Raw genomic sequence first — 57671 nt, forward strand, 5'->3', positions numbered from 1 at the left:
TCCAGCCTCTGTCCATGTATGGCTCGTTCTCCCGGGGAATCGCGACCGGTGCAAACGAATTCTTCCTACTATCCAAGTCCGACGTGAAAAAGTGGGAATTGCCGACTTCAATTCTACACCCTTGTATTTCGCGAAGTTCTCAGATCAAACAACCCCTCATAACGGACACCGACATTGAGCGCCTTATCGAAATGGATGAACGCGTCCTTTTGGTGGATTTGTCCTCGTCTCAAGAAGAGGCTGTCAAAAAATACATTGACTTTGGGGAACACCAAGGATTTGACAAGAGGTACTTAACTCGAATGCGAAACCCTTGGTTCAAATTAGAGAGCCGACAGCCCGCCCCGATCCTGTTCGGGGTGTTCTCGCGAAATGACTTCAAGGCTATTCGCAACAAAAGTCGTGCAGTATCTCTGACCTGTTTCCACTGTTTTTACCCGAATTTTTTTGGCGCGAGATTCGTTGATCATCTTTTCCTTTACTTTTGTTCGTCTGTTGGGCAGCGAATCATGGCAAGAGAAGTGCGGAAGTATGGAGACAAGTTGGATAAGTTTGAGCCTCATGACCTAAACAGCGCGTTGGTGCCCACTCCTGAGTGGTTCTCCAGAATCTCGGAAAATGTGATTATTGAGGAAGTTTCCAAGATCAGTCGCGGGGGTGCGGCTTCGGGCATGCGGGGCTTGTTCGATGATTTGATCGGATAGCGCTTGCCTTTCGCGTCATCAATCACGAAGCGCGGCCTAACAACCGGTTTCACCGGACGGTCCGCTGCGCACCGCCGCTGAACCTGAGGGTTGGGCGCTACCATATCCAACTGTTGCGTCCTGTGTGATCATGTTCCGCGAAGGAGCTATCCTGTGTCCCTCGCCCGCGCGGTTCGCCCGCGGCGCGTCGCGGAGTTTGAGCGCCGTCTGTTGCGTCCACCCTCAACACGAGAAGGTCTCGGGAAACACTCAATCAATCCCATCTCCCCGAATCGCGGCTAAAGCCGCTCCCACAAAAGGGCCCCATGATCATCCGTCGGCACAAAAACGCCCGCTATTCGCCGTGAGATCCAAACCTCGGCGCTTCCGATGACACCCACCCACCGGGCGCCATCGCTTCGATCAAATCTGCTCGGCCAACGCCTTCCGCAGAAAGCCCTCGGCCACATCGCCCCGATCCAGGCACTTAAGGACTGGCGCGACACATACCCCGAACGCCTCAAAAAAACGTGTCTACAATCTCAGGGGACTTGATTATTTAGGGCCGGGTTAATTAAGCAGCATTTCCTTAAAAGCAACGAGCAGCCGTCAGCGCCAAGCCAAGCTCAACAGCACAGAGAAATCGCGTCTCGACAACACATCCGTGCAGTCGCGCCATTCTTTGTCCTGAGGCGTCATCGTTGCCGTGTAGCGCAGGTCAAATCCAGTCGCCGTCTTCTGCGCGTTGATGTAGTCGTCCAGCCTCTCGCCGAGCGTTTCGATGTCATCGATCCACTCGTCCTTGATGGTGTCTGGCAGCGATCCGAAGAGGTCGTAGCGGTTTTTCATGCGCTCCGACAAGCGCTCGTAGATCTTTTCGTCCACGGTCTGCTCGAACACCAGGTTGAGCATGTCAACCGTCTCGCGCCTCTGGCCGAAGCGCTTGATCCGTCCGATGCGCTGTTCAAGCCGCGTCGGGTTCCACGGCAGATCGACATTGATCAACGTGCCGAGGGTTTGCAGGTTCAAGCCTTCGCACGCGGCGTCGGTGGCCACCATGACGCGAATCTGGTGCTCGGCCACCATGCGCTTGAGCGTCTCCCGTTCGACGGCCACGCTGTCGCCGCGCTGATACAGGCGGCTGCGGCCCGCGCCCGCGTACAGGCCGACCGCCTCTTCGGGATAGCGGGCCGCCAGCGAGTCCGCCAGCCACTTCGCGGTGTCGTAGTACTGGCTGAAGATGATGACGCCTAATTCCAGCCACTTCTCCTTGTCGAGAAAGTGGATGACGGCCTCCATCTTCGGGTCGGATTCCAACCGCTCGAGTCGGGTAATCAGACGTTGCAGCACCTCGCGTTCCTCACCCGTCTCGACTTTGAGATCAACTTCCTGCTCTTCGCCTTCTTCATGCACGGCCTCGCCTTGCAGCAAGCGCCGTGCGGTTGCCAAGCCCGCATGGATGCTGGAGCAGATTCGCTGCTCCATCAGGTTCTTCATGAAGCCGCTGCCCTTGCCGCGCCTGGCCAGGGCCTTGCCGAAAGCGCGGGCTTCGCCATAAGCCTGGCGGAAGTCCTCCGAGGTGCGCAGCGCCTTGCCTTCGAACAACACGTCGAAGGCGCGCTGCTCCGTGACCTTGTCGCGGTCTGGATGAACATCCACACCCACGGGGGTCAACAAGGGTTTGCCATCCTTGTCCTTCGTTTCCTCGAGCTGCTGGCGCTTGCGCAGCACGACATGGCGCACCAGAGGGTTCTCGCGCTGAAAAAAGGTGGCGCCAGCAATGCGGCGTTCTAACTCCTCTTCCAGAATCTCCCGCGTCTCCCCCGTCAAGTCTGCAAGCGAACGGTTGGTTTGCCATTCGCCGTTCTGCAAACCCAAGTCTTGCCGGATCGCTGAGAAAAGCCTACGGGCACGTGGCTCGCTGGTGGACTCGACGCGCGGCAGCGGCGAGCGCAGCAATTCCCAGGCATGGGCGAGGGTCAGCACTTCCTCACGGCCCGCCAGGATGTCGAGCACGTCTTCTGGCCGGTGCCACGGCGCAAGGTCATGACCCAGCACGAAGCGTCCCGGGCCTTGATGCAAGATGCCCAGCAAATCCCACAGATCGGCAGGGTTGGTCTGAATCGGCGTGGCTGTTCCCAACAGCACATGGTCCGCCCGCGCGGCGATCTCGCGCATGAAGGCCAGCAGCTCATTCGGCGTTCCAGCTTCCTTGCCGAAGCCCTGGCGCGTTCTGGCTTTGTGCGCTTCATCCAGAATGACGACGCCGAAGCGCATACCGAGCAGGTGCTGCTTTTCCAGCGAATCGCGCATCATCAGTCCGGTGGAGACGATGCCGATGCGCAGCGGGCAATGGGCGATCTGCTCGCGCCCCGCAGGGGAAATGACTCGCTCCTCCGGGTCCAGCCAGACCTTGCCCACGGTATCCCACCGGGCGGTCGGGATGCCTAGCTTGTCCAGCATCTCGGTCTGCCATTGCTCGGTCAGCGTGGCTGGGGCAAAGATCACTACCGGACGACGCGGCCCCGCCTCTTTGTCCGAGAGCAGGCACAGCGTCAGCGCGGCGGTGGCCAGCGACAGTGTCTTGCCCAAGCCAACCTCATCGGCCAGCAGCAGCCTCACCACGCCATAGAGCCGGTGGTGGCGCAAGCACTCGGTCAAAAACCCTTGCTGCCAGGGCTGGAGTTGCTGCCCCTCGCGGTACAGCGGGGACTCGATCAGCGCGGCCGGCGCAAGGTTCTCGTCCTCATCGATCTCGTCGAAGACCACTTCGCGACGATACCCGCGGCGATGCACTTCTCGGATGACCGCCTGGGGCAGCGGCTTTGCCGCGTTCCAAAGGAAGTCGAACTCCTCCTCGATCCACGCCACCCCCTCCGGGGATTCGTCCTCCCACAGGATCTCGTAGTGGCGCTGCCAGCCGCTCTTCGTCTCGTTCATCGACCCGATGAAACCCAGCCTGCGGCCATCGGCCAGCGTGATCACACCCGCCTTGCCATGCACGAAGCCGCAGATGTCGTCGGGCGCGACCCGCACCGCCTGTCCATGCTTCTGGAGGAAGGCATCCAGACGCCGGTAGCGTTCGCGGTTCAAGAGCGCCTCGGCTTCCAGGCCACGCTCGTTCCAGCGGCCCAGCATCTTGCTCTCGCGCAGTTGCGCCACCTTCAAGTCGTCCGGGTGGATGTCCACGTTGCAGACGATCTTGACCTCGGGAATCTGCTCCAGCGCTTCGCCCGCCACTTCGAACAACGAGCTGGTGAAGTAGCCTGCAATGCGCTTGTAGCTCTTGGCACCGGCCAGATGCTGCATTAAGAAGCTGGCATCCAGCCGATGGGTACGCGAAGAGAAGCGCCGGATGCCCATGCTTCATTTCCTCACTCGCCGAAGCGCAGGTTCTTGAGGCGCGCACCCAGCACTTCGGCGGCGTTGCGCACCTCGGCTTCCGACGACTTGCGCTCGAGGAAGGCCAGCAGGTTCACCAGGAGCGGACGCGCCTCCAGGAAGTCGGCCATCTCGTGCCTGAGCTGGTCGACGATGACCTGCGGCTCGGTGTCCTTCAGCAGTTGCTGCAAGGCGATGATCAGGCGCCCCAGTCGGGTGGCACCGATCTCGGTGGACTCGGTCAAATCGCGGGAGGCGAACTCAGTCACCCGCTTGAGCCGTGCGTGGTTGGGCCGCATGTCGCCCATCACGGGGCTGTAGTCCTCCACACGGAAGGCTTTGGCGAAGTTCTGGTAGTTGTCGAGCTTCTGTGCGCCCGCCGACTCCATGTCCAGCATGCGGCAATAGAAGCGTTCGATGCCGGTGAGCTTGGCCCAGGTGTCCGCCGCCAGCCCTTCGGGCACGAGGAGGCTGGACGCCGTTTCGGCCGCCTGTTGGACGATTTCATCGACGACGGTCACTTCCCCGCGGGCACGCGGGCGCAGCGCGAAGGTGGTGACGTCCTCGCCGCCGATGTGGGTGTAGGCAGTGAGTACCTTCAATGCCGCTGCATAGCCCGCCATCTGCAGGTCGGCGTCGCTCCACACCGGCTCGCCGTGGTGTGCAGCCACCTGCTCGTTCAGGTGCATCATGGTCTCGATCTGCCGCGCCACCTCCTGCCGCACCGCGGGCAACAGGCGCTGCTTGAAGCCGGGCCGCTCGCCGGGCGGGCGCTTCTTGAGCATCAGGATCACCGTGCCCTGGACATAGCCGCCTTTCTTGAGCTCCGAAGTGGTCTCGGTGGCGATATACCAGGCGGCCACCACTTGCAGGCCCGCCGCCCAGAAGATGCCGATCAGGTCGCCCCACACCCCGGTGTCCTGGTGGGTGAACATCACGCATTGCAGGCCGTTGTCGGGCATGTGCTCGGCCATCGCCCGGTAGGCGGCCACCATGCCACGGCGGAAGTCTTCGCCAGAGCCCTTGATCGCCAGCGCCCGGCGCGAATCCCACACCCATTCGTCGAACGGCTTGGGCGGGTTCTTGCGCAGCCAGGCGATGAAGAACTCGGTGATCTCGTGGTAGTTGACGGCATCGGCGTAGGGAGGATCGGTAATCCAGAGTTCACAGTGAGTGGTCGTACTTGATGCCGACTCCGTTCGAACTTCGAACTTCGTTATTGGCATAACCTCTTGTGCGGTCTTAAACGAAGCACGTCCGAATCCCAGCCAGGCCCGAGAGGCATAGTTAAATAGGGTGTTAAGCGCTTGGTTGTAATAAGTGCTAGTAGGACCGCCCAAACCACCTCCCTGATATTGCAACCACCGACACAACTTCGAGTTGAAGTCCGCCGCCTTGGCCACATTGAGCCACCCGAGCGGGGCTGCATCGGAAGCGCGCCAGTGCTTGAGCATCAGCGCTTGCAGCAGCAACTGCCGCGCATTGAACAAGTGATGCCAATGCGTCCAGCCGCGCGTCCGGATCGGCTCGTCGGTCTTGTCCCCCGGCTCGATGGCCATGTCCGGCACCAGGCCTTTGGCCTGCCAGCGGGCGAGTTTCTCGGCCACGATTGCCTCGACCTTGCGCTCGCGTTCCTGGTCTGCTGCCGTGGGGGCGGCGAAGAAGGTCTCCTGCCGGGCAGCATCGAGCGTTTCCTTCTTGATCCACTGGATGCAGTAGAGCCGCTCCTGGAAGATGTCGTCGGGACGCGGCTTGAAGTCGCCCTTTTCCCAGCGGCGCAGGCGGTTGCCCGCCGTGCCATCGGGCAGCCGGTAGTCGCCCCGCAGAGTCTTGATCGGCGTGCGGTAGGTCTTGCCGTCGAGTTCATAGACCATGTCGCCGTCCTGCACCGTGCCGTGCTCGGCGGCGGCTATCGCCTTCGCAGAAGCGCCGGTAATGACTTGGATGTCAAAACGCTTCAGGGCAGGGTTCGGTACCAGCTTGGCGATGACGCCTTGCTTGGGGGAGATCACCCAACTAGGGGCGAGCGGCACCCACCAGCCGGTTTCCGGGCAGCGCGTCTCCAGGCAATACAGATACGCCTTGGCGCGGTTGCCGTGTTCGTCATGTTCGATCCCCAGACGGGTGATTTCCGCATCCACCGCCTGAGCGACTTCGCGCTGCGCCTTTTCAATTTCGGCCCGCCGTTCAGGGCTGGCACCGATGATATTGAGCGCCCCCCAGGTGAGCATGCAGGCCACGGGGTTCAAGTCCGAGGCATAGACATCGCACCCCAGCCGCGCCGCCTCGAAGGGAATGGAGCCGCCGCCGCAGAAGGTATCGCCCACGCGCGGGCGACGGCCGTAGCGCAGGATACCCAGTTGCTCGATGAGCTCCGGGAACGAATGCGCATCCAGCCCCAGGTGCGCGTAGTGGCGGTTGACCTTGGGCCACACCGGAGCAAAAAGCCAGTCTTGATCGACTTCTTCGGGGCGCTTGCACAGGGCGGCCTTGGCTTCGTAGCTTTCGAGGGTGGCCAGAACCTTGCGATAGATCACCAGCCTGTCGTCATCGCTCAGATCGCGCTTCCACCGCAGCGAGATGCCCTCGGCATCCACATCCAGGGGGAACGGCATCCAGCGGATATCACCCCCCGTGACATCGCTCCTCTTGATGGTTGCCTTGAAATAGTCCCAAGGGTCATCGAGCCGGATACGCGCAGCGATTTCGGATGGCGATATGGCATTGGCTGCAAGCGCTCGCCGCGCCAGCCCCTCCTCATCGAAGGCCAGCAGCGCTTCGAACACCGCGAGATCGGCTTCGGGGTCATCGGTGGGGGGTAAGAGGCTACCCAGCACGATGGCCCGCACCAGGATCAGGGGTTTCCTGCCCTTCCAGTAAGAGCCCAGCCCCGTCAGCGTTTGCGCGGGACCAGCCTTACGCTCGCGCTGCGCCTCGAACGAGACCTTCTGCGCGGGGAATACCGTCTCGATCAGCGCGGGGGCATCTTTCAGCGACAGAGGGGAGAGGGTGGGTCTTGTTTGTGCGTGCATGGATCAGGCTTCCCGGATCGAGCGCATGGGGATGCTTTGCACGCGAAACATGGGTTTCGTTGGTTTCTCTGCGCTGATGAACTCATCCACACCCGCCGCGATCGCATGGGCCACGTGGATGGCATCCATGGCAGCGATGCCATGGCTTTCGGCGATGCTTTGCGCCTGTTGCAAGGCCAAGCTATTCCATGCCACGTTTTCGGCCTGACCGAATACCGCTTCAAAAAACGCAAGCTCTTGTTGCTGTTTGTGATACCGCGCCTTTGGCAGCGCCTCCAGTCGGACTGCGTCGCTGACAACTAAGGCACGCTCCGGGTCATCGAGCACGCTGAATGCTCGCTGCCCAAGCTCACCTTCACCCCTGAAGGCTGCAAGCAACAGACAGGTGTCGATGTAAGTACGCTTAGGCATCGCCCACTCCGCCACGGCGTAAGCGCAGTTCTTGGTCCAACGCCTCTGCTGACAGCAGCTGTCCCCCGCTCTCGATAAAGGCTTGACGCAAAGCCAAAAGTCTTTTGCCGGGTTCCGTCCTAGGCTGGTAGTCGGGCTGCGAGTCTTTCCGGCGTTCTACGTTCTGCTGGGCGGTGGTCAAGGCGTTTCCTGGTTGGTAACGAATGGCCAGAAGAAAGCCATGGGGGGCCAGAAGAAAGCCATGGGGCGCTGATTCCCAGTGGCTAGTGGATTCCTCACGTTGATAGGCAATGACCAAAGCGCTCCGAAGGGGTAATGACTTTATATCCAATGTGTCGGCCCCCATCGTCAGTACTCCGGCTCTAGTTTCTGGATCGTCTCGGTCGTCAATATCTGACCAAAGAACAATGCCTTTGAGCGGTCATGCAACAGACCGAGTTGTGCACGCAGGGTATCCCAGTTGCTTGGCGCGTTCGCCGGCAGCGTTTCAAGGTCGATGATGGAACCGGTCACTTGCTCTCCGGCGAGATGTGCCTGCGCCGGATTGGCGATTTGAACGATATGCAAACAATCGGCGTCTGGAATTTCCACACGCATCTGCACGCGACTGTTGATTTCACGGTCGCCAAGTTTCATGACAAGTTTTAGCACAGCGAGATCGGCGGCCAAATCGTCCTTCAGCAGATCGATATAGCGCAGCGAATGGTGCTGTGGGCTGGGAATGAGCCGACTGCCTTCGGCGATCCGCGTCAGCGCCTCCGTGGCATCCATGAACTTGTCCCAACCAACGTAGGGTGTTCGGCAGTTAAGGGTGATCACGCGATCGCCGACTTGCCAGATAAACGACCCGCCAGGCTCTTCCATCAGCATCTTTGGCGCGAATCGTAGATTGGGATCGATCTGTGCGACCGGCGCCGGAATGTCCGCAGAGGGCAGACGACGTGACCGGAGCGCAGAGTGGGTTTTCTTCAGTTCGGTGTACAGAACACCGGGCAGGACGTCACCCATTCCCTGCTCACCTTCGAACTGTACCTGCCAGACCACCTCGATAAGCGGTTCTTTTTTCAGACGTCTAGGAAGCGGGTTCATAGACCCTCCGCAAGGAAACCCGCGACTTGAGTCGCGGGAGGAATTGCGGGTGCACGAAGTGCGCCATGTGGTGTATAATGCACCGCAAGTGTGGTCTCCGGGCGCACGCCGACTGCAACGCCAGTCGAAACCTGGCCCGGATTGGCAGTGGAGCCCCGCTGCCAAGGGCGGCTGTAAACACGCCCAATGTTGGGGATGTGGTCAACCATGTTTGCTGCGTCTCACAATAAAGCCTTCGACTTCAGTCGAGGGTTGTTTACGGATTTGCTCCGACTTGAAATGACTGTTTCCAACCCAGCCCTGCTCGGCAAGCCGGTTGGCTGCGATCCCGATCTGCCTGCGCGTGAACTGGCGCTTACGCGGGTTCCAGGCGTGGATGCACTCGGCCACGTCATCGATTTGGCTGCCGCCCTCGCGCGTTATGACCCAATGCACGGTCGAGAGCAGCTCGAGGCCATAGGGCGACTCGAAGCCCTCGACGAGGCGGGTGACACGCGCGAAGCGTGCACGGCTGTCGGCATGTTGGTCGAGGAAGGCGGATGCCTCCTGGATGGCGCCGGGAACCAGCGTCAGCGGCTTGTCTGGCGCGTCGCTGCCGTCGGCGTAACCGGCGATCAGGTGTCCCTCGACCGTGCGCAGCACATGGCGCAGGTTCTCGGCGTAGGGGCCATAGGGGGCCTTGACGTATTTCAAGCGCAGCGGCTCCCCTGCCTCCTGCATGAAGTACATCAGCTTATGCACCTCGAGTAAGGTCACGAAGGGGTCGAGCAGGCCACCGAGATAGCGGTGGATCAAGGCCACAACCAACCATCCAGAATGCAGACTCATGACATCTCGTCCCCGAATAGGTCAAGCGAGGGACGAATGTCGTCCTTGCCACGGCTGCTGCGGCGCGCGCGGGGGGCGAGCAAGTCGCTTTGCGCCACGTCGCCCAAGGCATGTTTCAGGGCGGCACGCCAGCCCTTGCCCGCATCCATCACCCCGCCTGTGCTCATGGCCGTCATGCCGAAGAGCCACCAGCGTTCTTCCGGGCGCAGCGCCAGCCAGTTGCGAACGGCGACCGGAATCTTCTCCGTGTCCATTTGTTCAACCGCCCACGCCAGCACGCACAGTTCCTTGCCGAGAAGGCGGTCCACTGGGTTGTCGCCGACTTTCCATGCACCAGACTTCAAGCCGTGCGCAGCCAGACGCGCGTTGAAGGCGCGTTGCACCTCGGCGCGGATGGCCGTCCAGCGCGGCCGGTCGAGCAAGACGCGGTCGATCACCGCAGTCTCCGCCGAGGCCGATTGCAGCCCGAGGTACTCGCTGATCTGCACCTTGCCGGTGCTGCTCCTGGGGATGACGACCTTGAAGTGATGCGGGTCCGAGGTCGCAGGCACACCGAAGCCCAGCGTGTGCGGCACTTGCGCGCGCGCCTTGGATGATTCGGTATTGGCTGCGGCCTTGGGCAACGCCATCCTCAATCCTCCTGAATCACTTCGCCCGGCTTCAATTCGATTCCGGCAAGCGTGGCAAACTCCTTCAGCGCGAAGCCAGTGTCGAAGTGAACACCGTTGGTGATGACTATGTTGAGCGGTGCGTTAGGCTCTTTGAGCACCTCGCGCAGGCTGTTGACCACGCCCTCGATCATGGCAGCCGTAACCTCGCGCTCCTGGAAGTGGACAGTCACGGTGTTCTCGCCTTCGCCGATTTCGACCCGCACTCCCTTGAAGCGCGTGCCCGGCTGATCGCGGAAACGGTTGATGACGCCGAAGACGCGGTCAGTCGTGTCGAGAGCGACGCGTTTGCTTTGCAGACGCGCCGGCTTGCTATCGATGATCTGAACCGTTTTGTCGCCGCTGGACGGAATCTGGAAGTCGGCCGTCTTGTTGGCTTCGCCCGCCCTGGCAAATACCAGCAGACGATAGGCGCCAGGTCCAATCTCAAAGGGGCCGTCGTAGCGTGTGCCATACGTGGGATTGGAGCCGTCGAGTGTATAGAAGAGCTCGGCACGGGGCGTGGCCTCGAGGCGCACACGACGCTTGTCAGCCGCTGGTTCGACCTGATGACGGATCTTGAGGTCGGCAAGCCAGCAAGTAGCCGCTGCACTTTCATGCTGGCCTGTTGTGTCCTTGACCCAGAAGTACAGCGTGCCCTCGGTGGTAATGAAGTTGTCCAGGTCATCGACCTTCTGATCCTTGTCTGTAACCTCGCGCTTAGTCGACCAATAGACCACCGGGCTTTCGCCCGCATGACGCGGGGTGAGGCTCAACACCGTCTCACCAGTGTCCGCCTTGACGTTGATGACGGACACGTTGACGGTGGCCTTGTCCTTGGGGAACGGCCCCTTCTCGAGGTAGCCGTCCTCGCCCAAGCGCCAGCGACCTTGCTTCAACGCCTCGGTCTTGAGGGTATCCAGACCGCTCGCGCCCGGCATCCAGGGCCAGATGGGTGAACACTTGGCGCGCGTGACGACGTCTTTCCACGGCGTGCGGCGGTTGTCCTGGCCTTTGGGCCAGAGGTATTCCTCGGCCATGGCAAAGTATGCGTTCAGGTTGTCTTTTGTCAGCTCGCGCACGAGCTTGTAATTCGCTATTGGGCTTGCGAGCAGACTCTCGATCTGAGCTTCGGCGGACTGATCGCCCTGGCCGAGCTTCAGCCCTTGATCGATGGTGACGCCGGCCAAAACGTCACGGTCATCGCCCGGGTCGTCCGGGAAGTAGAGCCGGTTGTAGGCCGCCGAGAGCGCTTTGTTGAAGCGCTGTTCGGCATCTTCCAGACGATCACGAGCCTCTTCGTAAAGGGTGTCTCCAGGGCGAAGCCGTTTGTGAATCTGCTCGATGGCATACAGCTCGCGCAACCGTTCCTCGACAGCGTCGGCCAACAAGCTATCCTGGCCGGTCAGCACCAGTAGGTTGTTCTTTTCCGTCTGATAGTCAAAGAAGTTCTGGAGCTCACTGGGCGGAACCTTGCCATCTGGCTTGATGACGATGAGCGTCCGCGGGCCGGAGAGCTTCAATTCGTCGAGCTTGGGCAGAACCTGCACCTCCTGGTAGGCAATTTTGCGAACTGGCTCAAGGATGCCGGTGAGCCGATTGATCAGCGCCTGATCAATCTTGGGCTGAGGAATTTCCTTTGCGTTGCGCTCGATCTGACGCGAAAGATTCTCGGTTTCCTTGATGAAGAAGCGCTGCTCCTCCCGGTGCAGGTACCAGGCGGCCTCGCGCAGCCGCTGCAGGGCCTGGAGAAATTCGTCCGGCTTGCGCTGCGGGGCGGCCAGGAACTCGATGAGCTCGCTCTCGGAAAGGCCGATCCGCCCGCCAACCACGCGAGACAGACTCGAGGCAAGCAGTAGAGTCATCACCTGGCGCGCGGCGTCCGACCCCAGCTCGTCGTCGATGTGGTCGGCAATTGCATTGCCGTTGTCGGCGATGTCATGCGTCACCGCTGGCATCAATTTGGGTGCGATGCGCTCGATCTCATCCCTGACCTGATCATCATTGAGATTGAGATGCTGTGCGCCGATGAGGAAGACATCATCCGTTTCACGGTCCTCGACGCTTTTGAGGAGACGCGCGGTAAACTGCATCAGGCCACGAGTCTGGCGGAAGCCTTCGTTCTCCTTGAACAGCGCGACGAGGTGCTTGAAGGACGGATGGAAGGGATAGGTTTCCCTGACCTGCTCGGCGATCTGCTCGATGCTGCTGGCCACGATGTAGCCGCCGTCCTCCGCCTTCTTGATTTGCTGCGCGTACTCCTCCGCGATGTCGGAGACGACGCGCTCGTCCGGCAGTTCGTCGATAAGGCGCTTCTTGAGGATTTCGTAGATTTCGTTGCCCGCCAGTTGCACCGGCGTGATGGTCATCGCCTGACGTCGGGTTTCCTGCTGCAAGTTGGAAATAGCATCGGCAAGCGCCTTGGTCTGGGCCTTGTAACTGCCCGAGAGGTTGGCGACCACGATGGCGCAGTTGGGCAACTCCAGCGCGGCGCTCATCAGGCTGGAGAGGCTGTAGACCACCATATTGGCCAGCGTGCCCTGACCGAACACTTGGGTGCTGGCGTTGTCCAGATAGGGCGGTAGTTCGTCGAGCAGGATCAGCGTTGGCTTGTTGCCAATGATTTCCTTCCACTGCCGCTGGTCGACGGCCTTCGGTCCGTTGGCCCAGTACGGCTTGATGGCTTCGGCGGCTCCGAGCTGGGTGGCGATCTCGCCCCAGATGTAGTTATCAGGACTGTTGCGGCCATTGAACGCGGCGATGCGCGCCTCGCCGAATTCGATGCGAGAAGCCAAGTCCGCGGGCAAGACTTCCTTACGCAGATGCGGATGGCGCGCGAGCAGGCCAAGCGCGATCATCATGTGCGTCTTACCGCCGCCCATCGCCTGTGTCAGTTCGAAGACGGCTTGGTCGGACTTGCCAGACAGGCGCAGCAGCCCCTCGCGAAAGAGCTGATCCATTCCGTGGGTGACGTAGTTGCGCGAGAAGAACTCCCGGCCGTCGCCCTCGTCTTGGATGAGTTCCGCTAGGTTCTCGATGCCCTGACTCATCCGGTAGTCACAGATGATCGGGTTGAACCGGCAAGCCTGCTTGACTGTTTTGATCATGACCGTTTTACCTTCTCGTGCGCCCTCCCGATCCCTTGCCGTTTGCAGTTAGGGGTGACTGGCTGCGCACGGAGAGTGTTGAAAGGGGTCTGACACCAGCGGCCATCCTGGGATCAGTGGGGCCACTGACCCTAGACCTCGGTCACCAGCACCCGACCCATCCCAGGCGTCAGTTCGAACTCGAAGGGGGTGGGCAGGAAGTCCATCGCCCATTCGAGCGAGACATCGCGCAGCGGCCCGGGCGTGCGGATATGATGGTAGAGATTCTCGACCCGGAGCAGCTGACGGTTCCAGACGTCCTTATTGAGTGCGAGCAGCGCCTCGCCGCGTCCTTCGGGGTGCGACTTGTGCAGCATCAGGATCGCCGGATTGGAACAGGGGATGCGTTCGATCGGTCCCTCGCTCCGAAACACCGGATAGCGATCCTTGATCCGATTGATCTGGGCGATCTCATGGGTGAGATCGACATTGACCCCCTCCCATTGTTCAGGTGTGGTATTGACCACATCGAGCCGGCTGCTGAAGCCGTACTCGAAGCCGATCGGGATCATGACCCCAGTCGAGAACAGGGCGGCGAACAGATAGCGTTGACGCATGGCATTGGGATTCTGGCCCGATTCCAAGAACAACCGCTCGGTATCGTGGCTTTCGGGAAAGCTGATCGAGGGTGCGATCCGGCGCGTCAGCTCATACTGCTCCAGGAGCCAATCCCCCTCAAAATCCCACCACTTGGAGCTGTTGAAGATGGCATCGAACCCGGCGCTGGCCGTGGCGCAGGTCTGCTCGGGTGAACAGCCGAGCGTCTCGGCGACGAAGACCAGGTTCGGATCGATCTGATGGGCATGGCGGATCAGGCGTTGCCAGAGCTCGGTCGGGATCTGATAGGCCGCATCGCAGCGAAAGCCCTTGAACCCGAGTCCGGCCAGATGGGCGATCACGCGATGCAGGAATTCCTCCAATCCCTTGCGATCCGACGAATGCGCATGATCGAACTGTGCCAGGTCATACCAGACGATCTTGGTGCCATCGGCCTCGACACAGAATGGATTGGCGATCCGTCCGCCCTCGCGCACGAACCACTCGGGATGCTCCTTGACCAGGGGTGAATCGATGGCACAGTGGTTGATGACCAGATCGATCATCATCGACAGGCCCAGCCGCTCGGTCTGGGCGACCAAGGCCCGGACCTGGGCGTCGGGGTCGAGCCGGGAGCGGCGGTCAATGAACTCCGGGTCGATGCTGAAATAGTCGACAATCGAATACAGACTGCCCGAGCGTCCGGTCTTCTGGATCGGGTTGATGAATACCCAGTCGAACCCCATGGCCGTCGCCCGCTCCAGATGCGGCGTCCACTCACCGAAGCGACCAACCAAGCGTGGAAACAGGTTATAGATCTTCATGCGTTTAACGCTACACCCTTGGGCCTCAGCGCTTGGGTTTAGGGCTCACGGATATAGTCATAGATGTTCAGATAGTCCTGACCGGGGCGATTCCAGGAATAGTCGCAACGCATGGCGTTTTTGATCAGCTCGCGGAAGTGCTCGGGGTAGTCGTTGTAGCAGGCAATGGCGCGCCCGAGCGCCGACTCCAGACCACGATGGTCGTAGTCATTGAAGACATAACCGTTGCGTTCGTGCAGCGGGCGGTTGGAGTAGTCCTTGTCGAACACGGTGTCGGCCAGTCCACCAACGGCGCGTACCACCGGGATGGTGCCGTAGCGCAGCGCGATGAGCTGGGTCAGACCACAGGGTTCAAACCGGCTTGGGACCAGCATCATGTCGGCCCCGGCATAGATCAGATGTGAGAGATCCTCGTCGAAACCGATCTCCAGATGACAGTCTGGGCTGTCGTTGAGCATACGCTTGAGGCCCCAGAAGTCGGCGTTGATCCGATCATCTGGGCTGGAACCGAGCAGCACGAACTGGGCGCCGCGCTCCAGGGTGTAGAAGATGGCGTGGCGCACCAGCTCCAGACCCTTTTGGGGGTCGAGCCGACCGATGAAGGCGACGATCGCCTTGGCATTGTCGGCCAGCATCAGGCGTTGGCGCAGGGCGCGCTTGTTGTCGTATTTGCGGTCCAGGTTGTCGATGCCATACTGGACCGGGATGTGGCGGTCGATCTCGGGGTTCCAAACATCGTAGTCGACGCCATTGACCACACCGCCATACTTGATGTGATGGGTGTGGAGCACAGGCTCAAGCCCGAAGCCCTGACCTAAGTCCTTGGTCTCGAAGGCATAGCGTGGCGAGACCGTGGCGACGAAGTTGGAATAGACGATGCCGCCCTTGAGCAGATTGAGCGCGTTGGGGTGACGCGGATCGCCGAGCCGGGTGGGCGAGAAGAAATGCTCGGGACGGTGGAGCCCCGTGGCGCGCAGCAGCTCGGGGCCGGTAATGCCCTGATGGGCGAAGTTGTGGATGGTGAGACAGACGCGCGGATGGGTCATCCCGAGCGCCTGGTATTGCTCATAGAGATAGACCGGCACCAGCGCCGTCTGCCAGTCGTGACAATGGATGATGTCGGGGTGCTTGTTGGTCTTCCACATGAACTCGATCGCCGCGCGCGAGAAGAAGGCGTAGCGCATCACGTCGTCGTGAAAGCCGTAGATGGTGTGACGATTGAAGAAGTTGTCCTGCGAGTGCGGCTCGATGAAGAAGCACTTGCGCCCATGCACAAAGCCAAAGAAGACAGTGCAATGAATGGCTGCCTCATACCAGGGGACCCAGAGATCGCGATAGACCTCTTGAAGGTCATAGATCTGGTCATAACGCAGGGTGGCATATTTGGGCAGGATGATCTCGACATGGTTGCCGCGGATCGCCAGCTCGCGGGTCAGGCCAAAGACCACGTCCGCCAGTCCGCCGACCTTGGCGACGGTCGCCAGCTCAGGGGTGACATGGATGATAAACAGGCTCGGGCGCCAGACCGGCGGCGTGGCCGGCTCCCAGTGTGGATCGGGGGCGTGCCAGGGTTCTTCGGCCCCAGACTGAGACTCGGGTTCGGGTATCTCGGGTGTTGGCTCGAACGTCGGCATGAGCACATGCGTGGGCGCATGGCCGAGTTCCGAGAACGGACGCGGTTCAGGCTTGGTGATGTGTTCAGCCTCGCCTTCTAGGTCGTCCGGGGTCATGTCGTCTGAATCGGGCATGCACGGCGCGGTCGGCACCGGGGTCGGTTCAGGCTCGGACGCACTGGTCCCCGCGATGGCTTCGGGTTCCGTGACCACCTGTAAGGATGGCGGCTGATCTGGACGCCCTTCGGGCACAGGTGCCGTCACGCGCGCGGGTGTGTCGATGCGCATGGGTTTAGGTTCGGGCGCCTTGGATGTCTTACGAGGTGCCGTCTTCTTGATCACCGGAGTCGGAGCGGCGCTGACCGGATCCGAGTCGGATTCCGCCCGGACGATGGCGATCGCCCTGTCTTTCGGTCTGCGCTTAGGCGCCTTTTCGCTCGCGGGTATGTTCTCGGCGGCGCTCGTAGTCTGTGACTCTGGAGTACCTGGGGTCTTCTTGGCCATGCGCTCGATTCCTACGGCTGGGTCGGTCATGGATTGACACGAATATGGATCGGCCCATTCTGCCACGAAGGACCGCCCGGGATCCTGAATTGTCGGGGTCGATAGGCGGTCTAGGACAGGGAGCGACCACCAAACGCCCCATGACGCCAGTCCTTAAGCCCGCTGACCGCGGGTGTTGAAGGCGACGTTCCAGCGTTCCTCGCCGCCGTCGACCGGGATGGCGGTCAGCTCCAGTGTGCCGACCTCGGTCACGGCCGCCTGGAGCCGCACCGCGACCACCTCGCCCTTCTTGCGGTCTGCGGCATCGAGCGTGGTTTGGATCTCGTCGAGCTCGACCAGCTCGTCCTCGTTCCAGACCTCCAGTAGATCGCCGACCCGATCCTCGCGCCGCACGCTGGAACCAAAGAAGCGGAAGCGCACCGGCTCGCCGACGACCAGTCCGAACTCCTGCGGCGGTGCGACCGGCTCTGAGCCCTCCTCCAGCCCAAAGGGCACCAGACACAGCGCCTGGAGCTCGGGTTCCATCCCTGGGACGGCGGGCATGGCGCTCTCGACCCCGACGTAATAGGTGTGCGAGGTCCCGCCCCGGATACGTACCCCACCATGCCGACGCACATGGGCATAGAAGGCCGCACCGCGCGCCACGGCCAGATCCAGGTCGCGTGCCTCCAGCCGGCGCGCGGGCGGCGCGCCCTCGGCGGCAAGCCAACCGTTGAGGACCTCCATCACCCGTTCCTGCAACAATTCGGCCTTGAAGACGCCGCCGTTGAACAACACCGCCGTCGGGGGCAAGAAGCTTGTCTGCAGTGACTGATCGACGAATCCGGCCAGGTCCTGGGTCGCGCCTGCCTGACGCCCGAGGAAGGCGGCCAGATGGCGGGTGATGGCCGGATCCTGGGCATAGGGCAGACCGACCTTGGTCAGGGCGCCGCGCGAGCGGCTTGCCGGGCGGCTACTCGATTCGACCGCCGGGAAGAAGCCCTCGATCAGGGTGGTATGGACCTCATCGCGCGTCAGCTCGGTACGGATGCTGCCGCCGATCAGCCTCGAGCCACGGCTCGGGACCACCACGGGCACGCGCTCCAGCTCGGCCTCTGCAAGCAGCATCTCCTTGGCCTGACGGCAGGCATGGGTGAGCGCCTGGAGCTGCCAGCGATCCAACTCCACGCCGGCCTGGCCGAGCTTGTGGCGCAGCCCATAGGCCAGCGCGAGATCCATGTTGTCACCGCCGAGCAGGATGTGCTCGCCGACGGCGATTCGGTTGAGTTCGAGCGCCCCCGCCTGCTCGGTCACGGCGATCAGCGAAAAATCGGTGGTCCCACCGCCGACATCGACGACCAGGATGATGTCGCCGACCCGGACCTGGCGCCGCCATTCGCCCTGACTGTCGTTGACCCAGCTATAGAGCGCGGCCTGCGGCTCTTCCAGGAGCACCAGATGCTGGATACCGATCGCGCGGGCGGCCTCGGCGGTCAGCTCGCGCGCCGCCGGATCGAAGGAGGCCGGTACCGTGACCGTGACCTCCAGCCGGTCGAGCGGTTCATAGGGATGCGCCCCGTTCCAGGCGTTGCGCAGATGGTCGAGATACTGAACGGTCGCGTCGAAGGGCGAGACCTTGGGGATTTCATCCGGCGCGCCGGGCGGTAGGATCGGCGCCCGGCGGTCGATATCGGGATGACAGAGCCAGCTCTTGGCACTGGAGATCAGCCGGATCGGGGTCATCACGCCCTGGTTGCGCGCCAGCTCACCGACGATCCGGGTCGGATCGGACGGCCAGGGCAGACTCAGATCGCTTGGCCTGAACTCATCGGCGTGCGGCAGATAGAGAAAGGACGGCAGCAATGGGCGCGCCTCGACCGTACCTGGGGCGACGAGCTGCGGGATGGGTAGCATGTCCTGGACGATACGCTCACCCTCGCTGCGCTCCGAGTCGACCCAGGACAGGGCGCAATGGGTGGTGCCCAGGTCGATGCCGATGGCATAACGCGGGCGGCTCATAGCTCGACCTCCGCCGCCGCGAGGATGCGCGGATCATGGCCCGGGGTGAGCTGGGGCAAACGGATCTCGGTCACGCGCCAACCGCGATGGGCGAGCGTGCCGCTGAAGGGCGGCTCGCCGACCAGGTTGCCGGTCGGGCGGATCGCGGCGGCATCGAATCCGGGTTCCAGGGTCACGCGGCTTCCTTCGGGCGCATCGTACACCGGGGCCAGGCTCAGATAGTCGTTGAGCACCTTGCGACAGCCCTGATGCACCACCCGGGCACCGCGCCCGATCTCGGCATCCGAATAGCCCTGGATCTCCTCTTGCAGAAAATCGATCAGACGCCCCTCCCGTTGGAGCAGTCCGAGCAGGAGCAGGGCCGAATCGGAGGCGGCCTCGCCGAGTGGCGGGGTGGCGGGCGCAACCGGGCGTGCTGCCCGATGCACAGGCGTTGCACGGGCGAGTGCAGCGACCGTGCGTGCAAACTCGGGGTCTTTCAGCGCGCGGCGCAGACTGTCAAAGGCGATGGAGACCCGTCGAAAGAAGGACGGTGCCGATGATGCCATGATGAGATCCTCGCATGCAGAGACGGATAAGTCGGATTCAACCTTGGGCGCGCCGATTATTCAATGACCAAACGTCGCCAGCCCAGCGCCGAATGACTCAGCGCCTCGCCTCGTCCATCGCGCCATTCGGCCAGCACCAGACGCCGGGCGGTGCGTCCCTCGATCTCATGTATATGCTCGCCTGGGCGATGGGTGTGACCATGAATCAGCCGGGTTGCGCCATGACGCCGGAGCGTCTCGACGACGGCCTGTTGATTGACGTCCATGATGGTCGCGGTCTTGGCTGCATTGGCCTCGGCACTGCGCCGACGGTAATCGGCGGCGATGGCACGGCGGCTGGCGAGCGATTTCCAGAGAAAGAACCGCTTGACCAGCGGATGGCGCACCCGGCGCCGAAAACGCTGATAGGCCCGATCGTCGGTACAGAGCCGGTCGCCATGCATCAATAGGGTCGGCTCACCGTCGATCCGGATGAGACAGGGATCGGGCAGCAGCCGGCACCCAGTCTGGCTCAGAAAGGCGCGCCCGATGAGAAAGTCGCGATTGCCGTGCAGGATGCCGCACTCGGTGCCGACCGCCGTCAGCGCGCGCAGCGCCGACCGCACCGTCCGATGCAGGGGCGCATCGTCGTCATCGCCGATCCAGACATCGAACAGATCGCCCAGAATATAGAGCCGCCGCGCCGCGCGCGCCCGTCCAGCGAGAAAGCGCAGAAAACAGTCCAGCGTCGCCGGCTGATCGGGCGTCAGATGCAGGTCGGAGATGAATAGCGACTCGCCGCCGTCGTTGGTCATGGGCATGACAGACGATGACGTGACGGACAGGGTACTGGGGCGATCTGCCAATCAGTCCTCCGGCAGATCCAACCAGCCTTGCAGCGCCGCGACCAGGGCCTGGGCCTGAGCGCGGCTGGAGATATTGAACTTGGACTGCTGGCGATACGCGCCACCGCGCTTCTGATAGCGCCGGATGGTGTAACGATCCGGGCTATAGGTTCCCTTGGCGCGGTCCCAGTCGCGATAGCGGAAAATGATGGTGGTCCAGCTCCCCTTCGAGAGCACGACCTTGTCGAGTTCCTTGACGGTCTCGATGCCGTCCTCGACAGAGGTGACGGTCAGGTCTTCGATCTTTTCGGCCATGCGGCATCACTCGCGTGTTCGCTGTATTTCGGGTTCAATCGGCCTGGAGCGCGCCATTCCGCTGCAGCAGCTCGACGATCTTGGTGCGATCGTCGCGCCGCTCGCCGGCCTGGGCCAGCGCCAGATCCAGGGGCATCCGCCCCTGCCCATCGGGCTGATTGACGTCGGCCCCCAGCAGGATCAGACGTGCAACCGTCTCCAGATGTCCGCGCCCAATGGCGAGCGTCAGCGCGGTCTCGCCGTTCGGGTCCACACGGTTCAGGTCGGCCCCGCGACGGAGCAGCAGCTCGAAGCTATCGCGATCGGAGACCCCCGCGCCCGCCAACTCCAGCAGCAGGCCCTGTGGATCCAGCGGCACACCCTGTGCGACCAGCAACTGGGCCACCTGGGTCTTGCCGTTCGATAATGCCAGTTGCAAAGGGGTCGCGCCTGTGGCGTTGCGTTGCGCCGGATCGGCACCGCCGTCCAGCAGGAGACGCGCGATCGCGACGTTGCCTTGACGCGCGGCCAGATGCAATGGCGAGTCCCCCTGGGCGTCCGGTTGATTCAGCTGGGCACCCCAATGGATATGACGCTTGACTTGATCCAGATCACCGATCGCAACGGCGCGATGGAGATTCAGGGTCGGTCGCGCCGGCTCGCTACAGGCGAGGAGTAACGACACGGACAGACACAGCAGCGCACACGCAAGACGGGACATGGGGGCGAAGGGCGCGACGGATCCAGGCGATGTCTGGGATCTTAAACCGCGTCTGGAGTGAAAACCATCGGAACATGATAGAGTTCACCCATGAGCGCAAAGCTACTCCTCACCCTGGCCGTCTTGCTCGGTGTCTATGGGCTGGTGCTCCAGGCGCGCTGGCGGATCAAGCGTCTCGAGTCCGGCACTGGGCCCGGGTTGGCTCGGCTGCCACGCTCGGACGTCTCCTGGCAGAGGATGCGTCTGGCCGCCTCACTCCTGATCGCCATCATGACGGTCGGCAGCGCGCTCTATCTGACCAACCGCTGGCTTGAGGACCAGGAGGTCGTCCAGGTGCAGGTCATCAATGCCAACACAGGTCGGATCACGCTCTATGAGTCCAAACGCGGCCTGATCGAGGGTCGGCAGTTTCAGACGCTGGATGGACGCACCATCCGGCTCGCCGATGTGGAGCGGATGATCATCCTGGCCCCTGAGCCTGGGCTCGACCGGGCACGGCCCATCCCTCAGTAGATCGCCCCGCCTGCCTCGGCATACTCCCGCAGGATCTGCGCCGACTCGGCGCGCAACAGATCCCTCGTCACCTCGATGCCGCGCCGGGCATAACCGGCGATCCAATCCACCGGTTTGTGCCCTTCGTCGAAACCGATCGCGCGCACGTCGCTGTCGCGCGCACCGATGACCACGCGCCCGATTCCGGCCCAGGGGATCGCGCCCATGCACATGGCACAGGGTTCGGCGCTGGTAAAGAGCTCACAGCCACCGGGGACGGCCTGGCGTAGGTCGAAGTAACCGAGCCGCTGCTGGGCGAGCCCGATCGCGACCATCTCGGCATGGGCGATCGAACAGCACGAGGCGACCACCAGATTGACCCCAGGGGCGACCAGACGACCGCTGTGGCGTTCGAAGATGGCGGCCGCAAAGGGACCGCCGCCCAGGTCGGCGCGGATATTGGCGCGCGCCAGGTCCAATACCAATCTCATGCGCCCGGTCTCGTCGAGACCACAGGTCTCGCGTGCAGCGAGCACCGCGTCGATCCAGTCCGGGAGTTCGATCCGAATCGAGTTTCGCTGTTGCATCCCCATCTCCTCGATTGCCGTTTCAGTGCCTCTGGAGGCCCGAGCGTCGTGCGCCTTGTATCCGCGGATTTCAGTTCCATGTTACAGCCTGTCCCTTCACTGAGATCGGCGGCGGGTGCGGTTCGACCAAGGCCCTCTGAACCGGCACCAGCCCGCCGATCGGGCCTGTCCAACCTCGACCTCAATGAATCTGGAGGCTGTGATGCGCAACTCGATCCTCTCTATGGCCCTGACCGGAGTGCTCGTCCTCGGTGCCGCGCCGGCCCTGGCCGACTGGACCCTCGATCCCGAACGCTCGGCGGTCACCTATGTCACCATCAAGTCCAAAGACATCCCCGAGAACAATCACTTCAAGGAGATGCACGGACGGATCGATGGCGAGGGCCGGGCGGTCGTGACCCTGATGCTCGACAGCGTCGAGACCCTGGTGCCGATTCGCAATGAGCGGATGCGCCAGATCCTGTTTGAGACCACCAATTACAAGGAGGCCGAACTCAGGGCCCAGATCGACCCCAAGGCCCTGGAGTCACTGCCCGTCGGCCAGATCCAGCGCCTCGCCGCCGAGTGTCAGCTCAGTCTGCACGGCCAGACCCAGACCCTGACGCTGTCGCTGATGGTCGGTCGGCTCGCTGCCGACACCCTGATGGTCGCGACCACCGAGCCGCTGCTGATCGAGGCATCCAAGTTTGGCCTGAGCGACAAGGTCGAAAAGCTGCGCGAGATCGCTGGTCTCAAGGGGATCAGTGAGGCGGTACCCGTGGTGTTCGTCGGGACCTTCGTCCAGACCCCAGCCGCAAACCCCTGATCCACGAAAACACTCAGACCGCCGCTCCAAACCGATGCACGCTGCCCGTGGGGGATTCGTGGAACTGATCCGGGAAGTGGCGGCGCAGCAGGCAACTGGCCGCCAATCCGGTACAGTGATTGGGGGCCAGATACTGGATCCCGAACCCGGCGAGCGCGCCGACGGTAAAGTCCAGCCGCTCGGCGCTCGCGCGCAGCAGATGGGTCCCGCCCAGGACCGCGTGGATCGGACGTCCGGGCACCAGCCTCTGGACGTGTTCGAGCGTGTTGATCAGCCCGGCATGTCCGCAGCCGAGCACCACCACCAGCCCCGGCGGGGTGTCGATGATGAGCGCCTGATCGTCGGGTAGGTTGTCGATCTGGGTGCGTGCGGCGTCACGATAGAAGGGGCCACCGGTGTCCTCGATGGCATGGCGGCGTGGGATCTCGCCACTGAGCTGGATACCGGGCGCGATCTCGACCGGTCCAGGGTCGAGGATCAGCCGTCGCACCCGTGATCGCAGGGACTCCGGATCGGCGATGGGTGCGCCGATCGCGCGCCCATCGCGGTTGAACTTGGGCGCCAGCGCCTCGGGATGCAGATAGAGATCGATCGCGCCGCCGGTGCACGCGATCACCGTGTCCAGCCCGCCGCTGTGGTCGTAGTGCCCATGGCTGAGCATGACTGCCGTCACCCGTTCGAGTGCGATCCCGAGCCGTGCCGCATTGTGTCGCAGCGTCAGCCCCTGACCGGTATCGAGCAGCAGACAGTGTGCCTCGGCCTCGATGAAAAAGGACGCACCATGCTCACCGAGCAGACCCGGTGTGCTGGCCGCGTTCTCCGCGAGCTGGGTGATGGTCAGGCTCCGGATCATGGCGCAGTCGATCCCAGGGTCTCCGTGGCCGGTGGCGACCTGAGCAGTTCCAGATCCTGGAGCTCGGCGACCCGTTCGGGCGGATAGCCGAGGCGCTCGAAGTCCAGGAGGCCATTGGGCGCGTGACAATCGACACAGTCATGGCCCTTGCGCTGGATGCCGTGGTTGACCATGAGCGTGCCCATCTGGCGCATCCAATGCGGCTCGACATTGACGAGCCGGTCCTCGACGAGCGGATAGATCGTCTTCCAGCCGCCGCTCACACCAAAATAGGCCATGAACTCATCCATCATGTAACGCTTGAATGGCTCCTGGTACATGCGCCGGACGATCGGATCCTGGATCGCACGCTTGACGGCGGCCTGGGTGTCGCCGGTCTCGTAATAGACGTTGTAGTCGAAGGGCAGGATCATGGCCCCAAATGGCCCCTGGTTGGACATGTCCTCGTACATCATGGCGTTGAAGGGCTTGAACGGATAGATCCGACTCTTCCCTTCGTTCATGACCGCGCGCAGATTGGTCTGGATCATGGCCCGGCGCCGTTCGAGCTGCTCGGGCGTAAGCTGCGACAAAGGATCGGTCGCCATTCGGACATAGCGCTCGACCTCGATGTCGGGATACCGCTCCTTGAGCTCGATCGCCTTGGCGCGCACGGCGGCGATGACCTCGGGATCGGTGATCCGCGCCATCTGCTGCATCAGCGGATCATAGGTGTCGGTACCGTTCGGATTGTTGCCCAGGGCATTGGCCAGGAAGGTGCCATTGCCGTTGAACCAGAGATAGATCAAGCCCTTGCCCGGCTCGCCCGAGCGATAGACATCGGTCGGTTCCCAGATCCCCTCCTCCGGGTTCCAGGTCGGATGCACCCAGTCGCGCAGCACCACATTGTGGTCTTCCAGACGCGGGATATGGCAGGTCTCGCAGGCCAGACGCGCGATATGGCCGTTGAGCAACGCCTTGTCCTTGGAGTGGTTGTGCGGCGCGCGTGTGTGACAGGTCTCGCACGAGACCTCCTTGCCAGGGAGGTCGTTGGCGACCAGGTCCACCCCCATGCGCCCGCGCGGGATCTTATGACCCTCGGGACGATGGCAGTCGATGCACTGGATGCCGGCAGCGGCGTGGGCGTCGTCTTGGGGACTGAAGGGATTGCCGCGCTTGGCGCCATGATGCAGGATGCGCTGGTGCTGGTAGCCGAGTGCCTGGGCCGCGGCATTGTGCACATAGGCATCGCCGCCCATGTTGTGCTGGTGACAGCGCAGACAATTCTCGGTGCGGATCGGGCCGACGCTGAGTGCGGCGCGCAGACTGCGATCCTGATCCCAGCGCAACCCGTACTGATCCTGGATGACGATGCGCCGGTTCAGGTCATAGTCGGCGGCGTGACAGATCAGACAGTCGATCCCCTCCTTCGCCAGGCTCGGCACATCGCCGATCGGCATCATCTTCTCGGTCGCGGGCTGATAGTTGCCACCGATGTGACACTGACCGCAGCCCTCACTGCGCAACACCACTTCGCCCTTGGCATGCTCTGGACGGCTCGCAACCAGGGCCGCCCAGCCGGTCCAGGTGAAGCTCCCCGGGATCCCGCAGGCGCGGTCGATCTTGCCCACCGGGATCTTGTGCGGGCCGGCGTTTACCTGACGTCCGTCGTAGCCATAGGTCGAGAAGCCCCCTGAGGCACTCTGAAACTTGAAGTGAACCGAATTGACCAGGTCGTCAAGGGTATCGACGGTCGAGCGGGTACCGTCGGCATGCTCGACCTCGATGGTGGCGTGACAGGTCAGACAGGTCTTGGGGCCTTCGTACTGACGGATGCCGGCCTTGCGGAAATACTCGATGTGGCGCGGTTGGCTGTCGCGGATGAAGGACGCGGTATTCATCAGCATCTCGATCTTGACCTGACGCGCGAAGGGGTCCTGATCGGCGGACACGATCGACTCGGCCTTGCGTCGACGCGCCTCCTCGCTCAGCGACCAGGCTAAGGACTCGAATTCGGCCTCCGTCACCCGCCGGCTGCTCTCATAGGTCAGGGGCGCATTGGTCTTGCCGACATAGGTCTCGAACAACACCGGATAGAGAACGCGATAGGCCAGCGCCAGGACGACGAGCACGCCGGCGCCAAGGATCAGGCGGCCTTGGGTCTTGGGGTCGAGCAGTCGGGCAATGGGGTTCATGATCTCGCCTCCTCAGTCGGGCTGGGGCTCGGTTCGCCCTCGCGATGCCAGCCGGTGATCATGGCGCGCAGATTGGTGGTGAGGGTCTCGCCCGTGGTGATGATGTACAGGTGGACGAGCAGGAACAGCACCAGGAGATAGGCCAGGGTCAGATGCCCCATGGCCACCAGCCACACGCTCGGCAGGCCCAAGAGCGTCTCAGGCAAGGCGACCGAGAACAGGAACGACCAACCGCTCAGGATCAAGAACGGCATCAAGGCGTACATCACGCCCAGATAGCTGAGCTGCTGGAGGGTGTTGAACTTCATCTCGGCGCTGACCTGGAAGGGATGCGGCGCATTGCGGAAGATCCCATAGCCGTAATAACGCGCCTGGGCAAACAACCGATCGAAGAGACCCGAGAGACGCACCCGGTAGTGCCGCCCATTCTCGGTGGTGAGGTTGCCGACCACAAAGCCGATCCAGCCCAGGGTCAGCAGGATGCCCGCCGTGTTATGGACCGTGACCGCCAGATCGAACGGCATCAGCCAGCCGCCCCCAGCGAAGTGCATGCTGGCACCTGTGTACATCAGTACTAGGAACAGCAGCGCATTGATCCAGTGCCAGGCACGAAGCCAGCGCGGATAGAGATAGAGGGCGATCATGGCCGATCCTCCTTTAGACGACGATAGGCGCGATAGCGGCCCCAGCCGTGCGCGATCAGCCCCAACAAGGTCAGACCGATCACGCCCAATCCCAGTGCGTCGAGCTGCGGACTACGGCTCATGCCGACGACATAGGCCTCATTGAAGACTGCCTTCGACAGCCAGCCCCCCCCTGCCAGATCGGTCTCGGAACGGTACCGATAAAGTCGCTGAAGCAGGCGCGGCTCCTTGGAGTGACAGTTGATGCAGTCGAAGTTGCTGTCTTTGGCAGCCAGGATCTGGTGTGAGACCGGACGGCTAGGATCGGTCAAGGGGGTATGACAGTCGAGACAGCGCACCGACCCCCAATGCTTATCGCGCTTCGGCAGCCACAGATGGGCGGTGCTGTACGGTTCGCGGATCTTGGTATGACAGGAGAGACAGAGCTGATTGTCTTTCTGCACGATCGCGGCCAGCGGCTGCCCGACCTCGGAGTGACGGAACACATGGGGGTCGTGACAGCGATGGCAGTCGAATCCCGCGGCCTTGGGTGAATCCGAGGTGGCGTGGATGCTTGAGGCGAACTCCTCGGCGATGGTCTCGAAGGTGTAGTGGCGTTTGTCGGCCTTGTGGAGCTCCTTGTGGCAGCCGACGCAGTCGAGCCGCTGCCCGCGCACCGACTCCGGATGCGGATACTGGCCGAAGTCGCCTTCATGACAATCGACGCACTGGAGCTCGCCATGTGCCGAGTGCTCGAATTGCCGAGCATCGACGTGCAGGTCGAGGATGTCGCCGGTGCCTGGGTCGCGATAGCCAAGCGTCTCCATGTGATGACAGCGCAGACAATCGGCGTTGTCGGTGCCTAACCGGCCCTGGATGGCGGCCTCGGTTAGGGGCGAACCGAGAAACAGGCCCATCAGGAGCAGGGCCTGGGCCAGCCGGCCGCCGGCCCTCATTGAGATATCTCGATCGTTCATCACTGGGTCGCCCCCATTCGCGTGGTCTGTGCCCTTCTTTGCCTCTGTCCCCAAGTTTAACACCTTGCAATTGGCCGCTGCCGATACCTCGGGCACCAGATTTGCGTCGCCAGCAAGGGGTGTTCACTTGCTCCAGATCAATCTTTCAGTCGATCGGGTTGGACAACTGGCCAAACCAGGTCTATAAGATTATTTGAGTATAGGAATATAAGCTGATTTTTATAAATCCTGGATCAAGCCAAATGATTGAATCATCGTGCGATCGCTAAGGTTTGGCCAATTTGGGCGACTGATCCTGCGCCGAAACGCGGACCAACAGGGATGACAATTCGCACTGCCATCGTCTTTTTGACTGTTTAAGGGCGAGTGGAGACGGATCCCGCGAGTGCCGCTCGGCCTGGTCCCTGAAGAGATAAAGCTGTCATTGGGGGCTCGATATGCAAGACCTAGCCGGTGATCCAGACCCGATCGAGATCGGACCGCGTCTGTCTGATCAGCTCGAATTACACGGCATCAGCCGCCGTGGTTTCATCCAATTTGCACTCGGCCTCACGGCGGCGATGGGCCTGCCGTTCGGGATGGCGGGCCGGGTACTGGCCGCCATCGAGGAGACCCAGGGCCGACCGGCGGTGATCTGGCTGCACTTCCAGGAATGCACCGGCTGCACCGAGTCGCTGCTGCGTGCCACCCATCCGACGGTCGAGTCCCTGATCCTGGACCTGATCTCGCTCGACTATTCCGAGACCCTGCTCGCCGCCGCCGGTCGTCAGGCCGAGCAGGCGCTGGCCGAGTCCATCGCACGCAACCAGAGGCGCTTCATCCTGGTCGTCGAGGGCTCGGTACCGATGCGCGATGGCGGGATCTATTGCAAGGTCGCACGCAAAACGCCGCAACAGATGCTGCATGAGATCGCGCCCCAGGCAGCGGCGGTGGTCGCCATCGGTTCCTGTGCCTCCTGGGGCGGGGTGCAGAGCGCCGCGCCCAATCCGACCGAGGCCGTGGGCATCCCCGAGGCGTTCGCGCGCGAGGGCATCACCCGCGCCGATGGCGCCGCCCTCCCCGTCATCACCCTGCCCGGTTGTCCGGCCTCGCCCTACAACCTGCTCTCGACCGTTCTCTACTACCTAACCCTTCAGAAGCTACCCGCACTCGATGCCAAGGGCCGACCGCTGTTCGCCTATGGTCGGCTGATCCACGACCACTGCGAACGCCGACCGCACTTTGACGCCGGACGCTTCGCCGAGCAGTTCGGCGATGAGGGCCATCGCCAGGGCTGGTGTCTCTACAAGCTCGGCTGCAAGGGGCCAGAGACCCACGCCAACTGTCCGGCCATCGAGTTCGGCGACGTGGGCGGCAACACCTGGCCAGTGGGGATTGGGCATCCCTGCTTCGGTTGCACCGAACAGGGCGTGGGCTTCCACAAGGCGCTGCACGAGCAGGCCGAGGTCGAGTCGGTGGCGCCGCCGGCCCTCTTCCCCGACGTATTCGCGGAGCATCCGGGCGGGGCCACGCTCGCCAGTGCGGCCCTGGCCGGGGCCATTGGGGGCGGGGCCTTGGTCTATGCCGTGGGCGCGGGACAGAGGCTCAGGGCGGCGGAGGCCGCGGAGGCGGCCAGGTCGAGCGCTGTGGATCAACCCAAAACCGAGTCAGAACCGAGGTGAGTGATGAACATCGATCGGCGTGATTTCCTCAAGGTCGCGCTCGCCGGTGCGACCACGGCCCTGACCGCGGGCAGTGCCGTGGCGCGTCCGCCCAGGGAGCTACCGCCGGACGCGGTCGGCATCCTCTATGACGCCACGCTCTGCATCGGCTGTAAGGCGTGCGAGGTCGCTTGTAAGACCACCAACGCCCTGCCGAGGGAGACGGATCCGGCGCTCGAACAGGCCAAGGGCGTACAGGACATCTGGGATGCCAGCCGCGATCTCGACAGCCGCACCCTGAACAAGATCAAGGCCTATGCCCAGGGTACGGCGGCGGTCAAGGATCGCGACCACGACGGCTACAGCTTCATCAAGCGCGCCTGCATGCACTGTGTGGATCCGAATTGCGTCTCGGCCTGTCCGGTGCGGGCGCTGACCAAGGATCCGGTCACGGGCATCGTCGGCTACAACCCGGACGCCTGTATCGGGTGCAGGTACTGTCAGCTCGCCTGCCCCTTCAACATCCCCAAGTTCCAGTACGACAAGCCCTTCCCCAGGATCGTCAAGTGCGAGATGTGCCGGCACCTCCAGGCCAAGGGCGAGATCCCGGCCTGTTGCGCGGCCTGCCCGACCGGGGCCAGTCTGTTCGGGCGGGTCTCGGATCTGCTGGAGGAAGGCCACCGGCGCCTGAGCTTCAAACCGGGCGAACACCAGGACTATCCCATCCACAGCCTGGATTCGGGTAAAGGGCGCAGCGCCGAGGTGCGCGGCTATTATCCGCATCTCTATGGTGAGACCGAGACCGGCGGCACCCAATGCCTGCTGCTGGCGGGCGTACCCTTCGAGAACCTGGGGCTTCCGCCCTTGGGGCCAGAGTCGAGCGCCCGGCTGTCCGAGACCATCCAGCACAGCCTCTATCAGGGTCTGGTAGCCCCGACCCTGCTGCTCGGCGGACTGGTCTATACCGTCTATCGGCGCACCGAGGCCGAGCGACACGACGACCCAGGGGCGCCTACCGCTATCAAAGAGGAGCGCCGCCATGACTGAGGTCTATCGTCCGCTTGGCGGGCGGTTGCTCACCCGCGAGTTCTATTTCCTCGGGGTCATCGTCCTGATCGGCGCCTATTTCACCCTGCGTCGTTTCCTCTTCGGCATCGGCGCCGTCTCCAACCTGAGCGACGGCTTCCCCTGGGGCATCTGGATCACCTATGACGTGGTGACAGGCACGGCGATCGCCTGCGGCGGCTATGCCATGGCGCTCCTGGTCTATCTCTTCAATCGCGGCCAGTTCCACCCCATGATCCGGGCCGCGCTCCTGACCAGCGTCTTTGGCTACACCCTGGCCGGGGCCTCGATCATCGTCGATGTCGGGCGCTACTGGCAGCTCTACAACGTCTTCTTGCCCCAGTACATGAACCTCAACTCGGTGATGCTGGAGGTCGCGCTGTGCGTGACCCTCTACACCCTGGTGCTCTGGATCGAGTTCTCGCCCGCGATCCTGGAGGCGATGAGGGCCAAGCGCGCGCTACGCCTGGTGCGTCATGGGCTGTTCTTCTTCATCGGTCTGGGCATCCTGCTGCCAACCATGCATCAGTCCTCGCTCGGCTCGCTGCTGATCATCGCTGGGCACAAAGTCCACCCGCTGTGGCAGACGCCGATCATCCCGTTGCTGTTTTTGATCACGGCGATCGCGATGGGCTACGGCATGGTGGTGTTCGAGTCGCTCTATGCGGCGGTCCATCTGGGGCGACGGCTGGAGACGGATCTGGTATCGCGGGTCGCGGCCGTCATCCCCTGGCTGCTGATCGCCTATCTGGTGATCCGGCTCGGCGAGCTGGCGCTCAGCGGTGACCTCGCCTATCTGGGGCGGCCGGGCCGCGAGCCCTGGCTGTTTGCGCTGGAGATGGTGCTCTTTCTCTATGCGACCCTGGTCCTGCTCGATCCCGAGCGACGCCGGCGCCCGACCCAGTTGTTCTGGAGCGCCCTGGCGGTGGTGCTGGCCGGGGCGCTCTATCGCTTCGATGCCTTCCTGATCGCCTATAACCCAGGTCCGGGTTGGCACTATTTCCCGGCGGTGGGCGAGATGATGATCACCCTGGCGATCGTCGCCTTCGAGGTCATGGCCTATCTGTTCTTCGTCAAGAAGACACCGATCCTGGCCGTCGCACCCCAGACCGAGTCTACCCTGACCGCCCGGGCATCCTATCCAGAGCACACGACGATGAGAGGGGCTTCGGCATGACCAGCACACGCATCAGCGTCGATCCAGTCACGCGGATCGAGGGACATCTGCGCATCGACTGCGACATCCGGGACGGCAAGGTCGTCAATGCCTGGTCGAGCGGTCAGATGTGGCGCGGCATCGAGACCATCCTCACCGGACGCGACCCGCGCGACGCCTGGCTCTACACCCAGCGCATCTGCGGTGTCTGCACCACGGTGCATGCCATCGCCTCGGTGCGCGCGGTTGAGGACGCCCTGAACCTGGAGATCCCGCTCAACGCCCAGTTGATCCGCAATCTGATCATCGCTGCCCACGGCATCCACGATCATGTGGTGCACTTTTATCATCTCTCAGCGCTCGACTGGGTGGACCTGGTCTCGGCGCTCCAGGCCGATCCGAAGGCCACGGCGACCCTGGCCCAGGGCCTCTCGGACTGGCCAAACAACAACGCACGTCAGTTCGCCGCGGTCCAGGAACGGGTCAAGCGCCTGGTCGAGAGCGGCCAGCTCGGCATCTTCGCCCACGGCTACTGGGGCCATCCGGCCATGAAGCTTCCGCCCGAGGCCAATCTGATGGCGGTCGCGCACTATCTGGAGGCCCTGGACTATCAGCGCAAATCCAACCAGATCACCGCCATCCTGGGCGCGAAGACCCCGCATATCCAGAATCTGGCCGTCGGCGGGGTGGCCAACGCCATCAACCCAGACGACCAGGCCACCCTCAATCTGGAGCGGCTGGCCGCGATCCGCACCCTGATGGACGCACTGGGGGCCTTCGTGCGTCAGGTCTATCTACCGGATGTGATCGCGATCGCTGCGCTCTATGCCGACTGGCTGCCCTATGGCGCGGGCGTCACGAACTATCTCTCGGTGCCCGACTTCCCGCGCGACACCAAGGGGACGGACTTCGCGATGCCGGGCGGCTATATCCCAGCGGGTGACCTGGCGCGCTTTCAACCGGTCAAGCAGTTCGGTGATCCCTTCTTCGAGCAGAATGTCAAGGAGAGCATCAAGCACAGCTGGTATCAGGGCGACTTCCCGCGCTCGCCCTATCAGGGCGAGACCCTGCCCGATTACACCGATTTTCAGGAAGACGGTGCCTATTCCTGGGTCAAGTCTCCGACCTTCCTCGACGAACCGGCCCAGGTCGGGCCGCTGGCCAATGTGCTGGCGATGGTTGCGGCGGGCCATCAGGGGACCATCGGCTATCTCAACGACGCCCTCGCACGGATCGAGGCCATCGCCGGGACCCAGGTACCGATGAGCGCCCTGCACTCCTCGCTCGGGCGTCATCTGGCGCGCTGCATCCGCACCCAGGTGCTCTATGACAATCTGGTCGAAAACTATGATGCGCTAGTCGCCAACATTGCACGCGGCGACTACACCAGCTTCAACCCGCCGGTCTTCCCCAAGGGCGAGCAGATGGGCTTCGGTTTCCATGAGGCACCGCGCGGGGTGCTCTCGCACTGGATCCTGATCGAGAACGGCAAGATCAAGAACTATCAGGCCGTGGTCCCCTCGACCTGGAACGCCGGGCCGCGCAATCAGAACGACGCGCTCGGTCCCTATGAGGCCGCCTTGCTCGGCAACCCGATCCTGGATGAGGAGCGTCCCTTGGAGGTGTTGCGCACCGTCCATTCGTTCGACCCCTGTCTGGCGTGTGCGGTCCATCTGCACGACAACAAACGACGCGACAGCGTGCGGGTGCGGGCACTCTGAGATGGGGCCGGAGTCGGAGACGCCTACCGATCCAGGCACGGACGTCCTGCTGCTTGGGCTGGGCAATCTGTTGCTCAGCGACGAGGGGGTAGGCGTCCAGGTGGTGCGCCGACTCGAACGCGACTATCGCTTCGAGCCGGCCATCCGGCTGATCGATGGCGGCACCTCGGGTCTGGATCTGCTTCCGCTGTTTGCCGACCATCGGCGGATCCTGATGATCGATGCCATCGCGCTCGCTGCACCGCCGGGCCAGATCGCCGTGTTGCGCGATGCCGAGATCCGAAGTGCCCTGAGTCCAAGGCTCTCGGTGCATCATCTGGGCCTGTCGGACCTGCTGGCGTTGGCCCAGTGGCTCGACGATGGTCCGACCGAGATCGTCCTGGTCGGGATCGTCCCGGAGTGCCTGGAACTGGGGCTGGAGCTGTCGCCGTCGGTCGCGGCGGCGATCCCCGCGGTGATCGAGCAGGTCGGGGCGATCCTGAGCGGCTGGGGGGTCGCGTTCGAACGGGTCAGTGCCACACAGCCGTAACACGTCACACCCTCCAAGGCCTAAAGCAGGCTGTATCGGTCTGGCGCTCAAGACGAGGGTGTCGGTGGGTATTTTTGCCGGATCATCTCGCCGATCAGGCGGATCGTCTCGCGGCTGCCTTCTTCGGCCGAGCGCATCGCCGCGACGATCTCGTCGAGCGCGGCGTGGTCGTGCAGCCAGTCCTGGTGGGCGGCGGCGACGGCTTGGCGCACACCCTCATGGACCCTGCGGTGCGGCGCATCGAGTTGGGCGTAGGCCGGCAGGCCGGAAAACGCCAGCCTGCCGTGGCCCGTCTCATACCATTTACCGAGCCGACAACTGTGGTGATCGATACCGACGGCCTGGACCTCTTCACCCTCCCCGCCTTTTTCCACCGCCACATAGCCGCGCTGCATATAGATCACGTGATCGAGCTTGGTCAGCGAGGCGAAGGCGAGATCTTTGGCCTGGTTTAAGGCCGCCATCGTCTGCTGGGCCGATTGGGCCACGGCATCGAACTGACTGGCGAAACGACCGACACGCTCGCCGAGCGTCTGCACCTCGCCCCCGAGCACCTGGGTTTGCGCGACCATCGCTGTCACCCGCTCCGATAGGGTCGTAATGATCGTATTGATCTCCTGTGTGGCCAGCCGCGTACGCTCGGCGAGCCTCCTCACTTCGTCGGCCACCACGGCGAAACCGCGTCCCATCTCGCCGGCGCGCGCCGCCTCGATCGCGGCATTCAAGGCCAGCAGATTGGTCTGTTTGGCGATCTCGGAGATCAGTCCCAAGGTCTGCTGGATCGTGACCGTCGCCTCGCCCAAGGCCTGGGTGGTCTGACTGGTCTGCGTCATACGCTCGCGCATCGTGGCGAAATCGCTCACCATGGTGCGCACGGCCGCCTGGCTTTCCTGGGCGCCGCGTTCGTTTTCCACCGCCAGTGCCATCACGTTGTCCATCGCCTGGGCGACGATGACCAGGTCGTTCTGGTTGCCAGCAAGATTGGTGAGCAGGCTGCCGCTGTTTAGATGATGCAGCTCGCTATTGAGCCGGTTGCGGCGCGAGAACTCCGCAGCGGCCTTCATCGCATCGAGCGCCTGATTGATACCCTGCATCGACTTGGCGATCTCCCCTGGCATGCCTTCGATAAAGGCATAGCGCCTGAAATCTTCCTGCGCCGCACGCTGGAAGCAGGTCGTGACATCTTTGAAATAGGCCTCGACGATGTCGAGGAAGTCGTTCAGTTCCCAGGCCACCTTGCCGAACTCACCCAGACCCTTGGTATGGGTGATGCGCACATGCATATTGCCCCGCTTGGCCTGTTGCAGCGCCTCGCTCATGCGCCTCAGGGTTTCGAGGGGGCGCGTCGACCAGTGAAACAGGCCCCACCCAAGCAGTGCGATTATGATCGGCAAAATGAATAGCATCCCGTTCGAATTGAACCAATACAGATAGCCAGCGAGCCCGGCATTGATGAGGACGATCGCCGTCAGCCCCCATGCAATTCGTTGGTATACGAAGGGGACGCCTTTACTGGCACGGCTTGTGCCTTGGAAAAAATCGGACATGGGGATGCTCTCGCTCAGCGCGACTGATGGAACAGATCGAGCACGAGGCGCTCGTAGCTGAGCCCTTGCGTGGTGAGCCGCTGGCTCAACCAGGCGAGTGAGGCATCACAGGCCTGGGCTGGCCCTACTTTTTGTTCGATGCGCAGCATCTCAGCATAGATCGGCACAAAGAAATCGATCGCGGCCCGCGGTGCCTGACGACGCACGGAAAAATAACCGACCACCCGACCATTCTCATAATCCGGCGTGACATTGGCAAATACCCAATAATAGTCGCCATTCGAGCTCATGTTCTTGACAAAGCCGAACCATTCACGACCAGTCTGGATCGTATCCCACAAATGCTTGAACGCGCCGCGCGGCATATCGGGATGACGCACGATGTTGTGCTGCACACCTAGCAACTCGCTTTCCGAATAGTCGGCCATGCGCATGAAGACGCGGTTCGCGTAGGTGATGCGGCCTTTCAGGTCGGTTTTGGTGACGATGAATTCGTCGGCACCAAATTGTCTTTCGTTTTGTGTCGGTACGATGTTGCGTTTCATGACGTTCTCTGGCAACGACTCGGATACAACAAGCTCTACGATCGCCTGAAATCAGCTAGCCCATCTGGGTCACCTGATAAAAAACGACGACGCCTTGGTTTGACCTCGAGACAGTCTGGGGTACGAAGCGACCGCACCTGGCCGAACAGAGGATCTTAAGAATACCGCTGAGTGCGCGCGGGCAGTCAGCGGATAATCCCTTGGCCCCGCGCCGCCTGCAACCAGCTCGGAAACTCCTGAAGCAGTCGGTCATAGAGCTGGGCGTCGGTCAGGTCGTGTAGATCGTCGATGGCAAAGAATCCGCAGTTGTCGACCAGGCGTCCGCTCAGGGTATCGAGCTTCTCCAAGATACCGTAGTTGCGGCCACCAAGACCCATAAACTGCCAGAAGATGGGGTAGTGCGCGGCCTCGCGCATGAGCTCGGTGATAGCGCGGTTCTGGTGGACGCCGCCGTCGCTGACGAATAGCACATAGGCCGGCGGTGCTTGGGGATCGCGGCGGTAGTGGTCGATGACCTCGCGCATCACGCGAGGCTCGTCGTTGGTCCCTCCGTACCATCGCTTCCAGCCGCCCCGGACGGTGTTGATGTAATCGCCGATGTTGTCCAGGGTCGCCGGATCGAGCGGCTTGGGCGTGGTATCGAAGGCCCAGACATCGAGACGGCCGTCATCGTCGAAGTGCAACGCCAGCGGCAGCACCCGGTCGAGCAGCTCCTGAACTCGCCCACTTTTGTATTGATGCCCCATCGAGCCACTGGCATCGAGCACCAGTCCAACCCGTGCGCGCAAGCCTTGCAAGCCTTGCTTCGCCAGACTCAGCCGCGCGGTCTTCACCAGACTGACTAGCTGCGGGGCTTGCTGTTCGACGCGCTTGTCCAGGGACAGCCGCACCGGTTCCGGCGAGGGTGCAACCGGTGCCGGCTCGGCCACCTCGCCGCCGAAGTGATGCACCAGGGCAGCGAGCCCCCCGCTGAACCCCTGCCCCGTGGCGCTCAGACGCCAAACCCCGCCCTTGCGGTAGATCTCAGCGAGCATCAGGGCGCGCTCATCGGCAAAGTCGCTCCCGCGCAATGCGAAGCTGGCCTTGACCTGTCCGTGCTCGATCAGGCACAGGCGCCCGGTGGTGAGTTGCCGCATGGTCCCGGCCCCGTCGATCGCGGCCACGAAGACCAGACGATCGATGCTGGCCGGTAGCTGATCCAGGGCCAACCGGAATCCGGCCTCGAAGCCCGCCGGACTCGCAAGCTGCACACCGCCGCAGGGCGTCTGGGGCTGGTTGAAGAAGGTCATGTAACGCTCATCGGCAAGCCGTCCGGCGGCATCGACACCGAAACAGGAGACATCGGCCGCGATCCCCTCGAGGTCGATGCCGACCTCGAGGTCCACCGAAGACATCAGATCCGGCAATGCCACACGCTGACCACGGCTGAGTTGCATCTCGTCTCTCCTGAACCCCCGAGCCTCAGGGAACGACTGTAAGCGAGAATCGCGAGTGCGGACAAGCGGGTTCATCGGCTTATTATTAACCCGGCGTAACTATTCAGGTTCTCGGCCCAACCAAGGTGAGTGCTGGCTACCGTAGAGCGCCGTAAGGCGCGATTGTTGGCGGTGAAACCGGCGCGCCACGCCATTGCCTTTTCGACCGCCCTAATCGCGGCTAAAGCCGCTCCTACGGGAGGCGTTGGTGTGGGGTAGGAGCGCCGTAAGGCGCAATCCACATCTTTATTTAGGGCCGGGTTAATAGCTGCTTGGCACGAGTCTGCGGATCCTGCGGTCGAGCGAGCCGGGGCCGGGATCCGAGTAGCCAGTCACAGACGCCCGGATTGAGCACGAGCGCGATCTCGGCGGCCAGTTGCGCCTGACTGCCGCGGGGATACATCCTAAGCCCCATCTGGGCCGCGGCGATCAGTGCCCCGGTGAGGGCGGCGATCTCGAAGCGGGCGATCCGGCGCAGTCCGGCATAGGCCGCTTGGCGCGTCGGTCTCGATAGAGCAAACGGGTGACCACCAGCCAAAGCGTCGTCGGCACCGAGGACCAGACAGATCAGTGTGCCACAGCCAGCCAGCTTCGCCCGCTCGGCGGCATGCCGCCCGCGACTCAGGGCGACGTCGAGCCGATGGCGATCCAATGGCTCGCTGGTGCGAGGTGCAAAGGGAATCAGACTGCCTGGATCGATGAGCTCACAGCGATCCACAGGCACCCGAGAATCCGAAGTAAACCCAGTCGTCGACAAGCAGCGTAACGGCTCGGACGACATGGGATCAGCGACGAAACAGAGACATCCGATGTGTTTCGGTCCAGTCGACTCACACCCAGGACTCACTTTGGCCACCGGGACGCTCAGCCACTCGGGCACTGCCATCAACACCCGTCTAGTGCAGCGAGCGCGTGCTCCAGACGCCCCCATTCCGCCTCGCATCCCGGCAGACCGAACCTTAGGCTGGCTGGGTGCTCAAAGAACCGGATGAGGATGCCATGCTCGCCCAGCCGTTCATACCATCGTTCAGCCTTAGGTGTCCGCACCCATTGAAAGAGCGCAGTCCCGCCTGTCGGGGCCAGTCCATGATGACTCAAGAGCTCGGCCAACCGCTCTGCAGCCTGCGGCAAGGCAATGCGCGCTGCCGCCTGCCAGACCCGATCCTCGAGCGCCAAGCGCGCGATCCAGCGCGCGGGACCGCTCAGGGTCCAGGGACCGAGCGCCTGCGCGGCTTGCTCTCGCAACTCGGGTTCGGCGAACAGAAACCCGACCCGTGCCCCCGCCAGTCCGAAGAACTTGCCGAGCGAACGCAGCACCACCAGACCCGGACGCCCGACATACGGCAGTACAGTCTCGCCGGGGGTGACGTCCATAAAGGCCTCATCGACCACCAGCCAGCCGCCACGCGCGGCCAGACGCGCCTGCCAATCGAGCAGGGTCGCCGGCGGCCAACGCCGTCCGGTCGGATTGTTGGGATGGATGACGATCAGCACATCGAGCCGCTCGTGTCCCGGGCCATCGTCTAGCCAGTCGCCCGGGTCACCGTCGGGTAGAGCGATCACGCGATGCCCAGCGCGATGCCAGGCATGGGCATGCTCGCGATAGCCGACCTCGGGGACCCCAACCCGACCAGGCGGGCGCAGGGTCGGCAGCAGCCGGATCGCAGCCTGGGATCCGGCGAGCGGCAACCCGCCAGAAGCGGCGTAGTAATGCGCGGCGGCGATCTCCAGACCATCCTCGTCCTCGGGCAGCCGCGCCCAGACCTCGGGCGGCACCCTGGGCACAGGCCAGCCATTGGGATTGATCCCGGTCGAGAGATCAATCCAATCCCAAAGCGGACGCCCGAAACGCCGCACCGCCTCAAGCAGACGCCCACCATGCACGGGCGGTGCGGAAAACTCGAGGCACCCAGCGTCCAGCGCGGCCTCAGGCACAGCATGCACGTCCACGTCCCCGGTCAACCCGCGGCACGAATCGGGATCGAGCGGCCCTTCCAGCGCACGCTGTTACGCACCAGGGTGAGATAGAGCGAGCGGGCGAAGATCGCCATGAAGAACAGCAGCAAGACCGGATAGCTCAGCGCCGTGAACCAGCCGAAATTGCCGAGCCGCCGCAGCAACCAGTGGATCTGGAGCACATAAGCGCCATAGCCGATGCCTCCGGCGAGCGTCCATGGGGTCCAACCGGCCTGCGGCCAGTGCCGGAAGGCATCGAAGGCCGCCATGCCGCCTGCAATCCAGGCCGCAATCAGGAGCAGCATCACGAAGTCGGTGGTCATGGCCCCGCGCGCGAAGTTCTTGGTCCAGCCATCGGCCAGATCGCGCAGCCCACCTGGGTACATCCGGAACGCGATCACCCCCTCGCCGATGAAATTGCGCGTCGGCACCCCGCGTTGCGCCATCGCGCGCGCCAGTACCACATCATCGATGATCTCTTCGCGTACCAGACGATGACCGCCGGTGCGAAAATAGTCCGCGCGCGAGCAGACCATGCAGGGCCCGAATGCACCCCTTGACTCCAGCCGATCCCCGAGCAGGGTAAACGACCGGATGCCGGCCATCATGATCAGCGAAAAGCCGGCTGAGAGCCGTTCATAGACGCGCTGCATCCGGTGATAGGGCTGGATCGAGACCAGACCTCCATACTGGGCCTGGGTGGCGACGATACGCCGCAGACCGCCGGGTTCGAGCTCGGTGTCGGCATCGAGGAAGACCAACACCTCACCCCGGGCCGCGAGCGCCCCGGCCCAGCAGGCGCGCGGCTTGCCGATCCAGCCGGGCTCGGGCTCGCTTAGGGTCAGGGTCCTGAGACCGGCGGCCCGTCCCAGTTCGGCGGTGCGGTCGCTCGAGTTGTCATCGACCAAGATGACCTCGAAATCGGGATGATCCTGAATGCGCAACGAATCCAGCAGCGGCGGCAGGCGTGCCTCCTCGTTACGCGCCGGGATGATGACCGAGACAGGCCGGTCGTCGCAGTGCTCGGGTAGCGGCGGACAGGGGCGCATCCGACCGAGAAAAACGAAGGCCAGCGCCCAGGGCAGGATCAACCAAAGGAGTTCGATCGGCATGGTATTTTGGGCTCAGCACGGCTCGGCGGACACGCCTCCCGCACTCAATCAAAGGATAGAAAGTCGTCGACAGCACGCTGATCCAGCTTGAACAGATCCGGCTTGAGCGCGACATTGCGCTGAATATTCGTGAAGTTGAGCCTCGTCTCCTGGCCAAAGCTGTCGGCCATGATCAGGCTGTCGAGACTGTCCGTGCCGAAACCCAGTTCGATGCGAACCACCTCGGTCTCGGGATCCTTGGGGATCAGCTCGACCCAGTCGCGCCCGTCGCTGCTTTCGATCGAGCGCACCTCGAAATGCTGCTCGATCGGCTCGGTATTCGATAACAACAGGGCTGGTGTCCCGCGCAACGCCTTGGCCTGACTCTGGTGCGAGACCTGCTTGAGCTCGATGTCGTGCACATAGACCCGTTTGCCGTCGGCGATGATGATCTGCGGATTGGGGCTCGCGTATTCCCAGCGGAAACGACCCGGACGCTGGAGATAGAATGTTCCATGTCGCTCGATCATCTGGGTACGCTCGGCGTTAAAGGTGAATTGTTGGAAGTCGGCCTGGAGACTGGTCAGCCCCCTGAGATAGTCGTCGATGCGCTGCGCACCCTCGGCGGCCAGTGCTCCGCCTGAAGAGACGTACAGCACAATCAACACCTGGATCAGCCACACGAAGACGCGCGAACGCCCGGAATCACAGCGAGAAAGAAACGGCATGGATCGAGAGACCTGGATGTGATTGGAGGTATATTGGACCTGGTGCGCGGTGCAAAGATCCAGCATGCGTTCAGTCTTCATCACGCGACGGCGGCACCAAGACCTCGCGGTTACCGTTGGTCTCGGCCGGGCCGACAATGCCGATACGCTCCATCTCCTCGACCAAGCGCGCGGCGCGGTTGTAGCCGATCTTGAGCTTGCGCTGCACCCCTGAGATCGAGGCGCGCCGGCTCTCGACCACGAATTGAACCGCCTCGTCGAACAAGGGATCCATCTCCTCGGTATCGCCGCCGCGCGGCTCGGGATCGATGCCGGGTAACATCTCGGTCGGCTCACGCAGGACGTCGTGGATATAGTCTGGCTCGCCGTACTGTTCCTTGAGGAACTCGACCACGCGATGGACCTCGTGGTCATCGACGAAGGCCCCATGCACCCGATGGGGGATATTGCCGCCGGGGGGCAGATAGAGCATATCGCCGTGACCGAGCAGCTGCTCGGCGCCCATCTGATCAAGGATGGTGCGCGAGTCGACGCGCGAAGAGACCTGAAAGGCGATGCGCGTCGGGATGTTGGCCTTGATCAGACCTGTGAGCACATCGACCGATGGACGCTGGGTGGCGAGCAGCAGATGGATGCCCGAGGCACGCGCCTTCTGGGCCAGGCGCGCGATGAGCTCCTCGACCTTCTTGCCAACCACCATCATCATGTCGGCCAGCTCATCGATGACGACGACGATATAGGGCAGATGCTGGAGACTGGGTACCTCGCTACCATCGGCTGGCAGATCCTCGGGCTTGACGGTCGGATCCGGGATCGGCGTGCCCGCTGCCTCGGCCTCGGCGATCCGTTGATTGTAGCCGCCGATGTTGCGTACCCCGAGCTTGGCCATGAGCTTATAGCGACGCTCCATCTCGCCGACACACCAACGCAGCGCATTGGCCGCCTCCTTCATGTCGGTGACGACCGGCGTCAACAGATGCGGAATACCCTCATAGACTGAGAGCTCGAGCATCTTGGGATCGACCATGATCAGGCGCACGTCCTCTGGGCCAGATTTGTAGAGCAGGCTCAGGATCATGACATTGATCGCCACCGATTTGCCCGAGCCCGTGGTGCCGGCGATCAGTGCATGGGGCATGCGTGCCAGATCCGCGACCACCGGGAGACCGGAGATGTTGGTCCCCAAGCCGATCGTGAGCGGCGAACTGGCGTCCTGATAGGAGGGCGAGTCGAGGATCTCGCGCAGAAAGACCATCTCGCGCTCGCGGTTGGGGATCTCAATGCCGATGAAGGGTTTGCCCGGGATGATCTCGACCACGCGCACGCTGACCACTGTCAGGGCACGGGCCAGATCGCGCGCCAGACCCGTGATCTTGCTGGCCTTGATGCCGGGGGCGAGCTGGAGTTCGAACATGGTGACCACCGGACCCGGATAGACCGCGACCACCTGGGCCTCGACACCGAAGTCGGCCAGATTGGCCTCGACCTGACGCGAGAGTTCTTCGATTTGCTCCTCGGAATAACCGCGTCCGCTCTTGCGCGGGACTTCGAGCAGGTTCAGCGGGGGGCGTGACTTGACCCCAGTCTTTGCAGCACCCGCAGGCGCGGCGGAGCGGGTGAATTTCTGGAAGAAACCGCGTTTTTCCTCGGGCGCGCGCTTCGTCTCTGTCTCGGCAGACACCGGGGGCGGCGTTTTGCCGAGTTCGCGGCTGACGGGAATGCGATCGTGGCGCGCTTCATTCGGGACGACCTGTGCCCTTGGCTCTGCCGCTGGCTTGACGCTCTGTGCATCATCGGTGGCAGCGAACGCAAAGGGTTCTGGATCGGTTAACAGCGCCTGGACCTCGGGAGGCAAATGCAGCGGTGGACGCCGGGTGCGTGCAAAGCGATACGACGCCTCGTCCAACATGGACTGGGCATCGTCCGGATCGATCAGTCCGAGACCACGCGGCAAACCCACCGGATAACGCCGAGCAGACCGACCCGACTCAGGCCGGCGCGGGATTGGGTGGTGCAAGTACCGCCCGGCGACCGCCAACACCTGGAGCACGCCAGCCCCGATCATGTCGATCAATCTGAGCCAGGAGATGCCAAAAAAGAGGCTCAGACTGACGAGGAGTGTCCCGAGCAGCAAGAGGTTGGCACCCATGACGCCAAAGCCTTCGAGCAGGCGTTCGCTGACCAGCAGGCCGGTCCCACCGCCGGCACCATTGGGCAGATAATCGCCTTGAACGGTCAGATTGACCGAGGCGAAACCGCAACCCGCGATCAAGGTGACGAGAAAGCCGATCCAGCGCAGCGAGAGCATCCAGGTCTTGACCCCTGCATCCTCTCCCCGGCCACGAAAGAGCAACCAGGCGCTCCAGGCAAGCATGAATGGAAGCAGATAGGCGAGATAGCCGAAGAGATAGAGTGCAGCATCGGCAAACCAAGCCCCGGCTCGGCCACCGGCATTCGTGACCCGCATCTCGTTGCCGACATAGGACCAACCTGGATCCTGGGGTGAATAACTGAGCAGCGAGAGCGCGAGATAGATAGACGCGCACATGAGCACCCAAAGACCACCCTCGCGCAGCGCGCGCTCGACATGATCAGTGAATGTCAGTTGCCCGTAACGTGTTGCCTGTCCCATGCGCCTCTCCAAAATATTCCAGCGCATTATAGCTTTACGGGGGATTTTTCGCGCGATTTCACGGACATCAGCACCCGCGGGCGCGGGCTACTTAAGCGCCCGCGGGCTACTAATTTGGAGTAAAGCCGGCCCGCCTTATCTGGATGGACCGGGTAAATCAGGTTGAGCGGCGCCTCAGCTCGGCGTCACGTTCTCGGCCTGTGGGCCCTTGGGGCCTTGGGTCACCTCCATGGTCACCCGCTGCCCCTCAGCCAGCGTCTTGCGGCCCGAACCATTGATTGCGCTGTAATGCACGAAGACGTCCTTGCCGCCCTCGCGCTCGATGAACCCGTAGCCTTTTTCGTCGTTGAACCACTTGACCTTACCGGAAATCAATTCGCCTGCCATAACAACCTCATCGATAAAAACGCACCAACCAGGGTTGGTATTGAATGACCTGCCTTCGGCGCAAAGGCAGTGCCACGACCACTCGCGTTGGAGCGGAATCCTTACATTGGGCCCACTCGCCGCTCGATCGAATCAGTCCTTTTGATCGTTCGATCGCTCATAGGCCAGCCTTCTCCGTTCGCCGTAAGCCATATGCCAGTTAACGGCTGGGTCGCTCGGGATTCAGGATGAATCCACCGCCACACCGAGATACGGTCCTCGCCTGGCAGACCAGCTGGTACGCGATGGTGCTTTGGGACGAGGAGGGCACGGATAACGAAGGAAGTTTGTAGATGGCAGTCGACGCGGAGTTCAAGCGGTCACAACTGGGTCATAGGATCAAAAAACCAAGGTCAATGACGGCCCATACCCCTGTCAATTCAGCCTCGGATGAAGCGATCAGGTGATGATTGCGGTTTCATCACACCGCGGCACATGCCGGTGCCGCTCGTCATTGGGTCGGATTATACCCAAGAATCCGTGGGTGCAAAGCTGGATCTGCGACTCGACCAGACCCAGGACACCTTACCCGACTCGGGTGCGACCCCGGCGCGCCCCGCGACGCGCCGGGCTTCGGATCAGGAACCGAGCAGGCTACGCAGCATCCAGGCGTTCTTTTCGTGGACCTGCATGCGCTGGGTCAGTAGGTCGGCGCTCGGCTGGTCGTGGGCCTCCTCGACCAGCGGAAAGACCGAGCGGGCCGTGCGCACCACGGTCTCCTGCCCGGCCACGAGCCGGCGGATCATCTCCTCGGCATCTGGCGCATCGTCCTCCTCCGGGATCTCGGTGAGTGCGGCATAGGCCTTGTAGGAACCAGGTGCCGGATGGCCGAGGGCGCGGATGCGTTCGGCGATCAGGTCCACGGCCAGCGCCAGCTCGGTGTACTGGGTCTCGAACATCAGGTGGAGCGTGTTGAACATCGGACCCGTGACGTTCCAGTGATAGTTGTGCGTCTTGAGATAGAGGGTATAGGTATCGGCCAGGAGCTTGGACAGTCCGGCGGCGATGGCCGCACGGTCGGACTCCGAGATCCCGATGTCGATGGGCATGGGTTTGGTCATGGTCTTGCTCTCCTTGGGTTGAGTCATGGATTCAAGTCGCTGGGATCAGGCGATGAACGGTTCAATCGCTTCGGATGGGCGACGGCTCGCACGGATCCAGTCCCAGGTCTTTTCGTGCACAAAATAGGCAACCGTATTGACCGCCGGCTCCACCAGGGCCAGGGCACCGCCGATGACGACGCTTCCGGTCATGAGATAGGCGACGGTGAAGGCGACGGTCATATGGACGACGCCGAAGGTCAGGGTCTTGGTCATGGTCGCTTTCTCCCTTTGGGTGTCGGAAGAGAGTCTAGGGTCTGGATCGCCAAAAACAAAATCGATTGTTACTAAGATCGCGATCGATTTTGACCATCGTCAAGGGGCTGCACCGCGACCCCGGGCTGGACACAATGACAACAGACGCGTCGCGTCGTACCCAAACGGGTCTCGACCGGGGAGTGGTGGCGACAGACCGCGATCGCCTCGGAACAGCGCGGGTGGAAGTGACAACCTGAGGGCGGACGGCGCGGCGAGGGCATGTCGCCGTCGAGCCGGATGACGGGGCGGCGCTGCCCGGGATCGACCACGGGCACCGCCGAGAGCAGCGCCCGGGTGTAGGGGTGACACGGGTCGTCGAGGACCTCGGTGACCCGGCCATGCTCGACCACCCGTCCCAGATACATCACCGCGACCTCGTGGGCCAGATAGGACACGACCGAGAGGTCATGGGTGATGAAGAGATAGGCCAATCCGAGCCGTCCCTGCAGATCCTTGAGCAGATTGAGGATCTGGGCCTGGACCGAGACATCGAGCGCACTGGTCGGCTCGTCGCAGATGAGGATGCGCGGCTCGACGGCCAAGGCGCGGGCGATGCAGATACGCTGGCGCTGCCCGCCCGAGAACTCATGCGGATAGCGGTTGGCCGATCCGGGATCCAGACCGACCAGCTCGAGCAGTTCGGCCACCCGGCGCATCCGCTCCGCCCGCCTGGGCGCGAGCCCCAGTGACTGGAGCCCCTCGCCGACGATGTCACCGACCAGCATGCGCGGATTCATGGAGGCGAAGGGATCCTGGAAGACGATCTGCAAGTCCTTGCGGAATGGGCGCAGGCGCCGATGGCTCAGGCCGATGAGCTCCTGACTGCGATAGCGCACCGAGCCGCCGGTCGGGGGGACGAGTTGCAGAAGCGCCTTGCCGGCGGTGGTCTTGCCGCAGCCGGATTCGCCGACCAAAGCGAGTGTGCGTCCGGCATAGAGGTCGAGCGAGACACCATCGACCGCGCGGACGTAACCAACGACACGGCGCAGCACGCCCTGGTGAATGGGGAAATAGACTTGGAGTCCGCGCACGGTCAGGAGCGGGACCTGGGGCGTTTGAACTGTATCCTCGTCCGACTGGGTCGGCAGGGGTGCCTTTGGGTCAGCCGGGTGCACCGCGGTCGCCGGACCAGAGGTCTCGGCGAGATGACAGCGTACCCCCCTCCCCTCAACGAGTACCTGCCATTCCGGAACCTCCAGACGACAGCGCTCGATGGCCGCCGGGCACCGTTCGACGAAGCGACACCCCTGGAACTGAGCGCCCAGGGGTGGCACCCGGCCCGGGATCACCGCCAACCGTCTGCCGCGCTTGCTTGCCTCGGGCAGGCTCTCCAGCAGATGACGGCTGTAAGGGTGGAGCGGACGCTTGAAGAACTCGGACACAGGCGCGGTCTCGACGATCTGACCGGCATACATCACGGCTAGGCGGTTGGCGGTCTCGGCCACCACCCCTAAGTCATGGGTGATCAGGAGCACCGCCAGGCTATTCGTCGCCTGGATCCTCTTTAGCAGCTGCAGGACCTGGGCCTGGATGGTGACATCGAGCGCTGTCGTCGGCTCATCGGCGATCAGGAGCCTCGGGTTGCCAGCCAGGGCCATGGCGATCATGACCCGCTGTTTCATCCCGCCCGAGAGCTGATGTGGATACTCGTTCAGACGTTGCTCGGGGTCGGGGATGCCGACGGCGCGCAGGAGCTCGACCACCCGCTCGGTCTCGCGTCCTCGGCGCACATCGCCCTGATGTAGCCGCACCGCCTCGCCGATCTGGGTGGCGATGGTCAGCACCGGATTGAGCGCGGTCTGAGGCTCCTGGAAGATCATGGCCATCCGGCCACCGCGTACCTGGCGCATCTCAGCCTCGGTCAGGGTCAGGAGCTCGGTCCCTTCGAGCCGCACCGAACCGGCCTTGATCCGCCCGGACGGGGGCAGCAGACGCATCAGCGACAGCGCCGTCATCGACTTGCCGCAGCCCGACTCACCGAGGAGCGCCAGGGTCTCACCGGCACGGATGTCGAGCGTCAGACCATCGACCACAAGCGCCGGTCGAGTCGGATCGCCGAGTTCGGTCGTCAGTCCTGAGACCTGTAGGATCGGCTCGACCATCGGCTCATACCCCGCTCAGGCGCGGATCAAAGGCATCGCGTACCACATCGGCGAACAGATTCGCCGCCAGAACCAGGGTGAACATGAACAGAAATGCCGCTGCCAGCGACCACCAGACGATCGGTTCACGCGCGAGCTCGAGTCGGGCACTGTTGATCATGTTGCCCCAGGAATTCATGGTCGGATCGACGCCGATATTGACATAGGATAAGACCGCCTCGGCCAGTACCAGCCCGCTGAAATCGAGCACCAGGGTGATGAGCACGATGTGCATGACATTGGGCAGGATGTGGCGAAGGATGATGGTGAAGTGACCGACCCCCAGGGCCTGGGCGGCCAGGACATAGTCGATCTCGCGCAGCTTGAGCGCCTCGCCGCGCAACAGCCGGCACAGCCCGGTCCAACTGGTCACACCCAGGATCAGACACAGAAACAGCAGGCGCAGATCGGCGCGCTCGACTGAGCTTGCGAACGCCTCGGCGTGGTTGCTCATATAGACCTGGAGCATCAGGGTGGCCGCCGCGATCAGGAGCACGCCCGGGATCGAGTTGAGGGTGGTGTAGAGATACTGGATGACGTCATCGACCCAACCGCCGAAATAACCGGCCATGATCCCGAGCAGGATCGCCGCTGGGAGCATGACGAGCGTGGTCAGGGTGCCGATCAGCAGCCCGGTGCGGATGCTCTTGAGCGCCTGATAGAGCACGTCCTCCCCGACCTTGTCGGTGCCGAACACATGGTACTCGAGCGCCAGCTCGCCGATGACGCAGGCCAGGATCAGGATAAGGGCCAGGGTGCCGAGCGCCGTGCGCCAAGGGATCGGGCTTTGCCCCCTGAGGACCTGGTCGCAAACGGCGTCGAAGGGCTGCCCATGACGACGCGCCAGCCACCCGATCAGACCGGCAGCCACCAGCATCCATAGGCCCAACCCCTTGATTCCTCCCAGCAGCGAACGCCAGGCGATATCCCAGACCCGATCGCGCTCAGGGTCGGCCAGATGGGCACCGCCGTATTGCAGGCGCGGATAGGCGCGGGTCACCCTCCCATCGGGCTGATCGATCGCCTCCTTGGCGTGGAGATGGGTGGCGAAGGGCGCTGAATAGGTCTTCTCCTGGCGTTCGCGCAGTCCGCTCAGGGCGAGATCGAGCAGACTCAGCACCTCGGGCGCATAGCGCACCTCGCCCGACCCGTCCGCTTGCTCGAGCCTGAGCTTGAAGTGCAGGGTATCCAGCAACCCGACCCCGGCATAGGCCGCGAGCACCACCAGGCTCGCCACCCCGATCCGCGAGCGCACCACCCGGCGCCAGGGGGCGCGCAGATGCTCGTGACGTACCACCCAGACGGCAAACAGGGCCATGACGACCAGCAGCAGAAAGACCAGGGCATCGGTCCAGAGGACGACGGGGATCAGCGGCATGACGAGGGCTTACTCCTCATTGCAGCCTGACGCGCGGATCGGCCAGGGTATAGGAGATGTCGGTCAGGATCAGCCCCAGGATATAGAGCACGGCGCCGAGGAAGACCATGGCGCGCACGATGGCGAAGTCCTGATTGTTGATGGCATCGATGGTATAGCTGCCGAGTCCTGGGATGCCGAAGAAGGATTCGGTGATCAGACTCCCCATGAACAGCAGCGGCAGAATCACCACCACCCCGGTCAGGATCGGGATGAGTGCATTGCGCAGCACATGCCGAAACAGCACCACCCCTTCGCTCAGCCCCTTGGCGCGTGCGGTGCGTACATAGTCGCGCTCGATCTCTTCTAGGAAGAGCGTGCGATACCAGCGCGTCCCAGAGCCGATCCCGGAGACGACCCCGACGATCACCGGCAGGATCAGGAACCTCCAGGCATCGAGCCCCTGGTCATAGCCCGAGATCGGCACCAGATGCCAGAGCTTGCCGATCAAAAACTGCCCGCCGATGATGTAAAACAGCCCCGAGATCGACATCATGGCCACCAGCACGACCCGGCTCCCCAGATCGATATAGGTAGCACGGAAAAAGACGATGAACAGCGCCATGCTGATGTTGAATACCAGCCCGATCAGTAGCACCGGGAGCGCGATCGCCAGACTCGGCCACATGCGCTGCGCGATGTCATAGCCGATATCGCGCCCGGCATCCGAGGCGCCGAACTGGAATGCAAACAGCTTGAGCGATTTTTGGAAGAAGATGGTATCGGTCAGGCGCGCCAGGCCCTCGGCCTCGGCGTTGTAGAGTAAGGGCCGATCATAGCCGCGCTCGGCCTTCCAGGCCCGGATCGCCTCCGCGGTCACACGCTTCTGACCCAGATGCAGGCGCGCCATGTCGTCCGGCGAGTTGACGACGAAGAACAGTACGAAGGTCAGTAGATTGACCCCGATCAGGATCGGGATGGCATAGACCAAGCGGCGCAGGATATAAGCAGTCACAGGGCGGTACTCCGTTCACGCCGACGCACCATCCACCAGGCCGGCAGTATCAACAGCACCAGCCCCCCGCCAGCGACCCCCAGCGGCCAGAGGATGGGACGATTCCAGTCGCGCCGCGCGGCCTGGCGCTGCACGGGGTCGAGACGCCGGTATTTGAGGGTGTTGTTGGCCATCTGGTTGGGATGCGCGTTGAACAGCCAGCGATGATGCAGGCTGAATGACTTGGGATGGAAGCCCCAGACCCAGGGGGCGTCGCGCCGCGCGATCTCGACCAGTTGGTCGATGAGCGCCTGACGCTCGGGGCCGTCTTCCATGTATTTCATCGCATCGAACAGGCGGTCAAACTCGGGGTTGGCATAGTTGGCCGCGTTCTCGCCCTGGTGCTCGACCTTGCCGTTGGGGCCATAGAGCAGGAACAGGAAGTTCTCGGGATCCGGGTAATCGGCGTTCCAGCCCCACATGAACACCTGTCCGGTGCCGTTGCGGATCTTCTCCTGAAAACGGTTGTAGTCAGTCGAGCGGATGACCAGCTCGATGCCGAGCTTGGCAAACTGCTTGCGGATCCAGTTCAGACGCGCGCGGTCATCGGGGCCAGCGGCCACGGCCTCGTAGTTGAGACTGAGCGCGCGCCCGGTCTCGCGATCGATGCCATTCGGATAGCCGGCCTGTTCCATCAAGCGCTGTGCCTCAGTGAGGCTGCGCCGCTTGGGCCGTCCGTCGCGCCAGGTATAAACATAGGGATTGATGCCGGCCTCGCCCTCGCGATGACCGAAGATGCCGGGCGGCAGCGGGCCTTGCGCCACCAGGCCGCGCCCATTGGTAAAGATCGAGATGAATTCCTCGAAGTCGACCGCGATCGAGATCGCCCGGCGCAACAGACGTGCGCGCTCCGAGTCGCCACCGATCACCGGGTCGAGCATGTTGAAGCCCATGTAGAAGATCGATGGCTCAACCGAGGTCAGCAGTGAAATACCGCGCTCGCGCATGACCTCAGTCAGCATCGGCTCACCCGAGGCCTCGATCTGGATCGCCTGATCGAAGGCATCCGACGCGATCCCGGAGGCGTCATAGTAGCCCTGGAGGAATTTGGTCCAGCGCGGGATGTCCTCCTTTTCCAGACTGTAGATGGCACGCTCAATGAAGGGGAGTGGACGACCGGCGTCGTTCAGGATGCCCGAATCCAGATCCTCGGGCATACACTCGGTTGGATAGGTCTCACCGTGGAAGTTGGGGTTGCGTTCCAGCACCAGGCGTCGGTTGGGGTCGTTCTCCGTCAACATATAGGGCCCGGTACCGACCGGATACCAATCGAGCGTGATGTTGCGCTCGGCCAGACCGGGTTGGGCGTAAAAGACATCGGCCTCCCAGGGCAGGGGCGCAAAGAAGGGCATGGCGAGCCAATACAGGAACTGCGGATACTTGCCTTCGAGACGGATGCGCAGCGTATAGCGATCAAGCACCTCGACGCCACTGAGATTCGCCTGACGCAGGGCCGCGGCCCGCTTTAGGGCGTGGGCCGACTCCAGCCCCGCGAGTTGGTCGGCCAATTCAGCAAACCCCCGGATATGCTCGCGCATCAGACCAGCCAGCGGCGAATGCGTCCAGGGCGCGGCCAGGCGTTTGATCTGATACGCGAAATCCTCGGCGGTCAGCTCACGGGTGCCGGTCTCTTTGAAGTCGGCCAGCCGATGGATCCCCTTGAGCCCCTCCGGACTCAGGCTGTGATAGCGATAACGCCCGTCTTGGGTGCGCGCAAAGGCCGGATGCGGCTGGAACCGGATGCCCGGTTGAATACGGATCAGATAGTCACTGTGGTCGATGGACGCGACCGGCGCATCCTTGGGCAGCGGGTTGCCCTCAGCGTCGAAATAGCGCGGTTCGGGTACCTCGGATGCCGACAAGGGGACCAAACGATAGGGTCTGAGCAAAAAGTGATATTGCAACGGCGGCTCATAGATCTGCGCCAGGAAGGTGTATTCGTCGGCGCTGTAGGAACGCGCCGGGTCCAGATGCTTGGGCCGCTCGGCAAAGGAGCTGTAATAGATGTTGGCCGTGGCGTCTGCCGCTGGATAGGGATTGTTCCAGGCCGATTCACCGCAACCGACCAGCGCGAGCACCAACAGCCCGAGCATTGCACTCCATGATGGTGTGATCCGGTCGCGCACGTCCGCCCTACCCTTTCGCCAGATGACAAGATTGGGTACTGTTACAACCCTGGTCTGGGGTGTCAACGGGCACCACGCCGCTTCATCCGTTCACCTAAAGCTACAGAGACAACACACCCATGGGTTTCCTAGAAGGCAAGAAGATCCTGATCACCGGCGTGGCGAGCAACCGCTCCATCGCCTGGGGCTGCGCGGAGGCGATGTATCGTCAGGGTGCCGAGATCGCCCTCACCTACCAGAACGACAAGCTCAAGCCGCGGGTCGAGGAGATGGCACACCAGTGCGGCTCGGACCTCGTGCTGCCGCTCGACGTGGCCCAGGATGCCGAGATCGAGGCCCTCTTCAAGGCGCTTGGCGAGCACTGGGATGGGCTCGACGGCATCGTGCATTCGATCGCCTTCGCCCCGCGCGATCAGCTAGAGGGCGACTATATCGACGCCGTCACCCGTGAGGGCTTCACCATCGCCCACGAGATCAGTTCCTACAGCTTCGCGGCCTTGGCCAAGGCCGGACGGGGCATGATGGAAGGACGCAACGGCGCGCTCGTCACCATGACCTATCTGGGCGCGGTGCGCGCGGTGCCAAATTACAATGTCATGGGCGTGGCCAAGGCGAGCCTGGAGGCCAATGTCCGCTATCTGGCCGCCTCACTCGGCCCGCATGGCACGCGGGTGAATGCCATCTCGGCTGGCCCGATCCGCACCCTGGCTGCCTCTGGCATCTCGAACTTCCGCGAGATGCTCAAGCAAGTCGAGGAACGCACCCCATTGCGGCGCAACGTCACCATCGAGGAGGTCGGCAATGCCGCCGCCTTCCTGTGCTCGGACCTGGCCTCAGGCATCACCGGCGACATCCTCTATGTCGACACCGGTTACAACATTCTCGGGCTAGGCTGATCGCATCGCCGGCTCTTACGCCCAGCGTCCGGCGTAGGAGCCGAGGCGTGCCACTCGGGCGTCAATCGGCCGCTTACAGCGCCTCGTCGCGCCCCCGTAACGCCTTGCGCTCGATCTTGGCACGCGACTTCATGTCTTCGATTACGTTGATGTAGGCCTGACGCCCCATGATCTGGGTGAGGATGAAGGACTCGGCCGAGAAACCATCCGTGTTGTCTTCCGCATTCACCTTGACCTCCCCGTCCTCGACCTTGCTCAGACGCACCACGACGACATCGCCATCGTCTAGGATCGCGGTTCCAACGCTAACGCCCCCAGCGGTCGGCACGGGCAGCTTGAAGGCTGCATCCAGCACACCCGCCGGCACGGCGGTGTTCTGACGATCGACCAGACCGGGGGATTCGGGCTTCAGCCCCTCGCCGATCGCCGACCAGTCTGAGCCGTCACGCAGCCTTTCAGCCAGCGCCTCGGCGGCCGACTTGGCCGCTGCGCGCGCCTGCTCATCGCGGATGGCCGCGACGATCTCATCGCGTACCTCGTCCAACGGCTTGACGGACGCCTCGCGATGTTCAGCGACGCGCAACACGATGGCCTGGAGCTGGTCGCGCTCGGGTTCGATCAGTTCGCTATTGTGGCCGCCGACCAGAACGTCCTCGCTGAAGGCAGCCGCCAGCACCTTGGGGTGTGACAGCACACCCTCGCTACCGCCCTCGCGGCCGATCCAGTCGCTATGCTGGACGGTCAGGCCCAACGCCTCGGCGGCCGGATCGAGACTGTCACGCGACTCATAGCTGATGTTGGCCAGACGCTCGGCGAGATCATAGAAGAGTCCCTCGGCACGCTGCTTGGCCAACTCGGTGCGCAGCTGCTCGCGCACCTCCTCGAACGGCTTGGTTTCCGAAGGCAAAATCTTGGTGACCTCGATCAGGTGATAACCGAAAGGGGTGCGCACAGGTTCGCTCAACTCGCCGACCTTGAGCGCGAAGGCCGCCTGATCAAAGGCCGGAACCATGATGCCGGACTCGATGACCCCCAGCGATCCACCCTTGGCGGCACTGCCCGGATCCTGCGACAGCGTCTTGGCCAGTTCCTCGAACGACTCACCGGCCTGGATCCGGGCGCGGATCGCCTGAATCTCATCGAGCACCGCCTGCGCCTTGGCTTCATCGGCCCCCTCCTCGACCTTGAGCAACAGATGACGCACCTCGCGCCGCTCGGGCTGGACGAAACGTGCCCGGTCGGACTCGTAGAGCTGGCGTAGATCCTCCTCGCTCACCTCGACCTTGGATGACAGGCTGTCGATGTCGAGCATCAGATAGTCGAGCTTGACCTGTTCCGGGGTCTGGAAACGCGCGCGATTGGAACCGTAATAGGCCGTGATGCGCGCCTCGTCGATCGGCTCCTCGCGGCGATAGTCGGCCAGCGGCAGACGTAGATAGCTGATCTCACGCCTCTGGCCCATGAGCCGCTTGTAGGCGTCCAGCTCAGCGCGCGTGACCAATTCGCTGCTAGAGACGGCGCGGATCAACTGGGTCGCGCTCATCTTCTCGCGCAACTGCGCCTCGTACATCGCTGGGGTCAGACCCTGGAAACGCAGCAGACGCTCATAGGTCTCCTTGTCGAACCGCCCTTCGCTGATAAAGGCCGGATCGGAGAGGATCTGCATCTGGACCTCTTGATCCGAGACATGCAACCCAAGACGCTTGACGACATCCGTAAGCAGCGCTTCCTGGATCAGGGTTTCGAGCACCTCGGCGCGCAGCCGCTGATCGTCAAAGGTCGCAGGATCATAGGCCGTACCCAGGCGTTTGCGCAGTTCGAAGCGCCTCTCCTGGACCCGTTGATCCAGCTCGCGCGCTGGGATCTTGACCCCATTGACGGTTGCGGCGATCGGCTCTCCGCCCATACCTAGATAGGACTGAATGCCCCAGAGGGCGAATGGAATACTGATCAGGATGACGATGGCCCAGGCGATCCAGCCTTGGGCGCGTTCACGGATGGTCTGAAGCATGGCGATTCACGAAGATCCAGTGTCCGGAAACAAAAACGGGGTATCCAGTTGCGATGGATACCCCGTTGACCGAAGTTGGCGGAGCGGACGGGGCTCGAACCCGCGACCCCCGGCGTGACAGGCCGGTATTCTAACCAACTGAACTACCGCTCCAGATCCTGGTGGGTGCTGCAGGGATCGAACCTGCGACCCTCGCCTTGTAAGGGCGATGCTCTCCCAGCTGAGCTAAGCACCCTCGTGAAGCGAGGGTGTCATTGTACCGCGTCTTTGAGCGCCTTACCAGCCTTAAACGAGGGCGTTTTCGATGCCTTGATTTCGATGGTAGCACCTGTCTGCGGATTGCGACCGGTACGGGCTGCGCGCTCTTTTAAGGAAAATGTGCCAAACCCGATCAATGATACGGTATCCCCCTCCTTCAGCGCAACAGCAATCGAATCAATGAAGGCATCTAGGGCACGGCCGGCCGCCGCCTTGGAGATGTCGGCAGCCTCGGCCATTTTTTCGATGAGTTCCGATTTATTCATAGAATTCCCCTGTAAATCCCCAGTTTTATGCCTGAAATGATCAGCGTCGAGCCGCGCCCGGTCGCCGGATATGTTGTGGTCTATCGATCGTCCGAAAGGCCCGCGCGCCCCGCGGCGGGGCGCCTCGATCGTTCAAGCATCCTAATGCGCGACGGGCGCGCGAAGCAACCATCAATTGCGCCAGACTCAGTGATGCAGCCGCGCCCCCTGGTCGCGTCCGGACTCGGCTGTCCCCTCACGCACATCGTCTGCTTCCATAATTGGTTCTTCCCCATCGATCTTGGTTTCGATGGGGGCTGGATGCTGGGTCAGGGCCAGATCGAGCACCTCGTCGATCCAGCGCACTGGATGGATCTTGAGATGCTGCTTGATGTTCTTGGGGATTTCGGTAAGGTCGCGCTCGTTTTCTAGCGGGATGATGACGGTCTCGATCCCGCCGCGATGGGCCGCGAGCAGTTTTTCTTTCAGCCCGCCGATCGGCAGTACTTCGCCGCGCAGTGTGATCTCGCCGGTCATGGCAACCGTGGAGCGCACTGGGATCTTGGTCAGGGCCGAGACCAGGGCCGTGCACATGGCCACGCCCGCGCTCGGGCCGTCCTTGGGCGTGGCGCCCTCGGGGACGTGGATATGAATGTCAAACTTATTGTGGAAGTCCGCAGATACGCCGATCGCGTTCGTGCGGGCGCGCACCACGGTCAGCGCCGCCTGGATAGACTCCTGCATGACATCGCCGAGCTGTCCCGTATAGGTGCACTTCCCCTTGCCGGGGACCAGCGCCGCCTCGATCCGCAGGAGCTCACCGCCAACCTCGGTCCAGGCCAGCCCAGTCACCTGACCGATCTGATCGTGCTCGTCGGCACGGCCATAGCGATAGCGCTGCACGCCGAGATACCTCTCCAGCGACTTGGGCGTGATCACCGTAGGCACGTCGCGCTTCTTGAGCAGGATCTCCTTCACCACCTTGCGACAGATCTTGGAGATCTCGCGCTCCAGATTACGCACGCCCGCCTCACGGGTGTAATGACGGATGATGTCGCGCAGCGCGTTTTCGCGTATCTGCAACTCGCCAATCTTGAGTCCATTGTTGCGGATCTGCTTGGGCACCAGATAGCGCTCGGCGATGGCGACCTTCTCGTCCTCGGTGTAACCCGAGAGGCGGATGACCTCCATGCGATCGAGCAACGGCGGTGGGATATTGAGCGTGTTGGCCGTGGCCACGAACATGACCTCGGACAGATCAAAGTCCACCTCCAGATAGTGATCGGCGAAGGTGTGGTTCTGTTCGGGGTCGAGCACCTCAAGCAGTGCCGAGGCTGGATCGCCGCGAAAATCCATAGCCATCTTGTCGATCTCATCGAGCAAGAACAAGGCATTGCGCGAACCGGCCTTGGACAGGTTCTGGATGATCTTCCCCGGCAGGGCGCCGATATAGGTGCGGCGATGGCCGCGGATCTCAGCCTCGTCGCGCACGCCGCCGAGCGACATGCGCACGAACTTGCGGTTGGTGGCACGCGCGATCGATTGTCCCAATGAGGTCTTGCCGACACCAGGCGGTCCAACCAGACACAGGATCGGTCCCTTGAGCTTGCGCACCCGCTGCTGTACGGCCAGATATTCGAGGATGCGTTCCTTGACCTTCTCCAGTCCGTAGTGATCCTTGTCGAGCACGGCCTCCGCAACCTTGATGTCGTTGCGGATACGGGTGCGCTTCTTCCAAGGCACGCTGACCAGGGTATCGATATAGTTGCGTACCACGGTCGCCTCGGCCGACATCGGCGACATCAGCTTGAGCTTGTTGAGTTCGCCGAGCGCCTTGTTTTTGACCTCGCGCGGCATCCCCGCGGCCTCGATGCGTCGCCCCAGATCCTCGATCTCGTTGGGCGCGTCTTCCAGCTCACCCAGCTCCTTCTGGATCGCCTTCATCTGCTCGTTGAGATAGTACTCGCGCTGATTCTTCTCCATCTGGCGCTTGACACGCCCCCGGATGCGCTTCTCCATCTGGAGGATGTCGTTCTCGGCCTCCATCAAGCCCATCAGATGCTCAAGCCGCGCCGGCACATCAATCATCTCGAGCACACGCTGCTTCTCATCGAGCTTGAGGG

General features: G+C 62.7%; 46 protein-coding genes, 2 tRNA genes and 1 pseudogene (2 of these 49 only partly in view). 9 read left to right on the top strand and 40 right to left on the bottom strand.

The features are described 5' to 3' along the window. Window positions 1-704 carry the 3' end of an N-6 DNA methylase gene (locus E6P07_RS07870; RefSeq protein WP_153975099.1) on the top strand. The gene continues 826 nt to the left of window position 1, outside the view, so the window shows 704 of its 1530 coding nt (coding positions 827-1530); its start codon lies off the left edge, out of view; it ends in the stop codon at window positions 702-704. A gap of 588 nt (window positions 705-1292) precedes the next feature. On the opposite strand, the gene E6P07_RS07875 is transcribed toward E6P07_RS07870, so the two are convergent. The 14 genes from E6P07_RS07875 to E6P07_RS07940 form a co-directional block, all read right to left on the bottom strand. Next, entirely contained in the window at window positions 1293-4046 is a 2754-nt protein-coding gene (locus E6P07_RS07875) for a phospholipase D-like domain-containing anti-phage protein (RefSeq protein ID WP_153975100.1), read from the bottom strand. Window positions 4047-4057: 11 nt separating this feature from the next. Next, window positions 4058-7096 carry an anti-phage-associated DUF1156 domain-containing protein gene (locus E6P07_RS07880; protein ID WP_153975101.1) on the bottom strand — a complete coding sequence of 1013 codons (3039 nt, stop codon included), beginning with the start codon at window positions 7094-7096 and terminating at the stop codon, window positions 4058-4060. 3 nt (window positions 7097-7099) lie between these two features. Then, a complete protein-coding gene (locus E6P07_RS07885; protein WP_153975102.1) occupies window positions 7100-7507 on the bottom strand; it encodes a PIN domain-containing protein in 408 nt (135 codons plus the stop codon). Window positions 7508-7855: 348 nt separating this feature from the next. Then, window positions 7856-8596: a TIGR04255 family protein gene (locus E6P07_RS07890; protein WP_153975103.1), complete on the bottom strand. Its 741-nt coding sequence runs from the start codon at window positions 8594-8596 to the stop codon at window positions 7856-7858. Window positions 8597-8797: 201 nt separating this feature from the next. Continuing rightward, window positions 8798-9424: a hypothetical protein gene (locus E6P07_RS07895; RefSeq protein ID WP_211363087.1), complete on the bottom strand. Its 627-nt coding sequence runs from the start codon at window positions 9422-9424 to the stop codon at window positions 8798-8800. Beyond that, window positions 9421-10053 (bottom strand): anti-phage-associated DUF3780 domain-containing protein, encoded by a 633-nt coding sequence (locus E6P07_RS07900; RefSeq protein WP_153975104.1) that lies wholly within the window; start codon window positions 10051-10053, stop codon window positions 9421-9423. The genes E6P07_RS07895 and E6P07_RS07900 overlap by 4 nt, the downstream gene beginning before the upstream one ends. A gap of 2 nt (window positions 10054-10055) precedes the next feature. Further along, complete coding sequence (locus E6P07_RS07905; RefSeq protein ID WP_153975105.1) at window positions 10056-13178, bottom strand: anti-phage-associated DUF499 domain-containing protein; 3123 nt, start codon at window positions 13176-13178, stop codon at window positions 10056-10058. A gap of 131 nt (window positions 13179-13309) precedes the next feature. Then, complete coding sequence (locus tag E6P07_RS07910; RefSeq protein WP_153975106.1) at window positions 13310-14578, bottom strand: alpha-amylase family glycosyl hydrolase; 1269 nt, start codon at window positions 14576-14578, stop codon at window positions 13310-13312. Window positions 14579-14616: 38 nt separating this feature from the next. Then, a complete protein-coding gene (locus tag E6P07_RS07915; RefSeq protein WP_246172785.1) occupies window positions 14617-16695 on the bottom strand; it encodes a glycogen synthase GlgA in 2079 nt (692 codons plus the stop codon). A 153-nt stretch (window positions 16696-16848) separates the two neighbouring features. Next, window positions 16849-18693, bottom strand: a complete 1845-nt coding sequence (locus E6P07_RS07920) for an Hsp70 family protein (protein ID WP_153975108.1) — start codon at window positions 18691-18693, stop codon at window positions 16849-16851. Further along, window positions 18690-19241 carry a DUF2760 domain-containing protein gene (locus E6P07_RS07925; RefSeq protein WP_153975109.1) on the bottom strand — a complete coding sequence of 184 codons (552 nt, stop codon included), beginning with the start codon at window positions 19239-19241 and terminating at the stop codon, window positions 18690-18692. Before E6P07_RS07925 ends, E6P07_RS07920 begins: the two co-directional genes overlap by 4 nt. A 56-nt stretch (window positions 19242-19297) precedes the next feature. Continuing rightward, entirely contained in the window at window positions 19298-20041 is a 744-nt protein-coding gene (locus E6P07_RS07930) for a UDP-2,3-diacylglucosamine diphosphatase (protein WP_153976177.1), read from the bottom strand. A 45-nt stretch (window positions 20042-20086) separates the two neighbouring features. Continuing rightward, window positions 20087-20380: a hypothetical protein gene (locus tag E6P07_RS07935; RefSeq protein ID WP_153975110.1), complete on the bottom strand. Its 294-nt coding sequence runs from the start codon at window positions 20378-20380 to the stop codon at window positions 20087-20089. A gap of 34 nt (window positions 20381-20414) precedes the next feature. Further along, window positions 20415-21080: an ankyrin repeat domain-containing protein gene (locus tag E6P07_RS07940; RefSeq protein WP_153975111.1), complete on the bottom strand. Its 666-nt coding sequence runs from the start codon at window positions 21078-21080 to the stop codon at window positions 20415-20417. Between the two features lie 90 nt (window positions 21081-21170). On the opposite strand from E6P07_RS07940, the gene E6P07_RS07945 reads away from it, so the two are divergent. Further along, window positions 21171-21593, top strand: a complete 423-nt coding sequence (locus E6P07_RS07945; protein WP_153975112.1) for a hypothetical protein — start codon at window positions 21171-21173, stop codon at window positions 21591-21593. Here the strand turns inward: E6P07_RS07945 and E6P07_RS07950 are convergent. After that, window positions 21587-22159 carry a nucleoside deaminase gene (locus E6P07_RS07950; RefSeq protein ID WP_153975113.1) on the bottom strand — a complete coding sequence of 191 codons (573 nt, stop codon included), beginning with the start codon at window positions 22157-22159 and terminating at the stop codon, window positions 21587-21589. The two genes, E6P07_RS07945 and E6P07_RS07950, sit on opposite strands and share 7 nt — an antisense overlap. A 202-nt stretch (window positions 22160-22361) precedes the next feature. Between E6P07_RS07950 and E6P07_RS07955 the strand changes: the two genes are divergently transcribed. Beyond that, window positions 22362-22964: a YceI family protein gene (locus E6P07_RS07955; RefSeq protein WP_153975114.1), complete on the top strand. Its 603-nt coding sequence runs from the start codon at window positions 22362-22364 to the stop codon at window positions 22962-22964. 13 nt (window positions 22965-22977) lie between these two features. On the opposite strand, the gene E6P07_RS07960 is transcribed toward E6P07_RS07955, so the two are convergent. The 4 genes from E6P07_RS07960 to E6P07_RS07975 are packed head-to-tail and all read right to left on the bottom strand — an operon-like array spanning window position 22978 to window position 27570. Further along, window positions 22978-23817 (bottom strand): MBL fold metallo-hydrolase, encoded by an 840-nt coding sequence (locus E6P07_RS07960; RefSeq protein ID WP_153975115.1) that lies wholly within the window; start codon window positions 23815-23817, stop codon window positions 22978-22980. Beyond that, window positions 23814-25991, bottom strand: coding sequence for a multiheme c-type cytochrome (locus E6P07_RS07965; protein WP_153975116.1), 2178 nt, complete (start codon window positions 25989-25991; stop codon window positions 23814-23816). The genes E6P07_RS07960 and E6P07_RS07965 overlap by 4 nt, the downstream gene beginning before the upstream one ends. After that, window positions 25988-26635: a cytochrome b/b6 domain-containing protein gene (locus E6P07_RS07970; protein ID WP_153975117.1), complete on the bottom strand. Its 648-nt coding sequence runs from the start codon at window positions 26633-26635 to the stop codon at window positions 25988-25990. Before E6P07_RS07970 ends, E6P07_RS07965 begins: the two co-directional genes overlap by 4 nt. Then, window positions 26632-27570: a cytochrome c3 family protein gene (locus tag E6P07_RS07975; RefSeq protein ID WP_246172787.1), complete on the bottom strand. Its 939-nt coding sequence runs from the start codon at window positions 27568-27570 to the stop codon at window positions 26632-26634. The genes E6P07_RS07970 and E6P07_RS07975 overlap by 4 nt, the downstream gene beginning before the upstream one ends. Window positions 27571-28028: 458 nt before the next feature. Here E6P07_RS07975 and E6P07_RS07980 point away from each other — a divergent pair, with 458 nt between their 5' ends. Genes E6P07_RS07980 through E6P07_RS08000 form a run of 5 tightly spaced genes read left to right on the top strand, consistent with a single transcriptional unit; the run spans window position 28029 to window position 33702 of the window. Continuing rightward, the gene (locus E6P07_RS07980) at window positions 28029-29252 is read left to right on the top strand and encodes a hydrogenase small subunit (protein ID WP_153975119.1); all 1224 of its coding nucleotides are present in this window, start codon (window positions 28029-28031) and stop codon (window positions 29250-29252) included. 3 nt (window positions 29253-29255) lie between these two features. Continuing rightward, a complete protein-coding gene (gene hybA / locus E6P07_RS07985; RefSeq protein WP_153975120.1) occupies window positions 29256-30278 on the top strand; it encodes a hydrogenase 2 operon protein HybA in 1023 nt (340 codons plus the stop codon). Then, window positions 30271-31473 (top strand): Ni/Fe-hydrogenase cytochrome b subunit, encoded by a 1203-nt coding sequence (hybB, locus tag E6P07_RS07990; RefSeq protein ID WP_153975121.1) that lies wholly within the window; start codon window positions 30271-30273, stop codon window positions 31471-31473. Before hybA ends, hybB begins: the two co-directional genes overlap by 8 nt. Next, window positions 31470-33173 carry a nickel-dependent hydrogenase large subunit gene (locus E6P07_RS07995; protein ID WP_153975122.1) on the top strand — a complete coding sequence of 568 codons (1704 nt, stop codon included), beginning with the start codon at window positions 31470-31472 and terminating at the stop codon, window positions 33171-33173. The genes hybB and E6P07_RS07995 overlap by 4 nt, the downstream gene beginning before the upstream one ends. A 1-nt stretch (window position 33174) precedes the next feature. Beyond that, entirely contained in the window at window positions 33175-33702 is a 528-nt protein-coding gene (locus E6P07_RS08000; RefSeq protein ID WP_153975123.1) for a HyaD/HybD family hydrogenase maturation endopeptidase, read from the top strand. Between the two features lie 47 nt (window positions 33703-33749). On the opposite strand, the gene E6P07_RS14215 is transcribed toward E6P07_RS08000, so the two are convergent. The 16 genes and pseudogenes from E6P07_RS14215 to E6P07_RS08075 form a co-directional block, all read right to left on the bottom strand. Beyond that, window positions 33750-34166, bottom strand: coding sequence for a CZB domain-containing protein (locus tag E6P07_RS14215; RefSeq protein WP_425505162.1), 417 nt, complete (start codon window positions 34164-34166; stop codon window positions 33750-33752). A gap of 45 nt (window positions 34167-34211) precedes the next feature. Continuing rightward, window positions 34212-35249 (bottom strand): annotated as a pseudogene (locus E6P07_RS08005) (methyl-accepting chemotaxis protein); the annotation flags it as partial. Between the two features lie 14 nt (window positions 35250-35263). Continuing rightward, window positions 35264-35794 carry a PAS domain-containing protein gene (locus E6P07_RS08010; RefSeq protein ID WP_153975125.1) on the bottom strand — a complete coding sequence of 177 codons (531 nt, stop codon included), beginning with the start codon at window positions 35792-35794 and terminating at the stop codon, window positions 35264-35266. 185 nt (window positions 35795-35979) lie between these two features. Further along, window positions 35980-37230, bottom strand: coding sequence for a VWA domain-containing protein (locus E6P07_RS08015; RefSeq protein ID WP_153975126.1), 1251 nt, complete (start codon window positions 37228-37230; stop codon window positions 35980-35982). Window positions 37231-37519: 289 nt separating this feature from the next. Beyond that, window positions 37520-37993: a hypothetical protein gene (locus E6P07_RS08020; RefSeq protein WP_153975127.1), complete on the bottom strand. Its 474-nt coding sequence runs from the start codon at window positions 37991-37993 to the stop codon at window positions 37520-37522. A 161-nt stretch (window positions 37994-38154) separates the two neighbouring features. Further along, on the bottom strand, window positions 38155-39153 hold the full coding sequence (gene cobD, locus E6P07_RS08025; protein WP_153976178.1) for a threonine-phosphate decarboxylase CobD: 999 nt from the start codon (window positions 39151-39153) through the stop codon (window positions 38155-38157). A gap of 74 nt (window positions 39154-39227) precedes the next feature. Next, window positions 39228-40337 carry a glycosyltransferase family 2 protein gene (locus E6P07_RS08030; protein ID WP_153975128.1) on the bottom strand — a complete coding sequence of 370 codons (1110 nt, stop codon included), beginning with the start codon at window positions 40335-40337 and terminating at the stop codon, window positions 39228-39230. 44 nt (window positions 40338-40381) lie between these two features. After that, entirely contained in the window at window positions 40382-41044 is a 663-nt protein-coding gene (gene lolA, locus E6P07_RS08035) for an outer membrane lipoprotein periplasmic chaperone LolA (RefSeq protein WP_153975129.1), read from the bottom strand. A gap of 70 nt (window positions 41045-41114) precedes the next feature. Then, window positions 41115-43676: a DNA translocase FtsK gene (locus E6P07_RS08040; RefSeq protein WP_153975130.1), complete on the bottom strand. Its 2562-nt coding sequence runs from the start codon at window positions 43674-43676 to the stop codon at window positions 41115-41117. A 174-nt stretch (window positions 43677-43850) separates the two neighbouring features. Continuing rightward, a complete protein-coding gene (locus tag E6P07_RS08045) occupies window positions 43851-44063 on the bottom strand; it encodes a cold-shock protein (protein ID WP_153975131.1) in 213 nt (70 codons plus the stop codon). Window positions 44064-44680: 617 nt separating this feature from the next. Beyond that, window positions 44681-45163 carry a Dps family protein gene (locus E6P07_RS08050; protein ID WP_246172789.1) on the bottom strand — a complete coding sequence of 161 codons (483 nt, stop codon included), beginning with the start codon at window positions 45161-45163 and terminating at the stop codon, window positions 44681-44683. Window positions 45164-45208: 45 nt separating this feature from the next. Then, window positions 45209-45418 carry a DUF2061 domain-containing protein gene (locus E6P07_RS08055; RefSeq protein WP_153975132.1) on the bottom strand — a complete coding sequence of 70 codons (210 nt, stop codon included), beginning with the start codon at window positions 45416-45418 and terminating at the stop codon, window positions 45209-45211. A 71-nt stretch (window positions 45419-45489) separates the two neighbouring features. Next, window positions 45490-47562: an ABC transporter ATP-binding protein gene (locus E6P07_RS08060; protein ID WP_153975133.1), complete on the bottom strand. Its 2073-nt coding sequence runs from the start codon at window positions 47560-47562 to the stop codon at window positions 45490-45492. Between the two features lie 4 nt (window positions 47563-47566). Further along, window positions 47567-48979 (bottom strand): ABC transporter permease, encoded by a 1413-nt coding sequence (locus tag E6P07_RS08065; RefSeq protein WP_153975134.1) that lies wholly within the window; start codon window positions 48977-48979, stop codon window positions 47567-47569. Window positions 48980-48995: 16 nt separating this feature from the next. Then, window positions 48996-49973, bottom strand: coding sequence for an ABC transporter permease (locus E6P07_RS08070; protein ID WP_153975135.1), 978 nt, complete (start codon window positions 49971-49973; stop codon window positions 48996-48998). After that, window positions 49970-52105: an ABC transporter substrate-binding protein gene (locus tag E6P07_RS08075; RefSeq protein WP_153975136.1), complete on the bottom strand. Its 2136-nt coding sequence runs from the start codon at window positions 52103-52105 to the stop codon at window positions 49970-49972. Before E6P07_RS08075 ends, E6P07_RS08070 begins: the two co-directional genes overlap by 4 nt. Before the next feature lie 152 nt (window positions 52106-52257). Here E6P07_RS08075 and E6P07_RS08080 point away from each other — a divergent pair, with 152 nt between their 5' ends. Then, a complete protein-coding gene (locus tag E6P07_RS08080) occupies window positions 52258-53034 on the top strand; it encodes an enoyl-ACP reductase FabI (RefSeq protein WP_153975137.1) in 777 nt (258 codons plus the stop codon). Between the two features lie 73 nt (window positions 53035-53107). On the opposite strand, the gene E6P07_RS08085 is transcribed toward E6P07_RS08080, so the two are convergent. From E6P07_RS08085 to lon, 5 genes are all read right to left on the bottom strand, one after another. Beyond that, window positions 53108-55045: a SurA N-terminal domain-containing protein gene (locus E6P07_RS08085; protein WP_153975138.1), complete on the bottom strand. Its 1938-nt coding sequence runs from the start codon at window positions 55043-55045 to the stop codon at window positions 53108-53110. Window positions 55046-55121: 76 nt separating this feature from the next. Further along, window positions 55122-55198 (bottom strand) — tRNA-Asp (locus tag E6P07_RS08090). A gap of 6 nt (window positions 55199-55204) precedes the next feature. Beyond that, window positions 55205-55280, bottom strand: a tRNA-Val gene (locus tag E6P07_RS08095). A 16-nt stretch (window positions 55281-55296) separates the two neighbouring features. Beyond that, entirely contained in the window at window positions 55297-55569 is a 273-nt protein-coding gene (locus tag E6P07_RS08100; RefSeq protein ID WP_153975139.1) for an HU family DNA-binding protein, read from the bottom strand. A gap of 186 nt (window positions 55570-55755) precedes the next feature. Next, window positions 55756-57671 carry the 3' portion of an endopeptidase La gene (lon, locus tag E6P07_RS08105; protein WP_153975140.1) on the bottom strand. The gene runs 544 nt beyond the window's last position, so only the last 1916 of its 2460 coding nucleotides appear in the window; its start codon lies off the right edge, out of view; it ends in the stop codon at window positions 55756-55758.

This window comes from Thermochromatium tepidum ATCC 43061, assembly GCF_009664085.1.
Classification (GTDB): Bacteria; Pseudomonadota; Gammaproteobacteria; order Chromatiales; family Chromatiaceae; genus Thermochromatium; species Thermochromatium tepidum.

Excerpts from the sequence above, each read along its gene's own strand:
- E6P07_RS07880 (WP_153975101.1), bottom strand. The coding sequence starts at position 7,096 with ATGCACGCACAAACAAGACCCACCCTCTCCCCTCTGTCGCTGAAAGAT.
- E6P07_RS07960 (WP_153975115.1), bottom strand. The coding sequence starts at position 23,817 with ATGATCCGGAGCCTGACCATCACCCAGCTCGCGGAGAACGCGGCCAGC.
- E6P07_RS07945 (WP_153975112.1), top strand. The coding sequence starts at position 21,171 with ATGAGCGCAAAGCTACTCCTCACCCTGGCCGTCTTGCTCGGTGTCTAT.
- E6P07_RS07965 (WP_153975116.1), bottom strand. The coding sequence starts at position 25,991 with ATGAACCCCATTGCCCGACTGCTCGACCCCAAGACCCAAGGCCGCCTG.
- E6P07_RS07915 (WP_246172785.1), bottom strand. The coding sequence starts at position 16,695 with ATGGCCAAGAAGACCCCAGGTACTCCAGAGTCACAGACTACGAGCGCC.
- E6P07_RS07950 (WP_153975113.1), bottom strand. The coding sequence starts at position 22,159 with ATGCAACAGCGAAACTCGATTCGGATCGAACTCCCGGACTGGATCGAC.
- hybB (WP_153975121.1), top strand. The coding sequence starts at position 30,271 with ATGACTGAGGTCTATCGTCCGCTTGGCGGGCGGTTGCTCACCCGCGAG.
- E6P07_RS07995 (WP_153975122.1), top strand. The coding sequence starts at position 31,470 with ATGACCAGCACACGCATCAGCGTCGATCCAGTCACGCGGATCGAGGGA.
- E6P07_RS07905 (WP_153975105.1), bottom strand. The coding sequence starts at position 13,178 with ATGATCAAAACAGTCAAGCAGGCTTGCCGGTTCAACCCGATCATCTGT.
- E6P07_RS07890 (WP_153975103.1), bottom strand. The coding sequence starts at position 8,596 with ATGAACCCGCTTCCTAGACGTCTGAAAAAAGAACCGCTTATCGAGGTG.
- E6P07_RS08100 (WP_153975139.1), bottom strand. The coding sequence starts at position 55,569 with ATGAATAAATCGGAACTCATCGAAAAAATGGCCGAGGCTGCCGACATC.
- hybA (WP_153975120.1), top strand. The coding sequence starts at position 29,256 with ATGAACATCGATCGGCGTGATTTCCTCAAGGTCGCGCTCGCCGGTGCG.
- E6P07_RS07940 (WP_153975111.1), bottom strand. The coding sequence starts at position 21,080 with ATGTCCCGTCTTGCGTGTGCGCTGCTGTGTCTGTCCGTGTCGTTACTC.
- E6P07_RS07885 (WP_153975102.1), bottom strand. The coding sequence starts at position 7,507 with ATGCCTAAGCGTACTTACATCGACACCTGTCTGTTGCTTGCAGCCTTC.
- E6P07_RS07930 (WP_153976177.1), bottom strand. The coding sequence starts at position 20,041 with ATGCCCATGACCAACGACGGCGGCGAGTCGCTATTCATCTCCGACCTG.
- E6P07_RS07970 (WP_153975117.1), bottom strand. The coding sequence starts at position 26,635 with ATGATCGCCCTCTATCTCTATCCGCGCTGGCTTCGTGCCTGGCACTGG.
- E6P07_RS07900 (WP_153975104.1), bottom strand. The coding sequence starts at position 10,053 with ATGGCGTTGCCCAAGGCCGCAGCCAATACCGAATCATCCAAGGCGCGC.
- E6P07_RS08015 (WP_153975126.1), bottom strand. The coding sequence starts at position 37,230 with ATGCAACTCAGCCGTGGTCAGCGTGTGGCATTGCCGGATCTGATGTCT.
- E6P07_RS07910 (WP_153975106.1), bottom strand. The coding sequence starts at position 14,578 with ATGAAGATCTATAACCTGTTTCCACGCTTGGTTGGTCGCTTCGGTGAG.
- E6P07_RS08080 (WP_153975137.1), top strand. The coding sequence starts at position 52,258 with ATGGGTTTCCTAGAAGGCAAGAAGATCCTGATCACCGGCGTGGCGAGC.
- E6P07_RS07955 (WP_153975114.1), top strand. The coding sequence starts at position 22,362 with ATGCGCAACTCGATCCTCTCTATGGCCCTGACCGGAGTGCTCGTCCTC.
- lolA (WP_153975129.1), bottom strand. The coding sequence starts at position 41,044 with ATGCCGTTTCTTTCTCGCTGTGATTCCGGGCGTTCGCGCGTCTTCGTG.
- E6P07_RS08045 (WP_153975131.1), bottom strand. The coding sequence starts at position 44,063 with ATGGCAGGCGAATTGATTTCCGGTAAGGTCAAGTGGTTCAACGACGAA.
- E6P07_RS08040 (WP_153975130.1), bottom strand. The coding sequence starts at position 43,676 with ATGGGACAGGCAACACGTTACGGGCAACTGACATTCACTGATCATGTC.
- E6P07_RS14215 (WP_425505162.1), bottom strand. The coding sequence starts at position 34,166 with ATGGCGGCCTTAAACCAGGCCAAAGATCTCGCCTTCGCCTCGCTGACC.
- E6P07_RS08060 (WP_153975133.1), bottom strand. The coding sequence starts at position 47,562 with ATGGTCGAGCCGATCCTACAGGTCTCAGGACTGACGACCGAACTCGGC.
- E6P07_RS07895 (WP_211363087.1), bottom strand. The coding sequence starts at position 9,424 with ATGAGTCTGCATTCTGGATGGTTGGTTGTGGCCTTGATCCACCGCTAT.
- E6P07_RS08000 (WP_153975123.1), top strand. The coding sequence starts at position 33,175 with ATGGGGCCGGAGTCGGAGACGCCTACCGATCCAGGCACGGACGTCCTG.
- E6P07_RS07875 (WP_153975100.1), bottom strand. The coding sequence starts at position 4,046 with ATGGGCATCCGGCGCTTCTCTTCGCGTACCCATCGGCTGGATGCCAGC.
- E6P07_RS07975 (WP_246172787.1), bottom strand. The coding sequence starts at position 27,570 with ATGAGGGCCGGCGGCCGGCTGGCCCAGGCCCTGCTCCTGATGGGCCTG.
- E6P07_RS08010 (WP_153975125.1), bottom strand. The coding sequence starts at position 35,794 with ATGAAACGCAACATCGTACCGACACAAAACGAAAGACAATTTGGTGCC.
- E6P07_RS08065 (WP_153975134.1), bottom strand. The coding sequence starts at position 48,979 with ATGCCGCTGATCCCCGTCGTCCTCTGGACCGATGCCCTGGTCTTTCTG.
- E6P07_RS07935 (WP_153975110.1), bottom strand. The coding sequence starts at position 20,380 with ATGGCCGAAAAGATCGAAGACCTGACCGTCACCTCTGTCGAGGACGGC.
- E6P07_RS08050 (WP_246172789.1), bottom strand. The coding sequence starts at position 45,163 with ATGACCAAACCCATGCCCATCGACATCGGGATCTCGGAGTCCGACCGT.
- E6P07_RS08075 (WP_153975136.1), bottom strand. The coding sequence starts at position 52,105 with ATGCTCGGGCTGTTGGTGCTCGCGCTGGTCGGTTGCGGTGAATCGGCC.
- E6P07_RS08030 (WP_153975128.1), bottom strand. The coding sequence starts at position 40,337 with ATGCCGATCGAACTCCTTTGGTTGATCCTGCCCTGGGCGCTGGCCTTC.
- E6P07_RS08055 (WP_153975132.1), bottom strand. The coding sequence starts at position 45,418 with ATGACCAAGACCCTGACCTTCGGCGTCGTCCATATGACCGTCGCCTTC.
- E6P07_RS07925 (WP_153975109.1), bottom strand. The coding sequence starts at position 19,241 with ATGGCATCATCGGCACCGTCCTTCTTTCGACGGGTCTCCATCGCCTTT.
- E6P07_RS07980 (WP_153975119.1), top strand. The coding sequence starts at position 28,029 with ATGCAAGACCTAGCCGGTGATCCAGACCCGATCGAGATCGGACCGCGT.
- E6P07_RS07920 (WP_153975108.1), bottom strand. The coding sequence starts at position 18,693 with ATGAGCCGCCCGCGTTATGCCATCGGCATCGACCTGGGCACCACCCAT.
- E6P07_RS08085 (WP_153975138.1), bottom strand. The coding sequence starts at position 55,045 with ATGCTTCAGACCATCCGTGAACGCGCCCAAGGCTGGATCGCCTGGGCC.